We start from the raw sequence: 56,028 nt of genomic DNA, 5'->3' as shown, positions 1-56,028 counted from the left end.
GGCCTCGACGTACGCCTTCACCACGCCGCGCTCGTCATCCGACAGCTCGTGCGCGGCAGGGCGCCGCCAGTCGAGGCGGCGGCCGGGCAGCTGCTCGCGCATCGTCACGCGCGCCCGCTGCAGCGCGCTGGTCACCGATGCGACGGTCAGTTCGAGGGCGTCGGCGGTCTTCGACGCCGGCCAGCCGAGGACGTCGCGCAGGATGAACACCGCCCGCTGCCGTGGCGGCAGGTGCTGGACGGCGACGATGAACGCCAGCTCGACCGTCTCCCGCACCACCACCGATTCCTGCGGGTCCTCCGGGAGCATTCGGTCCGGGTAGGGCTGCAGGTAGCGCACTTCGGAGCCCGCGCCCGGCAGCTCGGCAGGCACGGGTGTGCGGTCGTCGCGCTTCTCCAGGAAGTCGAGGCAGGCGTTCGTCGCGATCCGGTGCAGCCAGGTCCGCAGCGCGGCGTCGCCCTTGAACGACTCCCGCTTGTTCCACACCCGCAGGAACGTCTCCTGCGTCATGTCCTGGGCGTCCTCGTAGTGCGCGAGCATCCGGTAGCAGTGCACCTGCAGCTCACGCCGGTAGTGCTCCGTGATGAGCGCGAACTGTGCCGCGTCGTTCGAGCGGGCCGCCGCGATGAACGCGGCCTTGTCGTCGCCTGGCGGTCTGGCGTCGGTCATGGTCGTCGATCCTTCCGCGGGTGGCGAGGGGTTACCAGAACTGACGACGTGGCGGAGGATTTCTGATCGGTGAAGCCGCTGACACCGGGCCGTTCGCAGGAGGGCCCTCACGGGCCCGCCCTTCGGGCGCGGCGGCGCAGGACCAGCCATCGGCCGGCCAGACCGGCGGCGAACATGACCAGCCCGGCGAGCACGGACGGCCAGGGCAGGGTGGCGACCAGGGTCAGGCAGCCGGCGACGCCGAGCAGGTTGAGCGCGCGCGGCCAGCGGCGCTCGGACGGGGGCTGGGTGAACGCCGAGGCGTTCGCGACGGCGTAGTAGACGAGGACGCCGAAGGAGGAGAAGCCGATGACCCCGCGCAGGTCGGCGGTGGCGACCAGGACGCAGACGACGGCGGCCAGGGCGATCTCGGCGTGGTGCGGCACCCGGTAGCGGGGGTGGACGGCCGCCAGCCAGCCCGGCAGGTCGCGGTGGCGGGCCATGGCCAGGCCGGTGCGGCCGATCCCGGCCATCAGGGCGAGCAGCGCGCCCAGCGCCGCCGGCGCCGCGCCCGCCCGCACCACCGGGGCCAGGCCGCCGGCGCCCGCCGCCTCGACCGCGGTGGTCAGCGGCGCGGGCGAGGCGGCGAGCCGGGACGGCCCGGCGGCCAGCAGCGCCGCGACCCCGACCACCAGGTAGACGGCCACGGTGACGAACAGGGCGATCGGGATCGCGCGGGGAATGGTGCGGCCCGGGTCGCGGACCTCCTCGCCCATGGTGGCCACGCGGGCGTATCCGGCGAAGGCGAAGAACAGCAGCCCCGCGGCCTGGAGGACGCCGTACGCGCCGCCGGTGCCCCGCCAGTCGCCCAGGCTGTCCGGCGCGGCGCCGCCACTCAGGGCGATCCCCGTCACCACGACGGCCAGGGCGGTCAGGGTGGCGGTGACGAGCACCCGGGTGAGCAGGACGGTCCTGGTGACGCCGTGGTAGTTCAGCGCGGCCAGCCCCAGCACGGCCGCGACGGCGACGGCCCGCTGCGCCCACCAGGGGCCGGGCACCGCGTAGGAGGCGAAGGTGAGCGCCATGGCGGCGCACGACGCCGTCTTGCCGACGACGAAGCCCCACCCGGCCGTGAACCCCCACCAGTGGCCGAGGCGTTCGCGGCCGTAGACGTAGGTGCCGCCGGAGACCGGGTGGACCGCGGCCAGTTGGGCGGAGGCGACCGCGTTGCAGTACGCGATCACCGCGGCGATCACCAGCCCGATCAGCAGGCCCGTTCCCGCGGCCCGCGCGGCCGGACCGAACGCGGCGAACACGCCCGCCCCGATCATCGACCCCAGCCCGATGACCACCGCGTCCGCCGTGCCCAGCCGGCGCGCGAGGCCGCCGTGGTCCTGCCCGTACGGCCCGGTTCGTGGCTGGGACGCCACCGCACCCCCTCGGGGTCGTTTACATCAAACGTGTTTGATGAATCGTCCGCGTCGCGGCGTCCCGGAGTCAAGCCGTCCCGGCGGCCGGGGTCATGGGCCGCCGGCAGGGCGTCGCGGCGTACGATGCCCCTGTGACCAGCACACCCGTCTCCGCACAGCGCCGCGCCGACCTCGCGCGGCTGCGCCGCGTCCGGGACCGGATCGACCGGGAGTACGCCCAGCCGCTCGACGTCGAGGCGCTCGCCCGTGGCGTGAACATGTCCGCCGGGCACCTGAGCCGCCAGTTCCGGCTCGCCTACGGAGAGTCGCCGTACGGCTATCTGATGACCCGCCGCATCGAGCGGGCCATGGCGTTGCTGCGCCGCGGCGACCTCAGCGTCACCGAGGTCTGCTTCGCGGTCGGCTGCTCGTCGCTGGGCACCTTCAGCACCCGCTTCACCGAGCTGGTCGGCATGCCGCCGAGCGCCTACCGCCGCGCCGCGGCGGGCGCGACGGCGGGGATGCCGTCGTGCGTCGCCAAACAGGTGACCCGGCCGGTCAGGAATCGAGAAGCGCGGACCACCGCGCCGAAACTAGCCTGACCTGTATGAACCTCACCATTCACGCGACCTTCCTCCCGCACGACGACCCCGAGGCCTCGCTCGTCTTCTACCGTGACACCCTCGGCTTCGAGGTCCGGAACGACGTCGGGTACGGCGGCATGCGCTGGATCACGGTCGGCCCCGCCGGGCAGCCCGGCACGTCCATCGTCCTCCACCCGCCGGCCGCCGACCCCGGCATCACCGAGGAGGAACGCCGCGTCATCGCCGAGATGATGGCGAAGGGCACCTACGGGATACTCACCCTGGCCACCGACGACGTCGACGGTACCTTCGACAGGCTGCAGGCCGGCGACGCCGAGGTCGTCCAGGAGCCGACCGACCAGCCGTACGGGGTGCGCGACTGCGCCTTCCGCGACCCTTCGGGCAACCTGATCCGCATCAACCAGGTCGGCTGACGCGCGGCCTGCCCCGGCCCGGGCCACGCCGCCGCGCCGGAGCCGCCGATCGGGTAGACAGGGGGACCGTTGCCGCGACCGCAGTTCGCCGGTACGGCCCCGCGTACGCACATGGAGACAGAGACACGATGAGCTTGCCCCCGAGCCAGGACACCCCGCCGCACGCGGCCGACAGCCATGATCTGATCCGCGTGCACGGCGCGCGGGAGAACAACCTCAAGGACGTCAGCGTCGAGATCCCCAAGCGCCGGCTGACCGTCTTCACCGGCGTCTCCGGCTCGGGCAAGAGCTCGCTGGTGTTCGGCACGATCGCCGCGGAGTCGCAGCGCCTGATCAACGAGACCTACAGCGCGTTCGTGCAGGGCTTCATGCCGGCGCTGGCACGGCCCGAGGTGGACGTGCTCGACGGCCTGACCACCGCGATCATCGTGGACCAGCAGCGGATGGGCGCCAACCCCCGCTCCACGGTCGGCACCGTCACCGACGCCAACGCGATGCTGCGCATCCTGTTCAGCCGGCTCGGCAAGCCGTACATCGGCTCGCCCCAGGCGTTCTCCTTCAACGTCGCCTCGATCAGCGGAGCGGGCGCGGTCACCATGGAACGGGCCGGGCAGACCGTGAAGGAGCGCCGCAGCTTCAACGTCACCGGCGGCATGTGCCCCCGCTGCGAGGGCATGGGCCGGGTCTCCGACATCGACCTGTCCCAGCTGTACGACGACTCCAAGTCGCTGAACGAGGGCGCGCTCACGATCCCCGGCTACAGCGTCGACGGCTGGTACGGCCGCATCTTCAGCGGCTCCGGCTTCTTCGACCCCGACAAGCCGATCCGCGACTTCACCAAGACCGAACTGCGCGATCTGCTCCACAAGGAGCCGACCAAGATCAAGGTCGACAACATCAACCTCACCTACGAGGGCCTGATCCCGCGCATCCAGAAGTCGATGCTGTCCAAGGACAAGGAGGCGCTGCAGCCGCACGTCCGGGCGTTCGTGGAGCGGGCGGTGACGTTCACCACCTGCCCCGACTGCGGCGGCACGCGGCTCAGCGAGGCGGCCCGGTCGTCGAAGATCGGCGACGTCAGCATCGCCGACGCCTGCGCCATGCAGATCAGCGACCTGGCCGAGTGGGTGCGCGGCCTGGACGAGCCGTCGGTCGCGCCGCTTCTGACCACGCTGCAGCAGACCCTCGACTCGTTCACGGAGATCGGCCTGGGTTATCTCTCGCTCGACCGGCCCTCGGGCACGCTGTCGGGCGGCGAGGCCCAGCGCGTCAAGATGATCCGCCATCTCGGTTCCTCGCTCACCGACGTCACCTACGTCTTCGACGAGCCCACCACGGGCCTGCACCCCCACGACATCCAGCGCATGAACGACCTGCTCCTGCGGCTGCGCGACAAGGGGAACACGGTGCTCGTCGTGGAGCACAAGCCGCAGACCATCGCGATCGCCGACCACGTCGTCGACCTCGGCCCCGGCGCGGGCACGGCGGGCGGCACCGTCTGCTACGAGGGCGACGTCAAGGGGCTGCGGAGCGCCGGCACCGTCACCGGCCGCCATCTCGACGACCGGACCCGGCTCAAGGAGACCGTGCGGACGCCCTCCGGCAGTCTGGAGATCCGCGGCGCCAGCACCCACAACCTGCGCGACGTCGACGTCGACATCCCGCTCGGGGTGCTCGTCGTCGTCACCGGCGTCGCCGGCTCCGGCAAGAGCTCCCTCGTCCGCGGGTCGATCCCCGCGGGCGCGGGCGTGGTGTCGGTCGACCAGGGCGCGATCCGCGGCTCGCGGCGCAGCAACCCCGCGACGTACACCGGGCTGCTCGACCCGATCCGCAAGGCGTTCGCGAAGGCCAACGGCGTGAAGCCGGCGCTGTTCAGCGCCAACTCCGAGGGCGCCTGCCCGGCCTGCAACGGCGCCGGCGTCATCTACGTCGACCTCGCGATGATGGCCGGTGTCGCGACCACCTGCGAGGAGTGCGAGGGCAAGCGCTTCCAGGCCGCGGTGCTCGGCTACACCCTCGGCGGCAAGGACATCAGCGAGGTGCTCGCGATGCCGGTGACCGAGGCCGAGGAGTTCTTCGGCACCGGTCCGGCCCGCACCCCGGCCGCCCACCGCATCCTCCGCCGGCTCGCCGACGTCGGGCTCGGCTACCTCAGCCTCGGCCAGCCGCTCACCACCCTGTCGGGCGGCGAGCGGCAGCGGCTCAAGCTGGCCACCCACATGGCCGACGACGGCGGCGTCTACGTCCTCGACGAGCCCACCACCGGTCTCCACCTCGCCGACGTCGAGCAGCTGCTGGGCCTGCTCGACCGGCTCGTCGACTCCGGCAAGTCGGTCGTCGTCATCGAGCACCACCCGGCGGTCATGGCGCACGCCGACTGGATCATCGACCTCGGGCCCGGCGCCGGTCACGACGGCGGCCGGATCGTCTTCGAGGGCGTCCCGGCCGACCTCGTGGCCGCCCGCTCCACCCTCACCGGCGAGCACCTCGCCGACTACGTCGGCGCGTGACCGCGGCGCACCGGCGCGTGGTATCGGCGGTCTGGTGTCCCGGTAAGGGACTTCAGGCCGTCGCGTACCGCGGGCGCCCGGCCGGCCGGTAGACCTGGATCGTCACGCCCTTCGAGTCGACGCGCGACTCGACCAGGTCGAGCGCGAGATCAGGGCCGGCGTCCGGGAACAGGCGCGCGCCCTGGCCCAGAACGACGGGAACGACGATCAGCGTCATCTCGTCGACCAGGTCGTTCTCCAGCAGCCATCGGGTCAGGGTGCCGCTGCCGTGCACCTGCAGCTCACCGCCCGGCTTGGCCTTCAGGTCCGCGACGGCGGTCGCGAGGTCGCCGGACAGGACGGTGGTGCCCGGCCACGCCGGGTCGGCGAGCGTGGCCGATGCCACGTACTTGGGCCGTGTGTTCAACGCGCGCATGACAGGCTCCCAGCCGGGCACGTCCCGATCCGTCCAGGACCCCCACGAGCCGGCGAACAGGTCGTAGGTCCGCCGGCCGAACAGGAACGCGTCGGCGCGCCGGTAGGTCTGCTTGATGAACGTGTGGGTCTCGTCGTCGCCCTTCCCCAGGGCCCATCCGCCGCGCTCGAATCCGTTCCTGCGGTCCTCGTCCGACGCGCCGCCGTTTCCCTGCATCACTCCGTCGACGGTGACCTGGGTCATGGTGGTCAGCTTCACGATCGCGGTTCCCCTACCTCGGCGCCGCCCCTTGTGGGCGGCCTCACCCCTGCTACGAACGCCGCCGCCCCGATCCGACACCGCCTCCCGGATTTCTCAGGGAAACTTCCCGGACGCCGGTCGGCCTCGGGGTATCGCGGGCGTCAGAAGGCGCTTGTCCGGTTTGCCGTTCGGCGCCGTCGGCACCTCGTCGAGGACGGTGATGGTCGCCGGAACACATGCCTCGCCGAGCCGCTCACCGACCAGCGCCCGCAGCGAGCCCAGGTCGGGGATCCGGTCCGCCACCGGTACCACGAACGCGTGCACCGCCTCGCCGGTGTCCTCGTCCGGGGCGCCGACCACGTACGCCTCAGCGATGTCGGGGGCGGCGGCCAGGACCCGCTCGATCGGGCCGGCGTAGTAGAGGTTCGCGTTGACGATGACGACGTCCCGGGTCCGCCCGGTCAGGTACAGTCGGCCGTCCTCGTCGAAGTGGCCCAGGTCCCGGGTGCGCACCCACCCGTCGACGAACACCTCCGCGGTCTCCGCCGGCTCGGCCCAGTAGCCGATGGCCTGCGCGGGGGTACGGACGTACAGCTCGCCGTCGACGCCGGGCGGGACGGGCCGGCCGTCCGCGTCCCGGACCTCGACGTCGACGACGTCCGGCGGGAACCCGACCGACGGGGGGACGTCCCGCGGCGTGGCCATGGAGATCGTGCCGGTCTCGGTCTGCCCGTAACCCTGGAACACGACCGGGCCGAGCACGTCCAGTGCCTCGCGGAGCCGGGACGCGTCCAGCGGCGACCCGGACACCATGAGCGCCCGGAGACTGCTCAGGTCGGCCGGGGCGGTGCGCTGGGCGGCGACGAGTTTGTACAGGCGAGGCACGGTGATGACGCTGGCGGTCGCCCGGTACCTGGTGATCGCGTCGGGGAACGCGGGCGGGTCGGCGACGACCATGGTCCCGCCCGCGGCGAGCGTGAGCACGCCGTACTCCATCATCACCTGGCTGCCCAGCGACCCGAACACCAGGTAGCGCCGCAGCCGGGAGGCCAGTTCGCGGATCGCCGGCGGCCACGCCTCCGGGCGGGCCGTCCACGCGGCGTTCATGGCGGCGTAGGTCTGTGCGCAGGCCTTGGGCGTGCCGGTGCTGCCGCTGGTGTAGACGAGCCGGGCGACGTCCTCCGGCCGGCCGGACAGGCGCAGCGGACCGTCCTCGCCGGACGCGGCCAGCAGCTCGGAGACGGTCAGCGTGCGCGGCGCGTGCTCCGGCCCGGTGGCCGCGTCGGTCACGACCGCGGTGATGTCCTGGTGGAGCACGTGGCGCAACTGGCCGTCGGGCAGCCCGGGCCGCACACCGACGGCCCGGGCTCCCACGACGTAGGCGGCGATCGTCGCGGCGAACGCCTCCGGGGTGACGCCAAGCATCATGGCGAGGCCGTCCCCCGGCCCGACGGCCGCGGCGCGCAGCCCGGCCGCGATCCGCCGGACGAGGCCGAGCATCTGTGCGCCGGTGACGGCACGGGCGCCGTGCTCGAAGACGGGCCGGTCCCCGGCCGCCTCCAAAAGGTCCAGGACGGCACGCGGGTACGGCTCAGCCGGCGTCGGCAAGGCACTCCTTGACGAAGACGGCCAGGGGCTGCTGGTGCACCTCCGGCAGGTTCCACTGGTTCTCCAGGTTCTCCGCCAGGTGGTGGACGCCGGTCGGCGCGCCGTCCCGGTAGTGCCGCACCACGGGGTGCAGGTAGCTCGCGTCGTGGGCGTTGACGGCGTCGTTCTCGACGACCCTCGGGATCGAGATGTCGAACGGGTCGACGGCGTCGTGGCCCTGGCCGTACTCAAGCGTGACGACGAACGTGTGCCGGGCGCCGCCGAGGCCGCCGTCGGCCACGTACGCCACCGGGACCTCCTCCTGGTACAGCGCGGTGCCTCCGGTCACGGTGACGACGTCGCCGAGCACGCCGAACTGCTGCCAGAGCGCCGACGAGCGGTCGACCCGGGCGATGATCGCCTCGCTGATCGCGTCCGGGGTGGGCTCGACCCGCTCGGCCGGCCAGGTCGCGCCGTGGTACCGGGTGGTCAGGATCCGGTAGAGCGCGCGCACCCCGTACCGGAAACCGTGGATGAACCCGCTGGTGCCCTTCTTGAAGTCGCGTTGCTGGGTGATCGTGCCGGCGAAGTACAGATCAGGCACGTTGACGGACTCGTACGCCGGCGTCTGCTCGGGGAAACGGTCGTTGATGACCAGCGCGGGCCGGCAGCCGTCGTCGAACACCGAGGCGTCGAAGCGGAAACCGGTGCACACGACCACCCGGTCGTAGAACAGCTCGCGCAGCGCCTCCACGGTGCGGGCGTAGCGGAACAGCACCCGGTAGCCGCCGTCGGCGCGGCGTTCGATGCTCTCCACCGTGCCGTCGAGGACCGTGTTCTGGGACTTCAACTGGTAGCTGTCGAGGAAGTTGTTGTTCACCGCGCGCAGGTGCCCGACGTAGTGCGACTGCCAGGCCATCCTGACCGAGTGCGGCCCGGCGACGTGGATGACCGCGGCCTTGGCCATGAGCGCGTCGGCGGTCTCGAACCCCGAGTTGCCCTTGCCGATCACCAGGACCCGCTGGTCGGCGAAGGACGCCGGGTCGGTCTCGAACGTGTCGTAGCGTTCGGCGAGCTCGACGCCCGGGATCGGCGGGACGTGCAGCTGGGAGACCCCGGTGGCCACGACCAGCCGCCGCCCCCGCCATGAGCGTCCGCTGCCGTCGGTGGCGGTGAACCCCTCGTCGTCACGGCCGATCCGGACGACGTCGACGTCGTAGTGCACCTTGACGCCGGTCGCCGCCGCGTAGTCGGACAGGTAGCGCACGAGATCGTCGGCCTGCGGGAAGTACTCCTCGCTGTAGCGGGTGAACAGCAGCTCGGGATCGTCGCTCAGCAGCGAGTTCCAGTCCATCCGCAGCCGCAGCTCCGGGTCCTGGTACCCCGTGTGCACCTTGTTGATGGAGATCAGCTGGCGGTGCCGCGGGAACCGGGTGAAGAAGGTGCCCGGCCCGGCTCCGCGTTCCAGGACGACATAGTCGTGACCGCCGTGTTCGAGCAGTGCGGCCAGCTGCAGCCCGGCCGGTCCGGCCCCGATGATCAGGTAGTCATGCGCCATGAGCCGGAAGCTACGGGCGAATTCTCATAGGATTCTGAGAATCGGCTGTCTACGGTCCGGGCATGCCCGCCGTCGAAGACACCATCGACCTCAGCGCTCCGCTGCGCTCAGCCGACCTGCACCGCGCCGCGACGCCGGTGTCCGTCGTGGTCGGCGCGGCCGTCCGCGACCGCGTGGAACGCGGCCGTGACTTCCTCCGCGACGTGCGGGAGGACGAACGTCCGGTGTACGGCGCGACCACCGGCTTCGGCGCCCTGGTCGGGTTCGCCGGCCGGGAGGAGGAAGCGGACCAGTGTGACAACACCCTGGCCCACCTCGGCGCCGGGCAGGGGCCGGATCTGCCCCACGACGTGAGCCGGGCCGCGCTCCTCGTGCGCGCGTGGTCGCTCGCCCAAGGGGCGTCCGGGGTTTCGGCACACGTGGTCGACGGGCTCGCCGCGATGTTCACGACGACGTTCGTCCCGGCGATCCCGCGCTACGGCTCGGTCGGCGCGAGCGGGGACCTGATCCCGCTCGCCTATGCCACCCAGGCGCTGCGCGGACGGGGACAGGCCTATCTCGACGGCTCGCGGATGCCCGCGGCCGAGGCGCTGCGCCAGGCCGGGCTGACCCCGTTGACGCTCGACGGCCGGGACGCCCTCGCGCTCGTCAACGGCACCTCTCTCACCACGGCCGCGACCGCCCTGGCCCTGGACAGCGTGCGGTCTTCGCACCGCGCGCTGCAGGCGCTCACCTGTCTGCTGGTCGATCTGCTCGGCTGCGACCCGGGCTTCCTCCACCCGCGACTGCTCGGCGCCTACGGCCATCCCGGCGCGATCGACGTCGCCGACGGCATGCGCAAGACCCTCGCCGGGATCCTCCCGGCCGGCACACGGGCGCTGCAGGAGCCGTACAGCATCCGCTGCTCCCCGCAACTGCTGGGCGCCGCCGAGGACGCCCTGCGTTACGTCGACGGCGTCGTCGCGGCCGACCTGTCCAGCGTCAGCGACAACCCGCTGTTCTTTCCCGACGACGACCTGGTCGTGCACGGCGGCAACTTCTTCGGGCAGCCGGCCGCGTTCGCCGCCGACCTCCTGGCGACGGTCACCGCCCAGCTCGGCAACCTCGCCGAGCGGCAGCTCGACCTCCTCGTCGACCCGGCCCGCAACGGCGGCCTGCCCCCGATGCTCGCCGCCGGACCCGGCCGTCAGCACGGGATGCAGGGGGTGCAGCTCGCCACGACCGCGTTCGTCGCCGAGATCCGCCGCGCCGCCGTGCCGGCGAGCATGCAGAGCCTGCCGACCAACCTGCACAACCAGGACGTGGTGCCGTTCGGCACCCAGGCGGCCCTTCGCGCGTACGACATGGCCGACCTGCTGCGGCTGCTCTGCGGGTCGCTGGCGGTGGGGCTGCGGCAGGCGGCGCACGTCGGCGCCCGCCGCCCCACGGCTCCGGGCTGCGCGGCGCTCCTCGACACCCTGGTCGAGGCGATCCCCGCGGTCGATCCCGACCGCCCGCTGGACGCCGATGTCCGCAAGGCCGCCGAGCTGCTCACCGCGACACTCCCTCTGTGAGCGACAGCCTCCGGGTTCTCGCCCATAGCCGTTCCGCACCGGGCCCCCGCGTCGCTAGGGTCCGGTGCCATGGTCACCCCCCTGGAGCCCGACGACCCGCGCGTACTGGGTGAGTTCACACTGAGCGGACGGCTCGGCGAGGGCGGGCAGGGGGTGGTGTTCCTCGGCCGGTCGCCCCGTGGCGAACCGGTCGCGGTGAAGGTGCTCAAGTCGGGGCTCGACTCTTCGGTGAAGGAGCGGCTGGTCCGCGAGCTCGACGCGATTCGCGAAGTCGCGCCCTTCTGCACGGCCCGGGTGCTGACCGCGATGGTCGACGGGCGGATGCCGTACGTGGTGAGCGAGTTCATCGACGGGCCGTCACTGCAGCACCGGGTGGATTCCGGCGGTCCGCTGCTCGGCGGCGAGCTGGAACGCCTCGCGGTCGGCACGGCCACGGCGCTGGCGGCCGTTCACGCGGCCGGGATCGTGCACCGGGACTTCAAGCCGGCCAACGTGCTGCTGGGGCCGGACGGACCCCGGGTGGTGGACTTCGGCATCGCCAGGCACGGTGAAAGCGACACGATCACGGCGGGCCCGGTCGGCACCCCGGCCTACCTGGCTCCCGAGCAGATCGCCGGAAACCCGGCCACACCCGCCTCCGACGTGTTCGCCTGGGGAGCCACGATCGTCTTCGCCGCCACGGGCCGCCCGGCCTTCGGCGCCGCCGGCGTCCCCGCCGTCATGCACCGGATCCTCACCGCCGAGCCCGACGTCTCGGCGCTGCCCCGGCCGCTGCGCGGAGTGGTCGAACGCTGCCTCGCCAAGGACCCCGCCCGCCGGCCGGCCTCCCGCGACCTGCTGCTGGAGCTCGTCGGGGCCACACCCGACCCGCTTCGGGCGGGCGCGGCCGCGGCGGCCACCAGGCCGGTACGGCAGGGCGGGACGACCGCGGCTCTCCCGGTCGTCCCGCCCTCGGGTCCGGCTTCCCGTACCGGGATCGTCGCCGGGGCGGTGGCCGCCGTGGCCGCGCTGTCGGTCACCGCCGCCCTGCTGGGGCCGCGCCTGCTGTCCACCGGCCCGGCCGGCACCTCGTCGCACACCGCCGAGTCACCGGCACCGCCCGCCGGCTCCAGGCCAGGGGAAACCGTCGCGGAGGACGGCGCGGCCCAGGACGACGTTGAGGCGACGGACGACGCCGAGGGGGACGCCGAAACGACTCCGAAGGCCGCTCCCGTGCCGTCGACCACCCCCGGCGGTACGGTTCCGGCCGCGTTCGCCGGCACCTGGGGAGGTCATCTCGTGCCCGACGAGCTCGTGGGAACCAGCGAGGCCGACGTCCAGATCGTGCTGGAGCCAGGCGGGCGCACCGGAAGCTGGAAGGACACCGACAGCTCGTGCCGGGGGGTCCTGACGCTGACGCGCAGCTCCGAGACGGCACTCGTCTTCCGGCTGGACAGGTGCGCGCCGGGCAGGATCACCTTGACCCGGACCGGCGAGGGGCTCGCCTACCGGTCGGACGGCAACGAGGGCGACGTCACCTTCCAGGGCCTCCTGATCAAGGACTGACGACTCCAACAGAGCAACCCGCGCAGACAAGGATCCCCATGCCGGCCACCACTGCTCGCTTCACCCTGCTGGTCCTCTACACCGACCGGATGGAGGAGTGCCGCACCTTCTACAGTGCACTCGGCATCGGCTTCACACGGGAGCGGCACGGGGACGGCCCGGAGCATTACGCCGCCGTCCTGCCCGACGGCCAGGTCTTCGAGCTCTATCCCGCCACTTCCGAGCGCCGAACCGGCGCCGTACGGCTCGGTATCGGTGCCGACGGCGCTGCCTGCGAGCCGCCGCTGAGGCCCGGCCGGCACGTCGTGACCGATCCGGACGGCAGGGTGATCGAGGTCTACGCGATGTGACCAATACGTCGCGATCTTCGCTTGCGGATAGACAGTGTCTACTCGGGGCTGGTAGACACTGTCTATGAAGACTGAGGGCTCCCTGCGGGAGCGGCTCGTGGAGGTCGGGGTCCACCTCGTGATGACCGAGGGAGCCGCCGCGGTGGGCCTGCGGGAGATCGCCCGCCGGGCGGGGGTGTCGCACGGCGCGCCGCGCCGGTACTTCCCCACCCACCACTCGCTGCTGTCGGCCATCGCCCGCCGGGGCTTCGCCGACCTCGAAGCGCGGTTCTCCGCCGCCATGGCGGGGCTGACCTCACCGCGCGACCTGCTGGGAGTGTTCGCGCGGGAGTACGTCGCGTACGCGCTGGAGTGCCGCGGCATGTTCGAGCTGATGTTCCGCCACGAACTGCTCGACAGCGACAGGCACGGGTCGGACGGGCCGAGGTTGCGGGAGTCCACGCTGCCGCTGTTCGAGCGCCTGGTCGCGCTGGTCGCCGAGTGCCGGAGCGCGGCGAACCCGCCGGAGGAGCCCGCGGTGACGGCGGCGGCCTTCTGGTCCGCCCTGCACGGGCTCGCGCAGCTGTGGACGTGGGGCAGCCTGCGACTCGTCCTCGACGCCCACGGCGCGGTGCCGGACGGCGAACGCCTCGACCGGCTGGTCGCCGAGGTGCTGGACGCCCACCTCGGGCCCGCGGTCCCGTGACCGGAGCTTCGCGACCCCGCCTGGCGCTGACGGTGAGCGCGGCGGGTGCGATGGTCGTCGCCCTGGACGGCACCGTCCTGGTCGTGGCGCAGCCCAGCCTGCAGCGCGACCTCGCCGCGAGCCTCACGCAGGTCCAGTGGACGAGCACCGGTTACATGGTCGCGGTGGCCGCGCTCCTCGTCGTCGCAGGACGGCTCGGCGACCGCTACGGCCATCGGCGCATGCTGTTCGCCGGCGTGCTCGGCTTCGCGGCCGCCTCGGCCGGCATCGCGCTCGCGCCCGCGATCGGCTGGGTGATCGGCCTGCGGGTCCTCCAGGGCGTGTTCGGCGCGCTGCTCCAGCCGTCGACCCTCGCGTTGCTGAGGCTCGCCTACCCGGCGGACCGGCTCGGGACGGCGATCGCCGTCCGCACCGGCGCCATCGGCGTGGCCGGCGCCGCCGGGCCGGTCGTGGGCGGGGTCGTCGTCGCGGAGCTGGGCTGGCGCACCGTGTTCGTGCTCCAGGTCCCGATCGCCGTCCTGATCGCCGCGCTCACCCTCGCCGTGCGCACACCCCGCCCCCAAGGCTCAGTACGGACGCGGCTCGACCTCACGGGCGCGGCCCTGCTCACGGTCGTGCTGGCGCTCGGAGTCCACACGCTGGCCGGCGTGCCCGGGCACGGGTGGACCGCCGGGCCGACGCTGCTCGGGTTTCTCGCCGTCGCGGGCCTGTCGGCCGTGTTCGCGGCGCACGAACGCCGGGCCGCGCACCCGATCGTGCCGGCCGCGGTGGCCCGGTCCCTGCCGGTGACGGCGTCGATGCTGCTCCTGCTGGCCGTCACCAGCGGCGTGTTCGGCGCGTTGTTCGCCGTCACCTTCGTGCTGCAGCAGGGGCTCGGGCTCGGCCCGCTCGCGGCGGGTGTGCGGCTGCTTCCGGTGACGGTGGTCATGGTCCTCGGCGCGCCCGTGGCAGCCGCCGCCGTGCGCCGGCACGGCCCGCGCCGTACGGCTGTCGCCGGGACGGCGCTCGCGGCCCTCGGCGTCGCGTGCGTGGCCCGGCTCGGCCCGGACGGCTCGTGGGCGGCCACCGGCGCGGCCTTCGCCCTGGTCGGCGCCGGGTTCGCGGCCGTCATGGTCACCGCGACCGGGACCGTCGTCGGCGACGCCCCGGCCCGGTACGCCGGAGTCGTCGGCGGGCTGAAGCAGACCGTGATGAACATCGGTCCGAGCCTGGGCATCGCCGTGGCCGCCGGGGTGACGGCCGTGGAGGCCCCCGCCACCGGGTCCGCCCTGGGGTCCACCCTGCCGGTCATGGCGGGGCTCGTCGTCCTCGGCCTGTTACCGGCGTCGCTGCTGCCCGCCGGGCCGGCCCCGCGCCCCACGGCACAGCCGGCCGCGGAGGCGGGGGACGCGTAGGCCGTCTCACCGCGCCCTCACTGCGCCCTCACCGTGCCCCGCGGGCGGGCCTGGGCGCCGTCAACCGGACGAGGAACGACTCCGCCCCGGCGACCCGCACGCGCTGGAGGTGCACGGGCGTGAGGCCCTGACGGAGGGCGAGGGGCAGGTCGCCGACGCCGGGAAGCAGGACCACGGCGGTCCCACCGGGTGCGAGCACCCGGCGCACCTCCGCCCACCACCGTGCGGGGGACGCGGCGAGCAGGCCGCCGGGAGGGACCTGACCGCCCCAGGGCGGGTTGGCCAGCACACGGTGGGCGACGCCGTCCCGCACCGGCAGCCGTCCGGCGTCGGCGCGGCCGACGGCGACGGGCAGCCCGGCCGCGTTCTCCCGGGCCGCCGTCACCGCTCGCCCGGCCAGGTCGAACCCGTACAGGCGGGCGCCCGGACACTGCTCCGCCGCCTCGATCAGCAGCGTCCCGGCGCCGCAGCAGGGATCGAGCACCGTGTCGCCCGGCTCGACGCCGGCCATCGCCACCATGGCGGCGGCCAGCGGGGGGTGCAGGGTCCCCGGGACCGACTGCCGCTTGTACTCCCGCCGGTGCAGGGGGCGCTCGGCGATCCGCAGCAGGAGCGTGGCCCGCTCGCCGTCCAGCGTGACCCGCCAGCCGCTGTGGCCCGGCGGCGGCGCGCCCGCGCCGCGCCGCGAGTGGTAGCCGACCCCCAGCCGGCCGGCCAGGACGCGGCCCACCGCGTCCTCCACGTCGTACCTGGTGAAGGTGCGCCTGCCCAGGAACGACGCCGACACCTCGACGCCGGTGAGCCCGCGGGGGCCGCCGTGGTCACGGCGCAGCCGCGCCAGCGCGGCGAGGTCGGCCGCGCCGGCGAGCCCCGCGAGCGCGGCTGCGCCCTGCCGGGACGCGCCGACGTCCGGGCCCTGCGCCGCCAGCAGGAACACGTCGTCCGCCGTGCGCAGGCCCAGGGCGGGCAGGCGCGAGGCGCGGAACCGCACCTCGCGATGCCCGATGTGGGTGATGACGCCGAGGCCGCGCCGCAGAATCTCGGCGGCGAGCGTCGGCTCCAGCCCGTGGACGCACCGCGCCACCAGGCTCGCCGCCGTCACGGGACGGCGGGAGCGCTGGGACGCGGAGCGGTGAGAGTGACAGCGCGAACGCGCATGGTGATCCTTCTTCTCCCGCGTCGGCCCGGGACGGCACCGCGCCGCCCCGCCTCGTCGGCGACGGGTCGTGCCTCGCTTCGCCGACGGCGGCTAGCGGAGGTGGAAGAAGGACGTGAACGTCATGGCGGCGATCCTAGGACGCGGGGAAGCAGGTGATCAACCCGGCAGCGTCTCCACCGACGAGCGCCCCGGGCGATGGGAAGGCGTGCTCTGATAATGTGCCGTCCACGGCGGCGACGACGCGAGGAGGTGAGCCCCATTACCGCTGAACAGGTCGGGTGCTCCCTTCTCCCCGTGCGTACGGTCCCCTAGAGCGAGGCGACCGCGGGAGCGCCCTCGGCATTCCGGAAGGCTCCCCATGTCACTGTCATCCCGCTCCCCTGCCCCCTCCCCTGCTCCGCCCGCGATCGTGACCCGGCTGCGCGCCGCCGGTTGCGTGTTCGCCGAGGACGAGGCCCGCCTGCTGGTCGCCGCCGCGCGTACGCCGGCCGAACTCGACGCCATGGTGCGGCGGCGTGCCGACGGGCTGCCGCTCGAACACGTCCTCGGCTGGGCCGAGTTCTGCGGCCTGCGGCTGGCCGTCGAGCCCGGGGTCTTCGTGCCCCGGCCGCGCACCGGGTTCCTCGTCCGCCAGGCCGCCGCCCTCACCCGCCCGGGGGCCGTCGTCGTCGACCTGTGCTGCGGCACGGGGGCGCTGGGCGCGGCGCTGGCCGCCGCCGCGGGGCCGATCGAGGTGCATGCCGTGGACGTCGATCCCGCCGCCGTGCGCTGCGCCCGCCGCAACCTCGCCGAGGTGGGCGGCCGGGTGTACGAAGGCGACCTGTACGCGCCGCTGCCGGCCGGCCTGCGGGGCCGGGTGGACGTCGTCGTCGCCAGTCCGCCGTACGTGCCCACCCGGGCCATCGGCCTGCTCCCGCCCGAGGCGCGCGAACACGAGCCGAAGGTCGCACTCGACGGCGGCGCCGACGGGCTCGACGTCGTACGGCGGGTCGTCGCCGGGGCGTCCGGATGGCTGGCGCCGGGCGGGAGCCTTCTGGTGGAGACGAGCGAGAGCCAGGCGGGCAAGACCGCCGAAGCAGTCGCCCGCGCCGGGCTCGTCACCCGCCTGACCTGCGACGACGAGCTGGACGCCAGCGCCGTCATCGGGACCCTGCCCGTACCGGCCGGCTGAGCGGCAGGACGCGGGCGGTCCCTACCTGCGCCGTTCGCGGGAGCGGGGCCGCCGGGCGGGCGCCCGGCCCGCCGTCGGCGCCGCCTCCGCCTGCCAGTGCTCCGGCCAGTGCGCCGGGCGGGTCAGCGAGGGTGGCAGCACGGTCGCGGCGTCGCCCCTGGCGGCGTTGAGCTGGGCCTGGGTGAGGAAGAGGCACCCGGTCAGGTCGGCGCCGCCGAGGCCGGCGCCCCGCAGGTCCGCGCCGATCAGATCGGCGCCCCGCAGGTCGGCTCCGGTCAGGTCCGCGCCGATCAGGTATGCCCCCCGCAGGTTGGCGCCGCGCAGGTCGGCCTTCCTGAGCCGGGCGCCGATGAGGTCGGCTCCCCTGTGGTCGGGCGCGCGGCCCCCGGCGCCGGCCCGGGCCAGCTCGCTCGTCCGCAGCAGCAGCACGTTGACCTTCTCCCGGTGGGCGGCGACGTCCACGTCGAGCAGCTCGCCGGGAGCGCCCATGGTGAGGCGCTCGGTCTCCTCGATCGCGCGGCGCACCTCGGAGTGGATCGGGCGGGCCGCGGGCAGGGAGAGCGCCTCGTGCAGGTACCACAGCAGTTCGTGCAGGTTCCGCATGACCGGGAAGACCTCGAACATCCGCGCCGCGGTGTCCGGCTCGTCGCGCCAGCTGCGCCCGAAGGTGACCTGGGAGACCTTCTGCCCCGCGCCGAAGCAGTCGAACACGGTGCAGCCGGGGAAGCCGCTGTCGCGCAGCCGGGAGTGGATGCCGCAGCGGAAGTCGGACTGGAGATTGGGGCACGGCCGCCCGGCGTCCTTGCTGATCGCGAAGTCCGCCGAGGCGGCGAAGGGCAGGGCGACGCAGCACAGTCCGAAGCAGCTCGCGCAGTCGGCCCGCAGGGCGCGCCGGTCGCCGCCGGGCGCCGAGCCGGCGCCGGAGCGGGCGTGGTCGTTCGTGTCGGGCACGTGCTTGGTCTCCTCGTGTCCGGTGAGGGCCGCGCGGCCTGCCAGAGGCTCAGGCATGGCTTCGGTGTCCTCCCGTGCGATCGTCGGGGGTGGTCAGGCGCCGGACCAATCGGACCAGCCCGGCGCGGCGCGCTTCGGGGCCGTCCCCGGTGACGCCGGTCGTGATCATCCGCACTACCTGGGGGGCCGTGAACCACCAGGTCGCCAGCGCATACACCGCGTAGACCAGGTGCGCCGGGTCGGTCTCTCCGGTGATCAGCCCCTCTTCCTGAGCGGCGGCGAAGGCGGCGACCTTGCCGGCGTAGTGCGCGGCACGCTCGTCCTCGGCGGCCACCTCGGCGCGGCCGCATTCCAGCCCCTCCCAGGTGAGCAGGCGCAGGAAGTGCGGGTGGGCACAGTGGTAGTCGAAGACCCGCCCGGCGTACTCGCCGAGGTCGGCCAGGTGCGCGCCGGTCAGCGGCACGGCGGCGGCCACCTTGGCGAGCTCGGCCTCCAGGACGGCGGTGAACAGCTGGCGCTTGCCGCCGAAGTACTGGTAGATCCGCTCCTTGTTCACCCCCGCGCGTACGGCGACGCGGTCCACCCGCGCGCCCTGCGGCCCGTGCTCGGCGAACTCCTCCACCGCCGCCTCCAGCAGCAGCCGCCTCGTCCTGGTGGTGTCCCATGCCATGGGGGCAGCCTACAGAATTCCAACCGCACAGTTGGAATCGCGACCGTGCCCGTGCCATACTCCAACCGATCAGTTGGAGATTTCGCCGGCCGGCTTCGCTCCACACCACGCACGACAGATGGGAATCACGGCATGACCGCCACACCCTGGACCACCCGCGAGGTCGTCGACGCCTTCTTCGCCCGGTTCGCCGCCGGTGACCTGACCGGCCTGCTCGATCTTTTCGCCGACCGGGTGGACTTCCTCGTCCCGGGCGCGTCCAACGTGCCCTGGACCGGGGCTCGCTCCGGCAGGGAGCAGATCGCCGAGTTCTTCGCCGTGCTCGGCACCGCGCTCACGCCCGCCCAGGAGTTCACGATCGACGCCACGATCGTCGAGGACGGGCACGCGGTGGTGACCGGACGCAGCCGCTTCGGCGTGCTGTCCACGGGCAGGTCGTTCCTGAACGAGTTCGCCCTGCACTTCACCGTCGCCGACGGCAGGATCATCGGTTACCGCATGCACGAGGACAGCCACGCGATCAGCGCCGCGTTCGCGGCCTGACCCCCTCCGGCGGAACGGCGGGCGCTCCCCGTTCGGGACCGGCGCCCGGCAGGGTCGCGTGATGAACCAGTATTCAGGCGATCTCGCCGCTTACTGGACCTGGCGCGAGATCTTGCCGCTGCGATGATTCCGGGGTCGGAGCCAGAGCAACGGTGGTGCGTGGTCACCCCGCCTGTACGAGGCCGGCTTCGGGCCGGCGGTTACAGGAGTTCCCGGAAGGAGTGCCCCAGATGTCACAGAAGATGTCCGAAGTGTTCGAGGTCCACCAGGACGACTACGCCCAGCCGGAGGCCGCGTTGAACCCCAACCACAACGAGACCTCGGTGTTCGAGATCCACGAGGACGACTACAGCGCACCGCACGCCGCCCTGAACCACAACCACAACGAGGTCGCGGTGTTCGAGGTCCACCACGACGGCTACAGCGCACCGGAGTCCGCCCTGACCTACAACCACAACGAGGTCGCGGTGTTCGAGGCTCACGAGGACGCCTACATCCAGCCGGAGGCCGCCCTGAACCTCAACCACAACGAGGTTCTGATCGAGGCCTGAGCCGCGGCCGCCTCCCGGAGCCGGTGAGCCCCGGGAGGCGGCCGCCGCCGTCGGTCGTGACGTTGTACGGGAGGCCATGTGAGCGATGAGTCCCGTCCCGCCGGGGCGGCCGAGTTGCTGGCGCACGCACGGGAGCGTTACGCCGGAAGAGCCTTCGACGAGGCGGAGCGGGCGTTCCGGGCCGCCGTCGGCCAGGCCCGGCGCCAGGGCCAGAACGCGCTGCGGATCCACGCCCAGTGCGAGCTGGCGAGTGTGTGGCGTACGTGCGGCGGCTACCGCAGGGCGGGGCTGCTGTTCGCTCTCACTCTTCCCGCCGCGGAGCGGGTCTTCGGCCCGGAGTCGGTGGAAGTGGCCAAGGTGTGCAACGAATGGGGTGTGCTGGGCAAGTACACCGGCCGATTCCAGCAGGCCGAGGCCCTCTACGGGCGGGCCCTGACGATCCTGGAGGCGGCCCGCGGCGGTGAGCACGAGGACGTGGCCACCGTCTGCCACAACCTGGGCGGGCTCGCCCACGCCCGTGGTGACCACGAGACCGGTGAGCCGTGGGCTCGCCGGGCGGCGGAAATCCGCGCCCGGCTCCTCGGTGAGCGTCATCCGAGGGTGGCGGCGGACCTCGCCGCCTGGGCCGCGCTCGTGGAGGGCCGCGGACGCCCGGACGAGGCCGAGGCGCTGCTCCGGCGTGCCCTCGCCGTCTTCGAGGCGGCCTACGGCCCGGAGCACCACGATGTCGCCGCCGTGCTGCACAACCTCGCCGCCCTGAGGCATCGCCGCGGTGACCTGGACGAGGCCCTGGCCCACTACCTCCGCGCCCTGGCCGTCAAGGACGCGGTCCTGGGGCCGGGCCATCCGGAATCCGCCATCACCCTGATCAACCTCGGCGCCCTGTACCGCGCCCGCCACCAGCCCGGCGAGGCCCACGCCTGCTACGGCCGGGCCGTGGAGCTGCTGCGGCGGGCGGCGCCGGACCACCCTCATCTGGCGGCGGCACGCCGCGGCCGGGCGGCCGCCTGCGCGTCCCTGGCGCCGCCCGAGAACAAGAAGTGAGAGACCGAATCGTGAACGTACGCGTGTCCGGCTGCGGCGCCCTGCTGTGGGACGCCGACCAACTGGTCTGGGACGACTATCTCGACCACCGCCAGTTCGCCCTCGCCGACGGCGTCGAGCGCGTGCTGCGGTGGTTCACCGGATTCCGCGACCTGGGCTCGGTGAGAGAGCTGGGCGGCGATCCCGGCGAGGCCGCCCACTGGCACCAGGTCGCCACCGTCCTGGCCGAGCACGACATCCTGATCGCGGAGAACGGACCCCGCCACCAGCGCGAACAGGCCATAGAAGAGGCCTGGCAGCCGTGGGGGCGGCTGGCGCGCGCCTACCACTTCTCCACCCGCTCCCACGCCGGCACCGCCATGCGCACCGCCGAACAGGACAACGAGGATCTCGAAGCCAAGGTTCTGACCGACCCGCCGCCTCCGGCGTTCTGGTCCCTGCCCGGCACCACCCGCGTCGCGCTGCCGGACGCCGGCCCCGGCGTCTGGCGCCATCGCGACCTGTTGGACGTGCTGCACCGGCGTCGCAGCCGCCGCTACTTCGGCCCCTCCGCGCTGCCGCTGGAGACCGTGGCGGCCCTGCTCAAGACCGCCGCGGGGCCTCTGCCGCGGGCCGACGGCCCGCTGACCCAGGCGGGTGTCGACCTCGACCCGAACGGTGTGGTGACCGACTCCTGGCAGCGGGTGTTCAAGACCAGCCCCTCCGGCGGCGCCCGCCACCCGACCGAGGTCTACCTCTACGCGCGCAACGTCCAGGGCCTCGATCCGGGCGCCTACCACTACGCCGCCGCCGACCACACCCTCGAGTTCCTCGGCCGCCGTCTCGACGACGAGCGGCTCGTGGCCGCCGTCGGCGGCCAGGACTGGGTCGCGGGCGCCGGAGCGCTCATCTTCTACACCAGCGTCATCGCCCGCAACCAGTGGAAGTACACCTTCCCCCGGGTCTACCGGGCGCTGATGATGGACGTCGGCCACCTCAGCCAGACCGTCTACCTGCTGGCCACCGCGGCCGGTCTGCACATCACCTTCACCGCGGCCCTTCGGGACCAGGTCGTCGAAGAGCTCCTCGGCTGCGATCCCGCCCGCCACCTCGTCATCGGCACCTCCGTCATCGGCGTCCCGCCCGCCTCCTGACCCGCCCGTCCTTACCCGTCCGCTTACCCGTACGCCGGCCTGCCGGGACGCCCGGCAGGCCGTAGGCGTACCCCATTGACAAAGACAATTTTTACGTACAAGCTTGTTTTTGCGATGAGAGACGTCCTGTACCTGGAGCAGATCGAGCAGGCCGAGGCCCTGCTCAAGCCGCAGCGCATCGAGGTGCTGCGGCAACTGGCCGAGCCGCGCACCTGCACCGAGGTGGCGGCGGTGCTCGGCCAGACCCCGCAGCGCGTGTACTACCACGTCAAACGCCTGGTGGAGGCCGGCCTGGTGCAGCAGGTCTCCGAGCGGCGGGTGCGCGGCATCACCGAGGGCATCTACCGGGCGAGCGCCAGGTCCTACTGGCTGTCACCCGGCCTCGTCGGCAGGATCGGCGGGCTGCGGCGGCGGCAGGACGAGCTCAGCCTGGGCTACCTCCTCGACCTGATGGAACAGGTGCAGGCCGATGTCGCCGCCCTCGACCGGACGGCGCCGGAACTGCCGTCCATCGGCGTCTCCGGGGAGATACGCGTGCCCCCCGAACGCCGTCAGGAGTTCCTCAACGACCTGCGGTCCGCACTTCAGGACCTGTTCACCCGCTACGGCGGCGCCGAGGGCGACGCCTTCAAACTCGCCGTGGCCTGCTACCCCAAGGGAGACGACAGTGAGTGAGCCGATGATCATCCGTGTCCGCCTGGAAGCCCCGATCAAGGAGGTGCGCCACGCGCTTACCGACCCCGCGGCGATGCGGGTGTGGCTGGCCGAGCACGCCGAGGTGGACCTGCCCGAACGGTACGAGTTCTGGGGCCGCCGCACTCCCGAGGGCGACGCGCCGCACCAGCGCCTGCTGCACGCCGACGACCACACCCTTCGCTTCGCCTGGCTGCTCGACGGCGAGGAGACCACCACGGAGATCACCCTGGCGGAGGAGGACGCCGGATCGACCATCCTGACCCTGTCGCAGACCCACTTCGACTTCCAGGACGCCATCACCGGGGCGAGCATCCGCGGGGTGCTGCAGGTGTTCTGGTCGCTCGCGCTGTCGAACCTCGCCGACCACGTCCAGGGGCGGGAGATCGGCCCCCAGCCCGACTACACCACCACCGACTTCCACGGTCACCTGGACATCGCCGCGCCCGTGTCCACGGTGTACGAATCGCTGATCGACTCCGACAAGGCCACCGAGTGGTTCGGCTACCCCATCGGCATCGAGCCGTACGTCGGCGGGCGCTTCGCGATGGGCGGTCTCGACGCCAACCCCCAGCCCGCCAAGATCATCGACCTGGTTCCCGACAGCACGATCTCGGTCGACTGGGGACCGATGGGCGTCGTCACCTGGGAGCTGGAGGACACCGGCGGCGCCACCCGCCTGACGTTCGTCCAGAGCGGCTTCGACACCGCCAACCCGCCGTACGGCGCCTGGACCGGATGGCTGTCCGGACTCGCCGAGCTGCGCCGCTACCACGAGCAGTCGAACTGGCGGCCGATCTGGCTCGCCGACGACCCGGCCGCCTGACGCGCGAGCGTAGTCGTCCCGCCGCCGAGCGGCACCGGCGGCGGGACGACCGCGTCTTATTGGTAGGTTCTCCGGACAAGTAATGACATGTTACGAACGGAGGAGCGGCGCCGTGGAAGTCGAGCAGACGGTGTTGCCGGGGATCGGATTGCGGCACGAGTTCACCACCCGCTCGGGCCGGCGCATCGGAGTCGTCTCGCACCGCACGGGACGGCGGGACCTCGTCATCTACGACCCCGACGATCCCGACAGAGCCTGTGAGACGGTCAAACTCAACGACGAGGAAGCCGACGCCCTCGTCGAACTCCTCGGCGCCCCCCGCATCGTCCAGCGCCTCAACGCGATGCACCGGGAGGTCGAGGGCCTGGTCAGCCTCCAGGTGCTGATCACCCCCGGCTCCCGCTACGACGGCCGTCCCATGGGCGACGCGCAGGTGCGCACCCGCACCGGCGCCTCCATCGTCGCCGTGGTCCGCGCCGGACGCGTCTTCGCCAGCCCCGCACCCGACTTCGTCCTGACCGGGGACGACATCGTGGTCGTGGTGGGCGGCGAGGAGAGCACCACCGCAGTCGCCGACATCTTCGCCAGCGGCTGAGGGCAGCGCGTGCACAACACCGCAATACTTTTCCTGGAATTCGGCGCCGTCGTCCTCGGACTCGGCATTCTCGGAGCACTGGCGCTGCGCGTCGGCATCTCCCCCATCCCTCTCTATCTCCTCGCGGGCCTGGCCTTCGGCACGGGCGGCATCCTCCCTCTGGGCACCAGTGAGGACTTCATCGCCACCGGCGCCGAATTAGGCGTCATCCTCCTTCTGCTCACCCTCGGCCTGGAATACAACGCCGACGAACTGGTGACCAGCCTCAAGGGCAACGCCCGCGCCGGTCTCGTCGACCTCCTGCTCAACGCCGCCCCCGGCGCCATCCTGGCGCTGCTGCTCGGCTGGGGACCCGTCGCCGCGGTCGCCATGGCGGGCGTCACCTACGCCACCTCCTCCGGAATCACCGCCAAGGTCCTCTCCGACCTGGGCTGGATCGGCAACCGCGAGACCCCGGTCGTGCTGTCGCTGCTGGTGTTCGAAGACCTCACGATGGCGGTCTACCTGCCGGTCCTGACCGCCATGCTGGCCGGCCTGACCCTCGTCGCCGGGGCGGTCACCGTGGCCATCGCACTGGCCGCCGTCAGCGTGGTGCTGCTGGTCGCGCTCCGCTTCGGCCGCTACATCGAGGCGTTCGTCGCCAGCCCCAACTCCGAGGTGCTCGTGCTCAAGGTGGTCGGGCTCGCACTGCTGGTGGCCGGGCTGGCCCAGCAGCTGCAGGTCTCGGCCGCGGTCGGCGCCTTCCTGGTCGGCATCGCCCTGTCCGGCGAGCTCGCCGAGGACGCCCACGCGCTGCTCGCTCCCCTGCGCGACCTGTTCGCCGCGGTGTTCTTCGTCTTCTTCGGCCTGCAGACCGACCCGACCAAGATCCTGCCCGCGGCCGGGCTGGCGGCCGGCCTCGCCCTGGTCACGATGATCACCAAGCTGATGACCGGAATCTACGCGGCCCGCCGCGCGGGCATCGCCCGCGCCGGACGGGTACGCGCCGGCATCGCGCTCATCCCCCGCGGCGAGTTCAACATCGTCATCGCCGGACTGGCCGTGGCCGCGGGAGCCCACCCCGACCTGGGCGCCCTGGCCGCCGCGTACGTCCTCATCCTCGCGGCCTTCGGCCCCCTGGCGGCCCGCCTGGTGCAGCCGCTCCTCACCAAGATCGCCGCTCGTACCGCCTGACGACCGTCCCGCGCCCCGCACCCGTGCGGGGCGCGGGACGCCAGGTGGCGACCAGAGCCGCCGCGAGGAGCAGCTCCGCGATGTCGCCGCCGTAGTACATGATCTCCGCGCCACCCCGGACCTCGGGGATCGGGGCGTGCACGTCCACCCGGAAGCCGCCGTACATCAACTGGGCGACGACGGCGTGCACGGCGACGGCGCAGCCGAGGTACACCAGGCGGGTACGGACCCCGGGCCGGTCCGGGGCGGGATCGGGTCCGCCGATCACGTACGCGAACAGGCAGCCCGACAGCAGGAAATGCGCGTGCAGCAGCCAGTGCCCCGCCGCCGACGCCGACGCCGCGTTGTAGAGCGGGGTGAAGTAGAGCACCACGAGGCCGCCGGTGGACAGCAGCAGGGCGACCGCCGGGTGGGTCACCACCCGGAGGGGACGGCTGTGCAGCACGGCGGTCAGCCGCCGCCCGCCGTCGGCGGGCAGGGTGCGCAGCATCAGGGTGACCGGCGCACCGAGCACCAGCGCGAGCGGCGCGTACATGCCGACGAGCAGGTGCTGGAGCATGTGACCGCGGAAGTCCGCGTGGGCCAGGGACGCGACGGGCGGCGCCAGCGCCACGCCCAGCAGGACGAGCCCGGCGACGAACCCCGCCGTACGCCACCGGCTCCAGCCGCGCGCCGGATTGCGGCGGCGGGCCAGCCGCGCCAGGCGCAGGTAACCGATCGCGCACCCGAGCACGGCCAGGACCGGCAGCGCGCCCGCGAAGTGAGCGCCGTGTTCCGTCACAGGGTCCGTCACGTCCGGCTTTCGGGCTCGAAGGACCGCCCGCTCCGGGTCAGCAGGTAACCCCCGGCGACAAGCAGCGCCCCCAGGACGAGGAAGCCGATGTCCCACCACAACTGATGCGGGCCGCCGCGCACGTGATGGATGGCCAGGAGGTGATGGTCCACGACGCCCTCGACGAGGTTGAACAGACCCCACCCGGCCAGGATCCAGCCCCACAGCACCCGCGAACCCCACACCCGGCGGCGGTTCCGGGTGACCCGGGAGTACAGGAGCGCCAGCCCGATCAGGACCGCCAGCCAGCACACAATGTGGAACAGACCGTCCCACACCGTGTTCATCTCCAGCCCGGAGACGGTGCGGGGATCGTAGTACCGCACTCCGATGTGATCGCTGTCGGTGCCGCTCAGCATGTGATGCCACTGCAGGATCTGGTGCAGCAGGATTCCGTCGACGAACCCGCCCAGTCCCACACCCAGCACGATGCCCGGCAGCCGGAGATCGGCCGGTTCCGGATCGGCGCGGGTCCCGCCTGCGGTGGTCGCCATCGCCTCGTTCACCCCTCCGTCCTCGGCACCCGTCTTCGGGTCCCCGCCAGGTTCCCGGTACGGAAGGGTCCAGTCACGCGGCCACGCGCGGACCGGCCGCGTGACCTACCAACTTTTGCGGCGCCGGAGAACGGCCCGATAGCGTGACGGCCATGGTGCGCGGATGGATACTGCCGGTCGTCTTCCTGGCATGCGGAGTCGCCGCGGCGTTCCGGCAGACGGCCCAGGGGTCCCCCGGCGCCGCCGCGACGTACTTCCTGGTGTTCCTGCTCGCCGCCGCCCTGCTGTCTCCCCTGGTGTTCCCGAGGTCGATCGGCGCGGCCGAGGCACTGCGCCGCAGCGAGGCCGACGGCCGCCCGATCGTCTACTGGCGTTCGGGCTGCCGCTACTGCCTCCGGCTCCGGCTGCGCCTCGCCCGCGACGCGCGGCGGCTGCACTGGGTGAACATCTGGCGGGACCCCGAGGGCGCGGCGGCGGTCCGCGCCGCCACCGGCGGCGACGAGACGGTGCCGACCGTCGTGGTCGCCGGCCGCCCCCACGTCAACCCCGACCCCGACTGGGTACGCCGCCAGCTCCCCTGACCGCGTCCGGCCTGCTCCCCTACTCGTCGTGGTGGGCGATCCATTTGACGCCCACGCCACCCCACTGCTTCAACCTCCTGCCGGCGCCCGCGTCGTCGCGCCGGAAGACGTTGATCCCGTAGTAGGAGAAGTCGATCCACCCGTCGCGCTCGCCTCTGCCCTGCAGCCACTTGGCGTTGACGCCGTTGAGATCGGCCGTGTCGGCCGCCACCGTGCCCCAGGTCTGCGTTCCGTCCCGGTAGACGTTCACGCCGCCCTGCGGGAAGCTGATCCACCCGTCACTGGAGCTCCTGCCCTGCACCCACCTGGTGTTCACGCCGTTGAGGTCGGCCTTGTCCGCCGCCACCGTGCCCCAATCGCCGGTGCCGCTCGCGCGCATGACGTTGACCCCACCCTGGGGGAAGGTGATGGCTCCGTCGCCGCTGTTCGGTCCGCCCACCGACGTGGCCCAGACGTTGGTGGCCCAGACGTTGGTGACTCTGAGGTCGTCCATGACGGGATTGCGCACCTGGACGGCGGTGGTGAGGGTGTGCTGCCGCCTGGTGCTGTTGGAGACGGCGACGAGGGTGTAGGTGGTCTCCCGCTTCGGGGTGGCGTTCAGTCGCACGGCGTACCTGCCCTGAGGCCCGGTGGGCGGGCCCGGGGGAACCGGCTCGTGTCCGCCGGGGAACCGGATCTCGTAGGCGAAGTCGGCGGACCCCTCCCAGCTCAGCGTGACCGGTGCTCCGGCGTCGACGATCTCGCTCTCCGGGCGGAGGTCGCGTGGCGCCGGGGCGGTCTTCACCAGCGCCACCACCGCGTGCCTGTCCGCCGCCTGCCCGGTCCGGGTCCTGCCCGCGTTCTCGGTCACCCTGAGCACGGCCAGGCCGACGGCCGGCGCGACGGGGACGTCCTTCAACGTCAGCACCATGTGGCCGCCGGGTTCGAACTTGGGCCGGCCACCGGCCTGGTCGGTGACGCGGACGGCGTCGGTGCCCTGTGCCTGGACGGCGAGTCGCTGCGAGGGGCCCGACCGGGGGAAGTACTCTCCCTCGCTGCCGACCTTGCCCAGGTCCGGCGTGAGGTGGACGGCGCCGTGGCCGACGGGCACCTGAACCGTGATCGTCCGCCAGAAGACCGCCTGCTCCCCGGTGTTGGTGACGAGAAGGTGGACGGTCCCCGTGGACGCGGCAGGCGCCCCCGGCACCGACGCCTCCAGGGGCGCCGGGTCGGTGAGGAGGGTGTAGGTCAGCAGGGTCATGCTCACGACTCCTTCGCGCAGGGACGGCGGAAGATCACCCCCTTGATCCAAACGTCGGCATTGGAGCGTGACAAGAACAGCAAAGGAGGCCATAGCAGGGCGGATCAGCAACTCCATCGGCGTCTTGACAAGCCTTCCGACCAGCCGTCACCAGTGGCATCGGCCGCGCTCACGCCCTCAGCAGTTGCCGTACCCGCGCGGCCTCCCGGGTGAGGTGGTCGCGCTCCGGCACGCTGGCGGCGGCACGGGACGCCTCGGCGTACAGCTCCGCCGCCCGGGCGAGGTCGCCGGCGCGTTCGTGCAGGTACGCCGTCACCGCGGCGTACCTGGGCAGGCCGGGGTCCACCCCGGCCAGCGCCGCCAGGCCGGCCTGTGGTCCGTCCGCCTCCCCCACCGCCACCGCCCGGTTGAGCCGCACCACCGGGCTGCCGGTGAGGAGCAGCAGTTCGTCGTACCACTCCACGATCTGCACCCAGTCGGTCTCGGAGGCGCTGCGGGCGTCCGCGTGCAGCGCGGCGATCGCGGCCTGCGCCTGGTATTCGCCCAGCCGGTCACGGGCCAGCGCGGTCTGCAGGATCGTCACCCCCTCGGCGATCAGGCCGGTGTCCCAGCGCGATCGGTCCTGCTCGGCGAGCGGCACCAGGCGGCCTCCCGGGCCGGTCCGAGACGTACGGCGCGCGTGGTGCAGCAGCATGAGCGCGAGCAGCCCCGCGACCTCGGGCTCGTCGGTCAGGCCGGCGAGCTGCCGGGTGAGCCGGATCGCCTCGGCCGCCAGGTCGACGCTCCCTCCGTACCCCTCGTTGAAGACGAGGTAGAGCACCCGCAGCACAGTGCCGAGATCGCCGGGCTGGTCGAGCGGCAGCCCCGCGATCTTCCGCTTGGCCCGGCTGATCCGCTGCGCCATGGTCGCCTCGGGGACGAGGTACGCCGCCGCGATCTGCCGGGTGGTCAGGCCGCCGACCGCGCGCAGCGTCAGCGCGACGGCCGAGGCCGGCGGCAGGGTGGAGTGCGCGCACAGGAAGTAGAGCCGCAGCGTGTCGTCCGTGGCGGGCGCCGGAGCGGCGGGAGGCTCGGCCTGTACGGCCACCTCCCGCCCCCGCCGCGACGCCTCGGCACGCACGGCGTCGAGGAACCTGTGCCAGGCGACCGTGACGAGCCACGCCTTCGGATCGCGCGGTGGGTCGTCCGGCCAGGTCGCCAGCGCCCGGATCAGGGCATCCTGCACGGCGTCCTCGGCCGAGGCGAAGTCGGCTCCGCGCCGGACGAGGACACCGATCACCGCGGGCACGAGCTCCCGCAGCAGCGACTCGTTCACTCGGTGACCGTGGGCGGCTCGGCGAGGAACGGCCGGACCTCGAGCCACTCGTGGATCGGCTCGCCGCGGGGCCCGGGAGCGGCGGACAGCTCCCCCGCCAGCTGGACCGCGCGGTCCCACGACTCCACGTCGATGATCATCCATCCGGCGATGAGGTCCTTCGTCTCGGCGAACGGACCGTCGGTCACCGGCGGGCGCCCCTCGCCGTCGTACCGCACGAACGCGCCCTGGGGCGACAGCGCCTGGCCGTCGACGAACTCGCCCGTCTCCTCCAGGCGGGCGGCGAAGTCGCGCATGAACTGCACGTGCGCGTCGACCTCCTCCGGCGTCCACTGGTCTATCGACCCGTAGTCGACGACGGGAGCCGGGCCGCCGCGGTAGTGCTTCAGGATCAGGTATTTCATCGTGCTTCCCCTTCGTCGTCGGCGGCCCGTTCGGCCACTCATGCCCCTGGGACGGAGCCGACGCCACATTCTCGACACGCGGCACGAGTTTTTCCGAAGCGATTCTCCTGTCGGTGGGGTTTCTGATGCTGGTGCTCGCTGGATGTGCCAAAACTCGAGCGCCTTTACATTGTAGATTCATAGTAGGATCGGGCTCGATGAGCATCCCCGCGGTTCCCGAGCGGAGTGTCCCCGCACCCTCCACACCCGATCCGTACGAGGTGTATCTCGGCGCGCTGCAGAGCCCGGAGTCCCGGCGCACGATGAAGGGCTGCCTCGACCGCATCGCCCGCCTCGTCACCGGAGACCCCGAGGCCACCGGGGCCGGGCAGCCCTGGGAGCTGCTGCGCTACGAGCACACGGTCCGCCTCCGCACGCTGATGCGCGAGCAGGGGTGGTCCCCCTCGCACGTCAACAAGCACCTGGTGGCGCTGCGGCGCGTGCTCAAGGAGGCCTGGCGGCTCGGCCTGATGAGCGGCGAGGACTACCAGCGCGCCGCCGACCTGCCCGCCTACAAGCACACGCGCGTTCCGGCGGGACGGCACGTCGAGGCCGAGGCGCTCGCGGCCGCGCTGGAGGTGTGCGACGAGGACCACTCCCCCGCCGGTCGCCGGGACGGCGCCATGCTGGCGGCGCTGTATTCCAGTGGCTGCCGCCGCGCCGAGATCGCCGGGCTCAGGCTGGCCGATTTCGACCCGCACGCCCGTTCCATGCGAGTGCGCGGCAAGGGCGACAAGGAGCGGCTCGTCTACCTGACCCCGCAGGCCGTCGAACGCCTGAACCTGTGGCTCGCCGTACGCGGCCGGGCGGCCGGACCGCTGTTCTGCCCGATCAACAAGGCCGGGCGGCTGCGCATGGCCCACATGACCGGCCAGGCCATCGCCGACATCGTCTCGCGGCGCCTGGCCGCCGCCGGGGCCTCTCCCCGCACCCCGCACGACTTCCGGCGCACGTTCATCGGCGAACTCCTCGACGCCGGAGTCGACCTCGCCACCGCCCAGGCCCTGGTCGGCCACGCCTCCCCCGCCACCACCGCCCGGTACGACCGGCGGCCCGAGCGCCGCCGCCGCGAGGCCGTCGACCGGCTCCGCGTCCCCGGCGCCCCGAGCTGAGCGCGGTCACCCACGGCGGGTGGCGCGCACGACGACGTCGTACAGGGGGACTTCCCGGCCGCCGTCGCCCGAGAGCGTACGCACGTGCTCCTCGGCGGTGACGATCTCCCACTCCGTGCCGTCCAGGCGCGCGGCGACGGCCGCCGAGGTGACCGACGCCTCGGCCGGCGGATGATGCCCGTGCCCGTGATGCCCGTGACTGTGATGCCCGTGACCGCCGGAGCCGGTGGTGTGCAGGTGCCCCACGATGAGCAGCGTGCCGCCGGGAGCCACCCATCCGGCGATGCGGTCGTAGAACTCGAGCTGCGGCATCGCCGGATGGGCGTAGTGGGTCATGACCAGGTCGAACCGCGTGTCCGGGCTCCAGACGCCCAGGTCCGCCTCGACCCACCGCACGCGTTCGCGCACACCGCTCGCCACCCCGTTCGCCGCCGCGCGCTCGGCGGCGCGGGCGAGGGCCTCGGACGAGATGTCGGCCGCGGTGACCTCCCAGCCGTGGGAGGCGAGCCAGATCGCCTCGGCGCCGCCGCCGCATCCCGCGTCCAGCGCCGTGCCCGGTCCCAGGCCGCCGATCTCACGGGCAAGGTACGGATTCGGCGGGTTGCCGCCCATGGAACCCGGGCCTCCGTCCCGCCCTCGCTGCCAGTGCCGCTCCCAATAGTCCTTGTCGAATCCGTGCGTCATGCCCCTCATCGTGCGGACGGACACGGCAGTGGCGCAAATCTTATTGCCGAACCGGCAAATCAGTCCGCGTACGCCTTCCCCCAGATTGACGTTGCTAGTTATTTCAGTCACTATTGAAATAACTAGCCGACGTGGACCGGCACACGATCGACAACGGAGCATGCGACGATGAGCACTGAGAAACAGCAGGACCGGCTGCTCCGCTGGGTGGAACGGGTGGCGGCCTTCTGCGTCGAGGAGTGGGGGCTGCCGCCCATCACCGGACGCATCCTCGGCTGGCTCATGATCTGCGACCCGGCCGAGCAGTCCGCCGGCCAGATCGCGGAGGTCATCCAGGCCAGCCGGGCCTCGCTCACCTCGAACATGCGCTTCCTCACGGCCATCGGCCTGGTCAAGAAGGTGAGGAAGCCCGGGGATCGCACCTCCTACTACCGCATCGAAGACGACGCCTGGCAGAAGGTCATCCAGCGCAAGCTCGAAAGCCTGAGCGCGTTCGGCGAGATCGCCGACGAAGGGCTCGACCTCGTGGGCGGCGAGGGACACCGCACCGAGCGCATCAAGGCCGCCCACGACTCCCTGACGTGGCTGCAGAACCTCGCGGCCCGCCATCCGCTACGCCGTTAAGGAATCCCCATGCACCACTGGCAACCCAAACTCGGGCTGATCCAGGAAACGCTGCTGCTCACTCTCCACGCCAGAGCCCTGGACGCCGGGCAGCCCAGCCCGATCCTCGGCGATACGCTCTCCGCCGACCTGGCCGGCACCATCGATTACGACTTCGGCAAGCTGAAGGTCAAGCCCAGCCTCGTCCTCACCACGGCACTGCGCGCCAAGAAGCTCGACGGCGTCGTCCGCGCCTACATCGCCGCTCATCCCAGATGCGTGGTGCTCGACCTGGGCTGCGGCCTGGACACCCGGATGTTCCGCTGTGATCCCCCACCCGGCGTCGACTGGTACGACATCGACTTCCCGGAAGTGGTGCACCTGCGGGCCGAATGTCTGCCCGGACGTTCCCACCTGGTCGGAGCCGACCTCACCAGCTCCGACTGGCTTACAGCCATCCCCGGCGACCGGCCTGCGGTGATCGTCGCCGAAGGCTTGCTCCCCTTCATGCCCGGCGACTCCTTCCAGACGATGACCCGCGCGCTGACCGGCCATTTCCCTTCGGGCGAGCTCGCGCTCAACGGCTACACCCGCTTCGCGGCCTGGGCCATGAAGTACCACCCGACCATCAAGGCACTCGGCATCAAAGCCGCCCAGGGCTTCGACGACCCACACGAGCCAGAGTCCTGGGACGCCGGCCTCGAACTGATCGAGGAGCAGATCCTCACCCGCGCACCGGAAACAGCCCGGTTCCCGCAACCCCTACGCGCGCTGACCCGTCTCACCGCCCGCAGCACGGCCTTGTCGCGGCAAGGGGCACGCGTTCTCCGCTACAGGTTCTGAGCCCCGCGCGGGCGGCGGTTGCGACAAGCGGCGTTCGCCGGCGCGTCGGTGTCGCGGTATTCGCCCTGCTCAGCACGCTGGTCTTCGTGCGCGGTAGAGCACGTGCCGGCGCAGCGGATGTCCCTCGGGGAGCACCGGGTGATCGAAGTCTTCACCAGGCTCGCGGGTCATCCCGAGACGCCGCATCACGGCCTGCGAGCGGAGGTTCGGCACCGCCGTGAACGAGACGACCTCGGTCAGGCCGAGCGTGCCGAACCCGTGCTCCAGTGACGCCCGCGCGGCCTCGGTGGCGTACCCGTGTCCCCAGGCGGATCTGGCGAGCCGCCAGCCGATCTCCACGCACGGGGTGAAGTGCGCGGCGAACCTCGGCACCTGCAGCCCGGTGAAGCCGATGAACACGCCGTCCGCCTCGACCGCCCACAGACCGAACCCGCGTTCGTCGAACGCCGCTTCGATGCGCTCGATGAACATGTCGCTCTCCTCGCGGGTGAGCGTGGCCGGGAAGTGCTCCATGACGACCGGGTCGGCGTTCAGCGCCGCGAAGGGCTCCTTGTCCTCCTCACGCCAGCGCCGCAGCACCAGCCTGTCGGTTCTGATGGGGTGTTTGATCGAACTTGTCACCTCCCGAGGATAGGGGGCGGGAGAAAGCAGGGGCCGGCGTCGGCTAGAGTCGGTTGTGGCCGATGTGGTTTGTGTCCCCCGGGCCGCAAACACCGCCTTCACGGAATACCGTTCGGCTGGAGCCGTGTTGTGCATTCCGCCGAGGAGGCGACCGCCACATCGGCCCTCGACGCGGACGCCCCGCGAGACCCTGTCTCGCGGGGCGTCGTGTTGTCCGCACGCCTTGTCCGTACGCCTCTCACCAGGCCCGGCCCTCCGGCAGGAGCACCAGGCCGGGCGTGGACACGTGCAGCACCTCGTAGCGCTCGGCGTCGCCGTGGGCGCCCGCCGCCTCCCGCTCCCACAGCGCGAACGTCATCAGCCGCCAGCTACCGGGATCGAGGGCCAGGGCGGCGGTGTGCAGGCCCGCAGAGCCGCCCAGCGCACGCAGGCCGGCCAGAGCCTCCGCGACGCACGCCGTCAGATCGGCGGCCTCGGGCAGCGGGGTGAGCAGGCGGGAGGCCGCCCGCGGAGCCGTTCCCCGCGCCGGGCCGGGTTCGACGGCGAGGCCGGTCCACTGCCGCACCGCCGGGCGCCCGAAGTCGGCGACTATCCCCTGGAAGCCGCCACCGCCGACCAGGAACTCCCCCATCCGCCCGGCGTCGTGCCACAGGTAGAACGGGGCGTACTGGTTGACCGGCGACCCCGCCGCGCCCCGCTCGCGGATCAGGTAGGCCTTGAGGCCGAGCCCGGCCCGGTCGTCGAGGGCGTGCCCTCGCGTCGCGACCCGCTCCCGGATGGTCGTCATGTCGTAGTCGGCGGGCAGGGTGATGTCGTACTGCATGGCGTACACGCCGGGGCTCCTCAGGAAGATCGGGAACTGGAGGGTCAGGACCGGGACAGCAGGGCGAGCAGCCCGTCGACGGCCTGGTGGAACGGCTCGGGCGAGGCCGCCGCGCGGGCCAGGACGTATCCGCCCTGCAGCACGGCCACGACGGCGGACGCGGTGGCGGCGGGGTCGAGTCCGGCGCCGGTCTCGCCGCGCTCCCGTCCTTCGGCCAGCACCGCCGCGAGCCGGTCCCGCAGCCAGGCGAAGGTCTCCTCGACCGGCCCCCGCAGCATCGGGTCGGCCATCACCTCGGGGTCCTGGGTCAGCCTGCCGATCGGGCAGCCCCGCAGCACCTCCCGCTCCCGCCGCAGGTAGGCGGAGACCCGCTCGGCGGCCGTGCCCGGCCCGGACAGGATCTCCTCCACCCCGGCCCGCATCTCCCCCGCGGTACGGCCGATCGCGGCGAGCGCGAGGTCCGGCTTGCCGGAGAAGTGGTGATACATGCTGCCCTGGCCCGCCCCCGCGCGCTGCTGGATGGCCCGCGGGCTGGTCCCGACGTAGCCGCGCTCCCACAACAGCTCGCGCGTGCTCTCGATCAGGCGGTCCGGTGTGCTCATGCTGTACATACTAGTAGGTACAGAGAAGTGTTGGCGATGCCGTACAAAACACGGGAGGGTGTGTTGCAGGGGGCGTACACCTGAAGGGCACCCGGGGCGGCCTAGGGTATGTCCGTCGAGCCGAGTCCGGTGGTGCTGAGAAGGAGAGGCCGTGCTCTATTCCGCCCTGAAGGCCGTCAGCGTTCCCGTCATGCACCTGCTGTGGCGGCCGCGGATGGAGGGACGCGAGCACGTCCCCGCACACGGGCCCGCGATCCTCGCCTCCAACCACCTGTCCGTGCTCGACTCGTTCTTCATGCCGGCGCTGGTGCCCCGCATGGTGCGCTTCGTGGCCAAGAAGGAGTACTTCACGGGCAACCGCCTCGCGGCCGAATGGATGCGGGCGATGGGAGCCGTGGAGATCGACCGTGAGAACGTCACCGCCGCCCAGGACATGCTCGACGCCGCCGTGGAGGTGCTGAAGGCGGGCGAACTGTTCGGCATCTACCCCGAGGGCACCCGCTCCCCCGACGGCCGCCTCTACCGCGGCAAGATCGGCGTGGCCTGGCTCTCGCTCACCACCGGCGCGCCGGTCGTGCCCGTGGCCATGCTGGGCACCGAGAAGGTCCTGCCGCCCGGCGCGTCGGTGCCGCGCCTGCGCCGCATCGGCGTGCGGTTCGGCGAGCCGATGACCTTCACCGGCGACCCCGGCAGCGCCCGGGACCGGCGGCGGGTGACCGACGAGGTCATGGCCGCGATCCAGCGCCTGTCGGGCCAGGAGTACGTGCCCCGGTACGGCGCGAGCGTCAAGGGCGCCGGCGAATCGGGAGTGTGAATCCCGATTCGGCCCCGCTAGGCTCTGGTCCCGACCGGGACACGGGCGTGACTGGGGGTACCTGTGCCGCGAGGACGGACTGTCGCGATCTCGGCCGCCGCGGCCGTCGTGCTGGCGGGGGGCGCCGCGGGAGGGGCTTACTACGTGCTGCACACGCGCGGCACCCCACAGGAGACCGCGGCCCGCTTCACCTCGGCCTGGTCCCGGGGCGACCTCACCGCCATGAAGGCCGAGCTCGCCTCCCCCGCACCCGGCTTCGACGCCGCGTACGCCGAGCTGACCAAGAACCTGGGAGCCGAGAAGGTCTCCGTACGGGATGTGCGGGCGGGCCAGGCGAAGGACGACCGGGCCACCGCGTCGTTCACCGCCACCGCGAGCCTCAAGGACGTCGGCGACTGGACCTACCAGGGCTCGTTGAGGCTCGTCGTCAAGGACCACTACTGGAAGGTGGACTGGTCGCCGGCCGCGGTCCACCCCGCCCTCGACGGGACCACCCACCTGGCGCTGAAGACGTCGTGGCCGCAGCGGGCCCCGATCACCGACGCCAACGGCGACCGCATCGACGGCGGCGACGTGGGCGGCTCGGTGCAGCAGCTCGTCGGCTACCTGGACAAGGCCGGCGACGACGACCTCGGCAAGCTGGGCAGCGCGTACAAGAAGAACGACCCCGTGGGGCGCGCCGGCCTCCAGGAGACCTTCCAGAAGCAGCTCGCCGGGACCCCCACCACCGAGATCCAGGCGGTGGGCGCGGGCCGCAAGACCCTGCACTCGGTCAAGGGCTCCCCCGGCCGTGACCTGGCGACCAGCCTCGATCTCAAGGTGCAGCGGGCCGCCGCCGACGCGGTGCGCGACCTGCCCAAGCCCGCGTCGCTGGTCGCCGTACGGCCCTCCACCGGCGAGATCCTCGCGGTCGTCAACAACAGGGGCGGGTTCAACCGCGCGCTGGACGGCAAGTACGCCCCCGGCTCCACCTTCAAGACGATCACGGCTGCCGGGCTGCTGGCCGAGGGCCTGACCCCGTCGAGCCGGGTGACCTGTCCGGAGGAGGCGGTCGTCGGCGGCATGAAGATCCGGAACTCCGACCACGAGGCCTTCGGATCGCTGTCGTTCCTGGACTCCTACGCCCACTCGTGCAACACCACCTTCGCCCCGCTCGCCGCCGAGAAGCTGGGCGCCCAGAAGCTGTACGACCTGGCGACGGAGCTGGGGTTCAACCACCCGCTGCGCATCGGCGTCCCGGCGACGCCCGGCAGCATGCCGAAGGCCACCAGCGACGCCGAACTGGCCGCCGAGTCGTTCGGCCAGGGCAGGATCACCGCGAGCCCGCTGGTGATGGCGACCGTGGCCGCGGCGGTCGCGGACGGCTCCTGGCGACCGCCCACGCTGGTGCCCTCCCGCAAGCAGGCCGAGGCTCCCCGGGAGCTGCCCGGGGGGGTGGTGAAGAGCCTGCGCTCGATGATGCGGGCGGTGGTCACCAAGGGCACCGCCCGCAAGGCGGGGCTGCCCTCGGGCACGGCGGGCAAGACGGGGACCGCCGAGTTCGGCACCGGGCCCAAGCTCGACTCGCACGCCTGGTTCATGGGGTACCGCGGCGACCTGGCCTTCGCCGTCGTCGTGGAGGCCGGCGGCATGGGTGGCGACGTGGCCGCCCCGGTCGCCGCGCACTTCCTCAAGGCCCTGTGACTACACGGAAACGACTACACGGTGCTCGCTACACGGGGAACGCGGCGGCGTCGTGCCGCAGGGCCATGACCAGCAGGGTCGCGATCAGCGTGGCGATGAGCAGCCAGCTCACCGCGATGATCAAGGTGGAGCGGCCCGGCCGGCGCCGTGCGGCGCCCCGCCCCGCGCGCTGGCCGGCCCGGTGGCCGGCGCGATGACCGGCACGGTGGTTGAACGACTCGAGCCTGGCTGCCAGCTTCGGGTCCTCGTCCGTGAGGTGCCGCTCGATCATCGCCAGCATCCGCTCTTCGTCCTGCGACCAGGCCATCGCGCAACACTCCCAGAACGCAAGGTATGTGCCGACGTTGTCCCCAACGATGAAGATCGTTAGCCGTTTCCAGGACCGCGATTTACGATGAGTTGCCTTTAGGGGTTCGGGCGCGCCCGCGGCCCGACGGCGTTTCGTCCGGGTGACGCTACGATCGCCCGACATGGGGCACGACCTGCACGCCGAGGCGTTCGTCCGCACGCACACCAGGCCCGCGGCCGTGCCGTACGTGCCGGAGATCCGTCTGTGTCTGGCCCATGCCGGCGAGGAACACGACGAGACGCACGGCGAGCTGTACGAGATCTGGGAACGGGCCGGAGGGCTGCCCTTCTGGGCGTACCCCTGGGCCGGTGGGCAGGCGCTCGCCCGCCACGTGCTCGATCACCCCGAGACCGTGCGCGGCCGGACGGTGCTCGACCTCGCCACCGGGTCCGGGCTGGTCGCCGTGGCCGCCGCGCTGGCCGGAGCCGCCCTGGTCGTGGCCAACGACGTCGACCCGTACGCGCTGGCGGCCGTGCGGCTCAACGCCGCCGCCAACGGCGTCGCCGTACGGGTCCTCGGCGGCGACCTGCTCGACGGCGCGCCGCCCCAGGAGGTCGTGCTCGCCGGAGACGTCTTCTACGAAAGGCCCCTGGCCCTGCGGGTCGCCCCGTTCCTGGCCAGGGCCGCGGGCGAGGTCCTCACCGGGGTGCCCGACCGGGCCTGCTCCTACCTGCCGGAGGGCGTGTTCGAGCCGGTGGGCGTGCACGAGGTGCCCACCCTCCTGGAGGACGCGCCCAGGAAGCGGACGACGATATATCGGCTTTATGGCCAGTAAAGCGGGACGTGACCCACATCACAGCAACATGTGAACTGCCGGTGACGTCAAAGGGAAAGGGGATCTTCACCGACACGGACGGGGCGTGATTGTGGTTTCTCTACGCAGAATCGGGGCCAGGATGGTGGTCAGGGCCCTGGAGGCCCGCGACCGGCGCCGCGCGAGGTCGGCGCCGCCACCCGACGGCAAGGAGATCCGCATCCTGCTGCTGCACGCCAACGGTGTGGGCGGCACCGTCCGCACCGTCTTCAACCTGGCCGGACACCTCGCCCGCACGCACGACGTCGAGATCGTCAGCGTCGTACGGGAACGTGCGGAGCCCTCCTTCCCCGTCCCGCCCGGGGTGCGCGTTCGCTACCTCGACGACCGCCTGCCGCGCCGTAAGGGCCTGCTGTCCCGCTTCCCCAGCAGGCTCGTGCCGAAGGACGAGGCGGCCTACCACTGGTTCACTCTGCGCACCGACCTCAAGCTGGTCCGCTACATCCGGTCCCGCCGGCGCGGCATCGTGATCGGCACGCGGCCGGGCCTGAACCTGATCGCCGCGCGCTTCGCACCCCCGGAGATCATCACCGTCGCCCAGGAGCACGGGAACCTGTCCTCGCACCAGCCCCTGGTGCGCAAGCAGATCGTCCGCCGGTACGGCAGGCACGACGCGGTCGTCACCCTCACGCAGGCCGATCTGCGCACCTACGAGCGGTCCTTCGACAAGGCCCGCAGGGAGCGCCCGGCCGTGCTGGCCCAGGTGCCCAACGCGACACCCCGCCTGAACGGCGGCGTCTCGCCCCTCACCGCCAAGACCGTCGTCAGCGTGGGCCGCCTGACCTGGGGCAAGGGCTACGACCTGCTCATCCGCGCGTGGGCGCACGTCGCCGGGCGGCACCCGGACTGGACGCTGCGGATCCACGGCGGCGGTCCCCGGCTGGAGAAGCTCCAGGCGTCCATCGACAGGCGCGGGCTGACGGAGCAGGTGTTCCTCGAAGGCCCGGCCGACGACGTCGGCGCGGTCCTCGCGGACGCCTCGATGTTCGTGCTGAGCTCCCGCCACGAGGGCATGCCGATGGTCATCCTGGAGGCGATGAGCAAGGGTCTGCCGGTCGTCAGCTACGACTGCCCCACCGGGCCGAAGGAGATGATCAGCCACGGCCGTGACGGGCTGCTGGTGAAGCCGCAGAAGATCCACGCGCTGGCCGACGCCATCTGCACCCTCATCGAGGACGAGGACCTGCGCCGCGAGATGGGCGCCAACGCGCTGGCGACCGCCGCCCGCTACGACCTCGACGTCATCGGCGCCCGGTGGGAGAACCTGCTCTCCGGTCTCGTCGAACGCAGGCGCGCCCTCGACGCGGGCGGGCCCGCCGAACCGTCCCAGGGAGCGGCCGAGGAGCCGGACCTCCCGGCGTCGTCAGTCCTGTCGCGACCCGGCCCTTAGCCGATCCGAAGGCACGGGGCCGAACCAGGCCGGCCCCGTAACGGTCACGGACGATCCCGAGGACCAGCAGTGGTATGCCCGCCGTGGCCGGATCGATCGCTCTACCCGAGACGGCCCCGCGCTTCTACCGTTTTCCGCGTGGACACCGATACCCCCGACCCTGACACCTCCGGACACCGGCCGTCCTCGGCCGCAGAAGCCACAATCGTGGGCCGGGGCGAGGAACTGGCGGCGATCCAGGAGCTCATTGAGGCTTCGGCCGCTGGGCATGGTGCGGCCGTGATGATCGTCGGCGAGGCGGGCATCGGCAAGTCGCGGTTGCTGGCGGAGGCGTCGGCACGGGCATCGGCGGCGGGCATGGAGGTGCTGGCGGGCCGGGCGGTGCCGGGGGGCGGCACATACCGGGCGCTGGCCACCGCGTTGGTCGGGCGGTTGCGGGATGCCGTGCTCGCGGGGGACGCCGAGCTGCGGCCGTATCGGGCGGCGCTGGGGCGGATCATTCCCGATTTCGGGTCGAACGGCTATGCCGACAGGGCCGACACGATGGTGGATCCCGCCGTGATGGTGGGGGAGGGCGTGCTGCGGCTGCTGCGCGTGGTCGGCGCCGGACGCGGATGCCTGCTCGTGCTGGACGACCTGCATTGGGCCGACCCGGACACGCTGGCGGTCCTGGAATACCTGGTCGATCAGGTAGTCGACCAGCAAATCATGATCTGTGGGACGGCGCGTGAGGAGCCGCCCACCGCCGATCAGATCGAGCGGATCGGCCGACGGCCGGCTGTGCGGATGCTGAGGCCCGCCCGGCTGAACGCGGCCCAGGTAACCGAGTTGGCCCGCGATCGGGCCGGGATGCCGCTCGCGCCCGCGACCGCCTCGTTTGTGGTGGAGCGCTGCGACGGGCTGCCGCTGCTGGTGGAGGAGCTGACGGCGGGACTGCGTGAGACGGGCGTGGATCCAACCGCCCCACAGGAGGCGTTGAACGACGTCGCAGTGCCTCCGACGTTGCGGGCGCTCGTCGGTGAGCGGATGGCGGCCATGGCTGAGGAACACCGCCGGTTGCTGCATGTGGCGGCGGTGGTGGGGGTCGACCTGGGCTGGGACGTGGTGGCCTCGGTGGCACAGGCGGACGAGTCGGTGCTGCTGGCGGGTGTGCGCGCCGCCACCCGGGTGCATCTGCTGCGCACCGAGGCCGATGAGCTGACCTGGCGGCACTCGCTCACCCGGGAGGCGGTGCTGGCGGGATTGCTGCCGCCGGAGCGGGCCGCGATGGCACGGCGTGCCGCGGAACTGCTCGATGGTGGTGGCGTTGGTGAGGCTGACGTACGGGCCGCCGAACTGCTGGCCGCGGTGGGAGAGCATGATCGGGCCGGCCGGATCCTGCTCCGGCTGGCCCGCCACGATCTCGCACGAGGGGCGTTACGCAGCGCGCGGGCGCTGCTGGCCCGGGTGGAGGCCGCCGGTGCGATCCGCGTCGCGTGGGCCATCGAGCAGGTCCGGCTGCTGACACTCGCCGGCGAGGTGGAAGCGGCATTGCGTACTGGGGAACAGGTCATCGACACCGCGACCGGGGACGAGTACGTCGAGTTGTGTCTGCAGCTGGCCCGTAGCTCTGTGGTGGGCGGACGCCGGGCGGCGGCGATCGAGTACGCCGAGCGGGCCGACCGGCCGCACGATCCGCGTTTTGCCATCGTGCGGGCCGACGCCGCCTACGGCGAGGGGGATCCGCAACGCGCCGGCGCCCTCGCCGCCGACGCGGTCCGCGAGGCCGAACGCTCCGGCGATGGCGAGTCTCTGGCGGGTGCGCTGCTGGTGCAGGGGCGCTGCCTGGCCCAACGTGATGCCGCTGCGGCGCGCGCGGCGTTCGGGCGGGCGGTGCAGGTGGCCGCGATGCGTGGCCTGACCCCGCTGCGCGTGGCGGCCCTGTTCCACCTGGCCGCCGTCCAGCGTGGGCAGCCCGACCCGCCCGCGCTGGTCGAGGCCCGCGAGATCGCCGAGTCCGCCGGGCTGCTGGGGCAGCTGGCGTCGATCGACTTGCTGGTGGCCGACCTGGCGCTGGTGGCGCATGGTCCCCGCGTGGGTGAGCCGGTGGCCCGCGGCTGTGCCGAGCTGTCGGCACGGCTGCGCCTGACGAGCGTCCAGGCGGTCGCCGAGCTCTTCGTCGCGGCCGCCCGCGCAGGTGCCGGAGACCGCGACGGCATGGAGCGATGGCTGCGACGGGCCGGAGCCCGGCCGAACGCGCCGTGGGAGGTGCGGGCCGGTCTTGACCTGGTACGCGCTATCTGCTCGGTGGTGACCGGGGACCTGCCGAGCGCGGCCACGCAGGCCGATGACGGCGCCGCGATCCTGGCCGGTCACGCCTCGGCCGCCCCAACCCACTGGTGGGGGCTGTGGTTGCTGCTGCGCGAAGTGACCGGCCACGAGCCGCAGGAGGCCCGCGCGGTGTTCCAGCACACCCGGGTGTGCCGCCGGCGGGTCAACCGGGGTGCGCTGCTCTACGCCGATGCCGTCGCCGCGGGCCGCGATGGCAGGGCGAAGGAGGCGGCGCAGGCGCTGGCCCGCGGGGACGCGGCGCTCGAGGCGCATCCGTGGTGGCATCGACTGCTGCGGCTGCCGGTGTGGGCTGCCGCGGTGACCGAGGGCTGGGGCGATCCCATCCCTGGACTGCGTGCCGACCTGGCCTGCCACGAGCTCAACGGCGACGAGGCGCTGGCCCGGCAGTGCCGAGACCTCCTGCGGAAGGCCGGTGCGCCGTCCCGCCGCAACAGGGGCGCGAGCGTGCCGCCTCGACTACGCGCGGCCGGGGTCACCGGCCGGGAGGCCGAGGTGCTCGCCCTGGTGGCCGAAGGGCTGGGCAACGCGCAGATCGCGGCACGGCTGCACCTGTCCGTACGCACGGTGGAAACCCACGTCAGCCGGCTTCTGGCCAAGACCGGCGCGGCGGACCGGACCCAGTTGCGTACGTACGCGCCCCGCGAACATCAGTAGCCGGCACGGACGCGTAGTCGGCCGGACCCGGCGACCCTTGGGGGCATGGCCACAACAGAGGGAACGACACCCGTCCCCGACGATCCCCTGGCGACTCCGCTGTTCCCGCGAACCTCGCGCTACCACCCCGACTGGATCCGCTCCAGCGTCAGCGGCGGAGCGAACTCGCTCTGGCTGACCGAATGGCTCACCCAGGCAATGACGTTACAGCCCGGGATGCGGGTGCTGGACCTGGGCTGCGGCCGTGGCGCGTCATCGATCTTCCTGCACCGCGAGTTCGACGTCCAGGTCTGGGCAACGGACCTGTGGTTCGGTGCGGACGAGCGGCTGCACCGCATCCGCGACGCCGGCGCCGGCCACGCGGTGTTCCCGATCCACGCCGACGCCCGATCCCTGCCGTTCGCGGCGGGCTTCTTCGATGCCGTCGTCAGCATCGACTCCTTCGTCTACTACGGCACCGACGACCTGTACCTCAACTATCTGGCCCGGTTCGTCCGGCCGGGCGGCCAGATCGGCATCGCCGGCGCGGGACTGACCCAGGAGATCGACGGGCCGGTCCCCGAGCATCTGCGGGGCTGGTGGGAGCCGAGCATGGCCTGTCTGCACTCGGCCCACTGGTGGCACCGGCACTGGGAACGCAGCGGCATCGCCTCTGTGGACCTCGCAGACACCATGACGGACGGCTGGAAGTACTGGCTGGCATGGCAACAGGCGATCGCACCGGACAACGAGGCGGAAATCAACGTCCTCGACGCCGATCGCGGAAGCCACCTCGGGTATGTGCGCGCGGTCGCCCGGCGCCGATCGGACACCGCACCCGACGAACCCGTCTCCTCCGTTCCCGTCACCTATACAAAGCAGCCCCTGTTTCGCACCTGAACGGCGGCGGCAGCGGAAATCCCGCCCGGCCTGCATAAGACAGAGAAACAGAGAAACGGAAAGAGAAAGGGACACGGTAATGACGACCGTTTCGCTTCACCCGCGCTCCTGGCTGACCACCCGGGTCGGCGGCGCGGCCCTGGTGGCCGGCCTGGTCACCGCCGCTTTCACCTCCCCCGCCCATGCGTCCGCGGACGTGATCACCGTCCACGTCAGCGGAAGCACAGTGTTCATCGTGGGAACTCCCGGCAAGGACGTCATCAACATCACCAGCCTCGCCGGCAAGGTCAGCGTGGGCGTCGACACGTCGGTGACGGCCGGCGCGGGATGCGTCAAGAAAGGCCCTCTCGTGGTCGACTGTACCGGGACCGGTAGCGGGATCCTGTTCATCGAGGCCAGCACCATCGGTGGCGATGACTCGGTGAACAATCAGACCTCCTTGCAATCGTCGATACTGGGTGGCAGTGGCGTCGACCGCCTGACCGGTGGCCCTGGCCGCGATGCTCTCAACGGCGGCTCCGGAGACGACATCCTGAATGGCAACGGCGGCATCGATACCGCCAACGGCGCCGCCGGCATCGACACCTGCACCGCCGAGACTGAGATCAACTGCGAGATCTAGTCAGCGATGTCGGCGGCTGCCGGTGCTCCGGCAGCCGCTGACTGGGGCTTCGTCTCATCTGTCTAATGCACCTGGAGCTCGCCTTTACAAAGTAGATTTCTTCAGGACTTTTGTCCTGCCCGAGGCCGGATCGATCGCTCTGGTCGCGCCGGGCCCCGCGCTTCTAGCGTTCTCCTCGTGGACACCGACATCCCCGATCCCGCAGTGTCCCTGACCACTGCGACGAAGAGCTTCGGCCCGGTAAGGGCCGTGGACGGGCTCACGCTCACCGTGCCCCGCGGCCAGACGCTGGCCCTTCTCGGCCCCAACGGCGCCGGCAAGTCGACGGCCATCGCGCTCCTGCTCGGCCTGATCCCGCCCGACGCCGGACGCGCCGCGCTGTTCGGCCTGGACCCCGAGCGGGCCGTACGACGGGGCCGCGTGGGCGCGATAACGCAGGAGGGAGGCCTGGTCCAGCGGGTCACGGTCCGCGAACTGCTGTCCTTCGTGTCCGGCACCTACCCCGCTCCCCTCCCCCTCGACGAGGTGGTCGCCCTCGCGCGCATCGGCGACCTGCTCGGCCGCCGGGTCGACCGGCTGTCCGGCGGCCAGGGCCAGCGTGTGCGGTTCGCCATGGCGGTGTGCGGCGATCCGGACCTCGTCGTCCTCGACGAGCCCACCGCCGCCCTCGACGTCGAGGCCCGGCGGGAGTTCTGGGCCGGCCTGCGCGGGCTCGCCGACCGGGGCAAGACCATCCTGTTCTCCACGCACTACCTGGAGGAGGCCGACGAGCAGGCCGACCGGATCGTGGTGCTCGGCCGGGGCCGGGTGATCGCCGACGGCACCAGTGCGGAGATCAAGCGCGCGGCGGCGCTGACCACCGTCCGCGTGACCGTCGACGGTGACGCCGCGTGGCTCGCCACCCTGCCCGGTGTGCGCCACATGGAGATCCGGGCCGGCCGGGCCCACCTCCGCAGCGGCGACTCCGACGCCACCGTCATGGCGCTCGCCCAGGCGGGAGCCGTACGCGACCTGGAGGTCGTCCCGGCCGACCTGGAGGACGCCTTCGTCGCCCTGACGAGCACAGCCCCGGCAAGCAAGGAGAACGCGTGATGTGGGGATATGTCCGGCTCGAACTGACCAGGACCTTCCGCGACGGCGGTTATGTGATCTTCGCTGTCGTGATGCCGGTCGTCATGTACCTCATCTTCACCAACCTCGGCCTGGCCCCCGGTGACCGGCACGACGCGGCGATCTACACAATGGTCGGCATGGCGGCGTACGGCGCGCTAGGCGGCGCGTTCAACAACGGCAGCGGCATCGCCGAGGACCGCGCGACCGGATGGCTGCGTCAGTTACGCCTCACTCCGCTGACCCCCGCGCAGGTCGTCACGGGGAAGGTGCTGACCGGGGTCGTCGGCGTCGTGCCGAGCATCGCCGCCGTGCTGCTGGCCGGCGTGCTGGTCAACCACGTCGCGCTCCCGCCACAGCGGTGGCTGGCGATCGTCGTCCTCCTCTGGGCCGGGACCGTGCCGTTCTCCCTGCTCGGCCTCGGCAACGGCTACCGCCTGTCCGGCCAGACGGCGGCGGTGGCCAACGTCGCGACCATGCTGACCCTGTCCATCGTCGGCGGCCTGTGGATACCGGCCGAGACGTTTCCCTCCTGGCTGCGCGCGATCGCCGAGTGGACGCCGTCGAACAGCTACGCGGGCCTGTCCTGGCGGATCGCGTTCGGTGACGCCCCCACCCTCCGTCAGGCCGCGACTCTTGTGGCGTGGTTGCTCGCCTTCGCGGTCTACGCGGTGTACGGCTACCGCCGCGCCGGGCGCCGGGCCTGACACCGATACCGACGTTTCCCATGACGACCGGACGCGACACCTGGCTCGACCCGCTGCGCGGGGGCGAGCGCGGCCCCGACGCGAAGGGGATGTTCATCTGGGTGCTCCTGACGGCGGGACCGGTGTGGGACATCGCGCACGGCCGGTCCCACCCACTCTGGCTGGCGTGGCCGGCGGCGGCGGCCGCGGCCGGGCTGTACCTCCTCACCACCCACCACGCCTTCGCCGACCGGCGCCGGGCCCTGCCGTCGCTGGGACTGCTGGCGGCCGTCGTCCTCACGGCGGCCACCGGGTTCGGCGACAACTGGCTGTACCTGGTCATCATGCTGGCCACCGCCACCGGGATTTCCGTGAGGAGCCGGATCCTGCCGTTGCTGCTGCTCGCGGAGTGCGCCGCCGCCCTGCTGCTGGCCGTACGAGGCGGAGCCGGCCTCACCGACGCGGCCCCGCTGGTCTGGGGCACGTTCACCGCCGGCCTCATCCCGGCGATGATCGTCGCGCTGTGGGCGGCCATCCACGAGCTCAAGGCCACCCGGGAGGAGCTGGCGCGCACCGCCGTGACCGAGGAACGGCTGCGGTTCTCCCGCGACCTGCACGACCTGCTCGGCCACACGCTCTCGGTGATGGTCGTCAAGGCCGAGGCCGTGCGCCGGCTGACGCGGGTGGACGCGGAGGCGGCCGGCGCGCAGGCCGCCGACATCGAGCGGATCGGGCGGCAGGCGCTGGCGGAGGTGCGGGCGGCGGTCACCGGTTACCGCGGCAGGGGCCTGGCGGCCGAGCTCGACGCCGCCCGGACCGTCCTCGCCGACGCCGGCATCGGCGCCGTGGTCCGCACCTGCCCGGTGCGGGCGGCCCCCGAGATCGACGCGCTGCTCGGCTGGGCCGTACGCGAGGGCGTCACCAACGTCGTCAGGCACAGCGGCGCGGCGGCCTGTGACATCACCCTGCGTGAGATCGATCCGGTCGAGGGGGACGGCCGCCTGCTGCTGGAGATCCGCGACGACGGCCCGGCCCGGGGAAAGGCCCCCGGGCACGGCAACGGGCTGACCGGGCTGCGCGAACGGGTGCGGGCCGTGGGTGGCAGCCTGGAGATCGCCACGCCGCCGGGCGGGGGCTTCCTGCTCGGGGTGTCCGTGCCGTACGCCGAAGCGGTGCCGTACGACAAGGAGGAGCAGGCGTGATCAGGGTGCTGCTGGCCGAGGACCAGGGCATGATGCGCGGCGCGCTGGCCCTGCTCCTCGGCCTGGAGGCCGACATCGAGGTCGTCGCGCAGGTGGGCCGCGGCGACGAGGTGGTGGACACCGCCCTGCGCGCCCGGCCCGACGTGGCCCTGCTCGACATCGAGATGCCGGGCCGCAGTGGCCTGGAGACCGCCGCCGACCTGCGTGAACGCCTGCCCGGCTGCGCCGTGCTCATCCTCACCACCTTCGGGCGGCCGGGATATCTGCGCCGGGCGATGGAAGCCGGGGCACGGGGGTTCCTGGTCAAGGACGGGCCGGTCGAGGAGCTCGCCGACGCCGTCCGCCGGGTGCTGCGGGGCGATCTGGTCATCGACCCCGCCCTCGCGGCCGCCGCGCTCAGCACCGGCCCGAGCCCGCTGACCGACCGAGAGCGCGATGTGCTCGCGGCGGCGGCGGACGGCTCGACCATCGCCGACATCGCCGCGCGGCTCCACCTGTCGGAGAGCACCGTGCGCAACTACCTGTCGTCGTCGATCGGCAAGACCGGGACCAGGAACCGGATCGAGGCGGCCCGCCTGGCCCGCCACAACGGCTGGCTGTAGCCCGGAGCGGTAACCAGTGATAATGGTTACATGAGCCTGACGCTACGCGCCCGCGACGGGGCGACCTTCCGGTTCGATCCGGGCGCGCTCTGCCTGGAGTTCCTCATGAGCGGAGGCGTCGGGGTCTACGCCTGCTACGAGTCGCTGCACGAGCCTGCCGACCTCGCCCGCTGGACCGCCGTGTCCCGGCTCGGCCTGGAACGGGTGGACACGACCACGGACGACCTGGACCGGGCGAGACTCCTGCGCGCCGCCCTGTGGGGGCTCGCCGCCGACCGGGCGCACGGCCGTACGCCACGGCAGGCCGACGTCGACGCGGTGAACGAGGCGGCCGCGGCGGCCCCGCCGGTGCCCGTCATGACCGCGGACGGGCGGAGATCCTGGGCTTCCCCCGCCACCGGCCGCCAGGTGGTGGCGGCCGTCGCGCGGGACGCGATCGACCTGTTCACCGGGCCCTTTGCCGGCCGGGTGCGCGAGTGCGCCGCGGACGGCTGCCCCCTCCTCTTCGTCGACACCTCCCGCCCCGGCAGCCGTCGCTGGTGCTCGATGGAACGCTGCGGCAACCGGCACAAGGTGCGCGCGCACCGCTCCCGCGACGCACCGCCGCAGTGATGCGGTCAGGCGTCGGTGTTCCGGAAGAAGCCGGCGTCATAGGTGACCTTCGCGAGGGCACGCTGCCCGTCGGCGTTGGGATGGAAGTAGTCCCAGCCGCTGACCTCCTTGAGCGTGAACGGGTAGGAGAAGACCGCTCCCCCGTCGTAACGGCAGGCCGGGCCGTACAGGGCGCACGCCTCCCTGAGCTGCTCGTTGTAGTCCATCACCCGCTCGCGCACCCGGTCGCGCCTGGCCTGGTCCTTCTTCGCCGTCGACCGGGGATTGGCCAGCATCGCCTGGCAGATGTGGCCGACCGCCCAGAAGGCCCTGGCCCACCCGTTGCCCTTGCCGATGCGCCACAGGCGCTCGATGTCGGGGATGCTCGCCACGAAGACCCGCGCGCCGGTCGGCCGGAGCACGGCGAAGGCCTCGTCGATGTGCTGCCGGAACACCGGAACCGGCGTCATCTCCTTCTCGGAGCCGACGCAGGCGTCCTGCGCGCCGATGAGGACGGTGACGTAGTCGGCCTTCTCGCGCACGGCATGCCGGGCCTGCCCCGGCAGGGCGGCGCTGGTCGAGCCGGGGACCGCGAAGTTGAGGTTGTGCCCCTTGATCGCATGGTCCGAGGCGAGCAGGCGCAGATAGTGGCTGTGCACACCGGCGTTGTCACCCGAGGACCAGGAGCGTGACCTGCAGGCGACGTACCAGCCGCAGGCGTTGAACCCCGCGCTGATCGAGTCGCCGAGCGCGGCCATCACGGTGGGTGACGTGCCGGCGTGGGCGGCCGCAGGCACGAACAGGACGGACGCGGCCAGGACAGGCGCGATCTTCTTGAGCATGAACACCTCCGGAAGATCAACGGTAGGGATTTCCTGGAGGTGCGTTCTATCGCCTTCAGGGAAGGCAGGCCTTCCGTGACCGATTTCCTATCGCGGCTTGACAGAGTGGGCTCCAGCGGCATGCGGGGGCCTCTTGTCGAACATGTTCAGATCGTGCGTAGAGTGATTCGGGTGAGTGTCGCCCTTATCCAGCCCCTGGTGGTTCGCACGGTCGCGGTGAGCGACCCCGACGATCTCCTGGCGCGCCTGCCCGGCGCCGCGCCGTACGCGTGGATCAGGAACGGCGAGGGACTCGTGGGCTGGGGGGAGGCGGCACGCGCCATGGTGCCGCCGGGTCCGGGCCGTTTCGACTGGGCCCGCGGCTGGCTCTCCTCGCTCTTCGCCGGGGCGCTCATCCGGGACGAGGTCGGCATGCCGGGCTCGGGGCCGGTGGCCTTCGGCTCCTTCACCTTCGACGCCGACGCCCCGGGGACCGTCCTGGTCGTCCCCCGCGTGGTGCTCGCCCGGCGGGACGGCCGCGCCTGGCTCACCACGATCGGCGACAACGCGTTCGAACTGGCCCGCCCCCCGGTGGAACCCGGCCGCATCCGGTACGGCGACGGCACGCTGACGGCGCCCCAGTGGGAGCACCGGGTCGCGCGAGCGGTACGCCGCATCAGGGACGGCGGCCTCGACAAGGTGGTGCTCGCCCGCGACCTCACGGCCGTCGCCGACCGGGACATCGACATCCGCGTGCTGCTCGGGCGGCTGGCCCGGAGCTACCCCGAGTGCTACACGTTCTCCGTGGACGGCCTGGTCGGCGCGACGCCCGAACTGCTGGTCCGGCACACCGGCCAGGCGGTGGAGTCCCTGGTCCTCGCCGGCACCACGCCGCGCGGGTCGGGGCCGGCCGACGACGCCGCCCGCGCCGCCGCCCTGTACGCGTCGAAGAAGGACCGGCACGAGCACGCCTGCGCGGTCGCCTCGGTCCGGGAGGCGCTGGCTCCCCTGTGTTCGACGCTGCACGTGCCCGAGGAGCCGGAACTGCTCGTGCTGCCCAACGTGCAGCACCTGGCGAGCCGGGTCACGGGGCGGCTGTCCGACGGGGCGTCGGTGCTCGACGTGGTGGCCGCCATGCACCCCACGGCCGCCGTCGGCGGGACGCCCACCGGCACCGCGCTCGGCCTCATCCGCGAACTGGAGGGCATGGACCGCGGCGGCTACTCCGGCCCGGTCGGCTGGATCGACGCGCACGGCGACGGCGAGTGGGGCATCGCCCTGCGCTGCGCGTACATCTCCGGCAGGCACGCCCGGCTGTTCGCCGGCTGCGGCATCATGGCCGGCTCGGACCCGGCCACGGAACTCGCCGAGGCGCAGGCCAAGCTCCGCGTCATGCAGTACGCCCTGGAGGGGTGACACACGGGCCTTCAGCGGGCCGGGGTTTCAGCGGGACGGCCGGGTTTCAGCGGGCCAGGTGGACGATCTCGCCGAGCTCGGTCTCGGCCCGCCCGGCGGTGACCGCCGCGACCCACTCCTCGAAGGCGGGCAGCCGGTCCTCGGCGACGGCGACCTCGAAGGCCACCCGCGCGCCGTGGCCGACGCTGTAGTCGACACCGCGAACCGCGTACGGCGAGGCGCGCAGATCACTTTCCAGCCTGCCGGCCTGGGCGTGGCCGACCGACACGGTCACCACCGCCGCGGGAACCATCTCGACGACCTCCGCCCGGTCGAGGGTCTCCCCCACGGCGCCGCCGTACGCGCGGGCGAGGCCGCCGGCGCCCAGCAACACCCCGCCGAAGTAGCGGGTGACGACGGCCACCACGTCCGCGAATCCACGCCGGGTGAGCATCTCCAGCATCGGCGTGCCCGCCGTTCCGCCCGGCTCGCCGTCGTCGTCCGCCCGGCGCACGCCACCGTCCCCGCCTCCGCTTCCTGCGATGACGTACGCCGTGCAGTTGTGGCTGGCGTCGGCGTACAGCCTCCTGCGCCCGGCGACGAACTCCCGTGCCGCCTCCTCCGTGGCCGCCGGAGCCAGGGCACAGATGAAACGCGAACGGCGGATCTCGGTCTCATGCTCGACGACGTTTCCGATCGTCCGGTACGGCGTTGTCACGTGGTCAGTCTATTGAGCGCATCCCTTTACGAAGTAAGGTGAGAACTCTTCACGTGGGGCGGAGTTCACCGTTGCCGGTGGCGGAGTGCTCGTTCTCTGCGGCGTCGAGTGCCGGTCTGAGGGGTGCGAGCGTGGCGTGCAGGAGGTCCGGCAGCGAGCCGGACGGCACGACGAGCCCGCTGGCCGTGGAGGACGAGAAAGCCGTCTGCAGCCACTGTTCGAGCGCCACGCGGACTGCGGCGGCCACGCTCGCCGCGAGCACCCGTGCGATGTGCGGGTCGCCATCGCCGAGACGCTCGGCGATGGCTTCGGTGAGGGGATGTTCGATCGCGGTGGTGGTGTCGATGAATGCGTCGCGCAGCGCGGGGCGGGTGGTGATCAGCAGCAGCGCGTCCTGGCCGGGCGCGTCCGAGGCGGTGTACTGATCCACGATGGCCTCGACGACGGCGTCGGCGAGGCCGACGCCGTCGGGCCGGTCGGCCACCGCCGCCGCGACTCGTGCCTCTCGTTCGCTGGTGACGGCGGCGACGATCGCCTGTTCTCGGCTGGAGAAGTAGTTGTTGTACGTCCTCGGTGAAACGCCGGCGGCCTCGGCGATGTCATCGACGCGCACGTTGTCCGGTCCACGCTCAAGAGCCAGCCGCAGGGCCGCCGCGCGCAATGCCTCTCGGGTGGCCTGCTTCTTCTGCTCGCGCAACCCCGTCCGTCTCGTCGTCACGGGCTCAGCATAGTCTATCTGCGCGCGCGCAAATTTGCGTGCGCGCAGATTTTTCCTCTAGCCTGGCCCCCTCACCCGCCAGGAGGGAACCAGCACGATGAGGGGCAAAGGCATCAGCTACGGCACCGGCTTCGTCGAGAACGGAGCGATCTCCCGCAAACGCTTCGACCCGGCCGTGGTCGGGGAGGAGATGCTGTCGTCGCGGACTGCGCCGAACGCGCGGAGCGGCTGAGGCGGCCAGATCGCGTGCGGGAGCTGATCGGCGAGGTCAGCACTTGTGTCGACGAATTCCTCGGCATCGCCGTGCGACTGGCCCGCGAGCGCTTCGGCGGCGTCGACCACCCGTCCCGCCCTTTCCGTACGAACCAAGGAGAACACGTGATCATAGATGTCGTCATTGTCGGTGGTGGCCCGAACGGGCTGATGCTGGCCTGCGAACTGAGCCTGGCAGGGGCCCGGCCGGTCGTGCTGGAGCGGCTGATCGAGCCCAGCGAAGAACCGAAAGCGAACGGGTTGCTCGGCCAAGTCGTGAAAATGCTCGACCATCGAGGGCTGCATGAACGTCTTTCTGGTAGCCCACAACCTCCGCAGCCGAACTCCGCATACTTCATGTTCGGCGCGTTGGGCCTGGACCTGAGCCTGCTGCAGGACAGCCCGGTCTATGCCCTGCCGGTGCCGCAGCGACGCATCGTGCAGGTCCTGGAGGAGCGCGCCATCGAACTGGGCGTGGAGATCCGCCGGGGACACGAGGTCGTCGGCCTGTCGCAGGACGACGACGCGGTGACCATCGACTTCGCGAGTCTGGGCGAGGCCGGCCAACTGCGGGCCCGGTACCTCGTCGGCGCGGATGGAGCTCACAGCACCACGCGCAAGCTCTCCGGCATCGCGTTCCCCGGCATCACCTACGGCCGGATGACCGTCTGCTCAGCGCACGCGACGGTCCCGGCGGAATGGGTTGATCCCGTGACCGGCGCGCTGAACGTGCCCGGCTACGGCGACATTCTGCCGTTCCTGCCCCACCGCACCGAACACGGCGGGTTCTCCTACGCGCCGATGCCTGGCCACCCACCGCTGATCAGCACCACTGAATGGGACAGGCCCGCGACCGAGGCTCCCATGAGCCTGGAGGAGCTGCGGGTGAGCATCCGCCGCGTGCTCGGCGTCGACGTGCCGCTCGATCCGCCCGACGGCCCGGGGCCGCACGTGCTGCGCCGACTGACCGGCGGCAACACCCGCATCGCCGAACGGTTCGCCGACGGCCGGGTGTTCCTGATCGGTGACGCCGCGCATGTGTACGCCGCCACGGGAGGTGGTCCAGGGCTCAACCTCGGCCTGCAGGACGCGGTCAATCTCGGCTGGAAACTCGCCGCCGAGATCCGGGGAAGCGCCCCGCCCGGGCTGCTGGACAGCTACGAGACAGAGCGACGATCGGCCGCCCAGCGCATGGTGCTGAACGCGCAGGCGCAAGCGGCCCTGATAGCCCCCGGCAGCGATGTCACCGGACTGCGCGAGGTGTTCACCGAACTGCTCCGCGACCAAAGCACCGTACAGCGCCTCGCCGGCCTCCTCTCTGGCGCAGACGTCCGCTACGACATGGGCGAACACGAGGCACACCCGCTGACCGGCCGGTTCGCCCCGGACATGGACCTGCACACCCCGACCGGACCGGTCCGGCTGGCCGAGCTCACCAGAAACGCACGCCCTCTGCTGCTCGACCTGACCGAAGAGGCATCGCTAGCAGAGACCCTCGCCCTGCACGACCAGGTCGATGTCGTCACGGCGCGCTCTCGCATCCCCGCACCCACCGCCCTGCTCCTTCGACCGGATGGCTATGTGGCCTGGGCATCTGCGTCGCCCCGGCCGAACCCCACGGAGATCGAAGCACTCCGGGCAGCCTTGCAGCTGTGGTTCGGAGTCACCAAACCCGCCCACACCTGAAGTCGTGAGCGTCGACTCACGTATCTTCCTGCTCACACAGACCCAGCCGTGAGCCCGGTAGTAGTCCGCTCGGTGTCTCATCCGCGTTGGCGTCTCATTCGCGTCTCCGGCTGGTGCGGGGGTTGCGGTAGGTGAAGGCCCAGCGGTCGGCTCCGATCTTGCGGCGGGTGTAGCGGGCCGGGTGGCGGTAGCGGTCGCGGTTGTGGAACTGGCACGCCGGTCCCAGCAGCTTGAGATCGGTCAGCCCGCCGCTGCACCAGTCCTCGGCGTGGTCGATCTGGCACAGGGTGGCAGGCAGCGGGCAGCCGTCCACCCAGCAGGTCGCATACCGGGCGAAGACCGCCCGCCGCTGAGCCGGAGTGGCCAGGCGGACCTTGCGGCCCATGTCCAGCACCTGCCCACCGGCGTCCATCACGATCCGCACCAAAGTGCTGGTACGGGCCAACCGGTGCACACTGGAGACGGGCAGCAGATGCCCGGTCGCCAGGATCAACCCCGGCAACCCCCGCAACCACACCCCCGGCGGCGCACTGCCCCCCACACCCGCCCAGGCACCGCCCCCCGGCCAGGCCCCGCGTCCCACCCGGGCGTCTCCCCCCGGCCAAGCGCTGCCTCCCGCCCACGCCCGGTCTCCCGACCCAGGCGGCACGTCGGAGCCCACCCCCGGCCAGGCGTCTCCTCTCAGCCGGGCGCTGCCTTCCGCCCACGGCGGGGCATCGGCCTCCGCCTCCGGCTCGCCGTTGCGAGCCGCCCTCGGCATCCCACGCTGCGCCTCGCCGGTCTCGGAGGCATACCGGTAGCCCTCCGCCGGACAGTCACGGGCCGGGCCATCAGTCCACTGCTCGTCGAGGGCGGCGGCGGAGCGCTCGCTGTCGGCGTCCGCTGAGTCGGTGGCGGTGGCGGTGGCGGTGGCGCAGGTCGCGCAGGCGTCGATGTCGAAGTCCTCAGCGGTCCAGGCGTCAGGCCCAGGCCTAGAAGGCCACTGAAGATCTTGTCTCGATGACCGCCGGTGCTTGTGGTCGGCCCGTGGTTCACGCAGGTGAGTTTGGAACCAGTGTCCAGACGTTGCCGGTCCGGGTGAGTCCGAGGTTGATCAG

General features: G+C 72.2%; 58 protein-coding genes (1 of these 58 only partly in view). 36 read left to right on the top strand and 22 right to left on the bottom strand.

Annotated features, from left to right (window positions below; all coding sequences use genetic code 11):
- Both HHX37_RS23820 and HHX37_RS23815 read right to left on the bottom strand, forming a co-directional pair.
- Positions 1–669, bottom strand: partial view of an RNA polymerase subunit sigma-70 gene (locus HHX37_RS23820; RefSeq protein ID WP_182886832.1) — the 5' portion only. It extends 339 nt beyond the left edge of the window; the window shows 669 of its 1,008 coding nt (coding positions 1–669); its start codon is at positions 667–669; its stop codon lies off the left edge, out of view.
- Positions 670–776: 107 nt separating this feature from the next.
- A complete protein-coding gene (locus HHX37_RS23815; RefSeq protein ID WP_310740497.1) occupies positions 777–2,078 on the bottom strand; it encodes an APC family permease in 1,302 nt (433 codons plus the stop codon).
- A 92-nt stretch (positions 2,079–2,170) separates the two neighbouring features.
- On the opposite strand from HHX37_RS23815, the gene HHX37_RS23810 reads away from it, so the two are divergent.
- The 3 genes from HHX37_RS23810 to HHX37_RS23800 all read left to right on the top strand — a co-directional run bounded on the left by HHX37_RS23810 (position 2,171) and on the right by HHX37_RS23800 (position 5,585).
- On the top strand, positions 2,171–2,659 hold the full coding sequence (locus HHX37_RS23810; RefSeq protein WP_259402143.1) for a helix-turn-helix transcriptional regulator: 489 nt from the start codon (positions 2,171–2,173) through the stop codon (positions 2,657–2,659).
- Between the two features lie 5 nt (positions 2,660–2,664).
- A complete protein-coding gene (locus tag HHX37_RS23805; protein ID WP_182873423.1) occupies positions 2,665–3,075 on the top strand; it encodes a VOC family protein in 411 nt (136 codons plus the stop codon).
- A gap of 128 nt (positions 3,076–3,203) precedes the next feature.
- The gene (locus HHX37_RS23800) at positions 3,204–5,585 is read left to right on the top strand and encodes an ATP-binding cassette domain-containing protein (protein ID WP_182886831.1); all 2,382 of its coding nucleotides are present in this window, start codon (positions 3,204–3,206) and stop codon (positions 5,583–5,585) included.
- 52 nt (positions 5,586–5,637) lie between these two features.
- Here the strand turns inward: HHX37_RS23800 and HHX37_RS23795 are convergent, their stop codons facing one another.
- From HHX37_RS23795 to HHX37_RS23785, 3 genes are all read right to left on the bottom strand, one after another.
- Positions 5,638–6,258 carry a dihydrofolate reductase family protein gene (locus HHX37_RS23795; protein WP_182886830.1) on the bottom strand — a complete coding sequence of 207 codons (621 nt, stop codon included), beginning with the start codon at positions 6,256–6,258 and terminating at the stop codon, positions 5,638–5,640.
- A 96-nt stretch (positions 6,259–6,354) separates the two neighbouring features.
- A complete protein-coding gene (locus tag HHX37_RS23790; RefSeq protein ID WP_220503096.1) occupies positions 6,355–7,848 on the bottom strand; it encodes a class I adenylate-forming enzyme family protein in 1,494 nt (497 codons plus the stop codon).
- Entirely contained in the window at positions 7,832–9,385 is a 1,554-nt protein-coding gene (locus HHX37_RS23785; RefSeq protein ID WP_182886829.1) for an NAD(P)-binding domain-containing protein, read from the bottom strand. The genes HHX37_RS23790 and HHX37_RS23785 overlap by 17 nt, the downstream gene beginning before the upstream one ends.
- Before the next feature lie 62 nt (positions 9,386–9,447).
- Here HHX37_RS23785 and HHX37_RS23780 point away from each other — a divergent pair, with 62 nt between their 5' ends.
- From HHX37_RS23780 to HHX37_RS23760, 5 genes are all read left to right on the top strand, one after another.
- Entirely contained in the window at positions 9,448–10,938 is a 1,491-nt protein-coding gene (locus HHX37_RS23780) for an aromatic amino acid ammonia-lyase (protein ID WP_182886828.1), read from the top strand.
- A gap of 69 nt (positions 10,939–11,007) precedes the next feature.
- Positions 11,008–12,483, top strand: coding sequence for a serine/threonine protein kinase (locus HHX37_RS23775; protein WP_182886827.1), 1,476 nt, complete (start codon positions 11,008–11,010; stop codon positions 12,481–12,483).
- Between the two features lie 38 nt (positions 12,484–12,521).
- Positions 12,522–12,833 (top strand): glyoxalase/bleomycin resistance/dioxygenase family protein, encoded by a 312-nt coding sequence (locus HHX37_RS23770; RefSeq protein WP_182886826.1) that lies wholly within the window; start codon positions 12,522–12,524, stop codon positions 12,831–12,833.
- Positions 12,834–12,897: 64 nt separating this feature from the next.
- Positions 12,898–13,518, top strand: a complete 621-nt coding sequence (locus HHX37_RS23765; RefSeq protein ID WP_182886825.1) for a TetR/AcrR family transcriptional regulator — start codon at positions 12,898–12,900, stop codon at positions 13,516–13,518.
- Positions 13,519–13,550: 32 nt separating this feature from the next.
- Positions 13,551–14,912, top strand: a complete 1,362-nt coding sequence (locus HHX37_RS23760) for an MFS transporter (protein WP_310740496.1) — start codon at positions 13,551–13,553, stop codon at positions 14,910–14,912.
- 28 nt (positions 14,913–14,940) lie between these two features.
- Here HHX37_RS23760 and HHX37_RS37875 read toward each other — a convergent pair whose 3' ends face one another.
- Entirely contained in the window at positions 14,941–16,014 is a 1,074-nt protein-coding gene (locus tag HHX37_RS37875; RefSeq protein WP_182886824.1) for a methyltransferase domain-containing protein, read from the bottom strand.
- A 415-nt stretch (positions 16,015–16,429) separates the two neighbouring features.
- On the opposite strand from HHX37_RS37875, the gene HHX37_RS23750 reads away from it, so the two are divergent.
- Positions 16,430–17,242 carry a putative protein N(5)-glutamine methyltransferase gene (locus HHX37_RS23750; protein WP_182886823.1) on the top strand — a complete coding sequence of 271 codons (813 nt, stop codon included), beginning with the start codon at positions 16,430–16,432 and terminating at the stop codon, positions 17,240–17,242.
- Between the two features lie 21 nt (positions 17,243–17,263).
- Here the strand turns inward: HHX37_RS23750 and HHX37_RS23745 are convergent, their stop codons facing one another.
- Both HHX37_RS23745 and HHX37_RS23740 read right to left on the bottom strand, forming a co-directional pair.
- The gene (locus HHX37_RS23745; RefSeq protein ID WP_182886822.1) at positions 17,264–18,250 is read right to left on the bottom strand and encodes a pentapeptide repeat-containing protein; all 987 of its coding nucleotides are present in this window, start codon (positions 18,248–18,250) and stop codon (positions 17,264–17,266) included.
- Positions 18,243–18,863 carry a TetR family transcriptional regulator gene (locus HHX37_RS23740; RefSeq protein WP_182886821.1) on the bottom strand — a complete coding sequence of 207 codons (621 nt, stop codon included), beginning with the start codon at positions 18,861–18,863 and terminating at the stop codon, positions 18,243–18,245. The genes HHX37_RS23745 and HHX37_RS23740 overlap by 8 nt, the downstream gene beginning before the upstream one ends.
- Before the next feature lie 132 nt (positions 18,864–18,995).
- Here HHX37_RS23740 and HHX37_RS23735 point away from each other — a divergent pair, with 132 nt between their 5' ends.
- The 8 genes from HHX37_RS23735 (at position 18,996) to HHX37_RS23700 (ending at position 25,421) form a co-directional block, all read left to right on the top strand.
- A complete protein-coding gene (locus HHX37_RS23735; protein WP_182886820.1) occupies positions 18,996–19,406 on the top strand; it encodes a nuclear transport factor 2 family protein in 411 nt (136 codons plus the stop codon).
- 230 nt (positions 19,407–19,636) lie between these two features.
- Positions 19,637–19,957, top strand: coding sequence for a hypothetical protein (locus HHX37_RS23730; RefSeq protein WP_182886819.1), 321 nt, complete (start codon positions 19,637–19,639; stop codon positions 19,955–19,957).
- Positions 19,958–20,035: 78 nt separating this feature from the next.
- Positions 20,036–21,001, top strand: a complete 966-nt coding sequence (locus HHX37_RS23725; RefSeq protein WP_182886818.1) for a tetratricopeptide repeat protein — start codon at positions 20,036–20,038, stop codon at positions 20,999–21,001.
- Positions 21,002–21,012: 11 nt separating this feature from the next.
- On the top strand, positions 21,013–22,134 hold the full coding sequence (locus HHX37_RS23720; protein ID WP_182886817.1) for a SagB family peptide dehydrogenase: 1,122 nt from the start codon (positions 21,013–21,015) through the stop codon (positions 22,132–22,134).
- A gap of 114 nt (positions 22,135–22,248) precedes the next feature.
- Positions 22,249–22,809, top strand: a complete 561-nt coding sequence (locus tag HHX37_RS23715) for a helix-turn-helix domain-containing protein (protein ID WP_111698504.1) — start codon at positions 22,249–22,251, stop codon at positions 22,807–22,809.
- Positions 22,802–23,653: an SRPBCC domain-containing protein gene (locus tag HHX37_RS23710; protein ID WP_182881039.1), complete on the top strand. Its 852-nt coding sequence runs from the start codon at positions 22,802–22,804 to the stop codon at positions 23,651–23,653. Before HHX37_RS23715 ends, HHX37_RS23710 begins: the two co-directional genes overlap by 8 nt.
- A 112-nt stretch (positions 23,654–23,765) precedes the next feature.
- Positions 23,766–24,248: a cation:proton antiporter regulatory subunit gene (locus HHX37_RS23705; RefSeq protein WP_111698508.1), complete on the top strand. Its 483-nt coding sequence runs from the start codon at positions 23,766–23,768 to the stop codon at positions 24,246–24,248.
- Between the two features lie 9 nt (positions 24,249–24,257).
- Positions 24,258–25,421 carry a cation:proton antiporter gene (locus HHX37_RS23700; protein WP_182873439.1) on the top strand — a complete coding sequence of 388 codons (1,164 nt, stop codon included), beginning with the start codon at positions 24,258–24,260 and terminating at the stop codon, positions 25,419–25,421.
- Here HHX37_RS23700 and HHX37_RS23695 read toward each other — a convergent pair.
- Complete coding sequence (locus HHX37_RS23695; protein WP_310740495.1) at positions 25,393–26,214, bottom strand: cytochrome c oxidase assembly protein; 822 nt, start codon at positions 26,212–26,214, stop codon at positions 25,393–25,395. The genes HHX37_RS23700 and HHX37_RS23695 overlap by 29 nt on opposite strands.
- Positions 26,211–26,759, bottom strand: coding sequence for a DUF2243 domain-containing protein (locus HHX37_RS23690; protein ID WP_310740494.1), 549 nt, complete (start codon positions 26,757–26,759; stop codon positions 26,211–26,213). The genes HHX37_RS23695 and HHX37_RS23690 overlap by 4 nt, the downstream gene beginning before the upstream one ends.
- 140 nt (positions 26,760–26,899) lie before the next feature.
- On the opposite strand from HHX37_RS23690, the gene HHX37_RS23685 reads away from it, so the two are divergent.
- Positions 26,900–27,328 carry a glutaredoxin domain-containing protein gene (locus HHX37_RS23685; protein WP_182886816.1) on the top strand — a complete coding sequence of 143 codons (429 nt, stop codon included), beginning with the start codon at positions 26,900–26,902 and terminating at the stop codon, positions 27,326–27,328.
- Positions 27,329–27,347: 19 nt separating this feature from the next.
- On the opposite strand, the gene HHX37_RS23680 is transcribed toward HHX37_RS23685, so the two are convergent.
- From HHX37_RS23680 to HHX37_RS23670, 3 genes are all read right to left on the bottom strand, one after another.
- A complete protein-coding gene (locus HHX37_RS23680) occupies positions 27,348–28,568 on the bottom strand; it encodes a hypothetical protein (RefSeq protein ID WP_182886815.1) in 1,221 nt (406 codons plus the stop codon).
- A gap of 169 nt (positions 28,569–28,737) precedes the next feature.
- Positions 28,738–29,883, bottom strand: coding sequence for an RNA polymerase sigma factor (locus HHX37_RS23675; RefSeq protein ID WP_182886814.1), 1,146 nt, complete (start codon positions 29,881–29,883; stop codon positions 28,738–28,740).
- Positions 29,880–30,287, bottom strand: coding sequence for a YciI family protein (locus HHX37_RS23670; protein WP_182886813.1), 408 nt, complete (start codon positions 30,285–30,287; stop codon positions 29,880–29,882). Before HHX37_RS23670 ends, HHX37_RS23675 begins: the two co-directional genes overlap by 4 nt.
- Before the next feature lie 197 nt (positions 30,288–30,484).
- Here HHX37_RS23670 and HHX37_RS23665 point away from each other — a divergent pair, with 197 nt between their 5' ends.
- Positions 30,485–31,438, top strand: coding sequence for a tyrosine-type recombinase/integrase (locus HHX37_RS23665; RefSeq protein WP_138460759.1), 954 nt, complete (start codon positions 30,485–30,487; stop codon positions 31,436–31,438).
- Between the two features lie 6 nt (positions 31,439–31,444).
- Here HHX37_RS23665 and HHX37_RS23660 read toward each other — a convergent pair whose 3' ends face one another.
- Positions 31,445–32,122: a class I SAM-dependent methyltransferase gene (locus HHX37_RS23660; RefSeq protein WP_182886812.1), complete on the bottom strand. Its 678-nt coding sequence runs from the start codon at positions 32,120–32,122 to the stop codon at positions 31,445–31,447.
- A gap of 168 nt (positions 32,123–32,290) precedes the next feature.
- Between HHX37_RS23660 and HHX37_RS23655 the strand changes: the two genes are divergently transcribed.
- Complete coding sequence (locus HHX37_RS23655) at positions 32,291–32,746, top strand: GbsR/MarR family transcriptional regulator (protein WP_182881046.1); 456 nt, start codon at positions 32,291–32,293, stop codon at positions 32,744–32,746.
- Positions 32,747–32,755: 9 nt separating this feature from the next.
- The gene (locus tag HHX37_RS23650) at positions 32,756–33,568 is read left to right on the top strand and encodes a class I SAM-dependent methyltransferase (protein ID WP_182886811.1); all 813 of its coding nucleotides are present in this window, start codon (positions 32,756–32,758) and stop codon (positions 33,566–33,568) included.
- Between the two features lie 69 nt (positions 33,569–33,637).
- Here the strand turns inward: HHX37_RS23650 and HHX37_RS23645 are convergent, their stop codons facing one another.
- From HHX37_RS23645 to HHX37_RS23635, 3 genes are all read right to left on the bottom strand, one after another.
- Entirely contained in the window at positions 33,638–34,189 is a 552-nt protein-coding gene (locus HHX37_RS23645; RefSeq protein WP_310740493.1) for a GNAT family N-acetyltransferase, read from the bottom strand.
- A 238-nt stretch (positions 34,190–34,427) separates the two neighbouring features.
- On the bottom strand, positions 34,428–35,012 hold the full coding sequence (locus HHX37_RS23640; RefSeq protein WP_220503121.1) for a DUF4865 family protein: 585 nt from the start codon (positions 35,010–35,012) through the stop codon (positions 34,428–34,430).
- A 44-nt stretch (positions 35,013–35,056) separates the two neighbouring features.
- Positions 35,057–35,614 (bottom strand): TetR/AcrR family transcriptional regulator, encoded by a 558-nt coding sequence (locus HHX37_RS23635; RefSeq protein ID WP_111698707.1) that lies wholly within the window; start codon positions 35,612–35,614, stop codon positions 35,057–35,059.
- A 190-nt stretch (positions 35,615–35,804) separates the two neighbouring features.
- Between HHX37_RS23635 and HHX37_RS23630 the strand changes: the two genes are divergently transcribed.
- Positions 35,805–36,428: a lysophospholipid acyltransferase family protein gene (locus tag HHX37_RS23630; protein ID WP_182881278.1), complete on the top strand. Its 624-nt coding sequence runs from the start codon at positions 35,805–35,807 to the stop codon at positions 36,426–36,428.
- A gap of 63 nt (positions 36,429–36,491) precedes the next feature.
- Positions 36,492–38,111, top strand: coding sequence for a penicillin-binding transpeptidase domain-containing protein (locus tag HHX37_RS23625; protein WP_182886808.1), 1,620 nt, complete (start codon positions 36,492–36,494; stop codon positions 38,109–38,111).
- Between the two features lie 28 nt (positions 38,112–38,139).
- Here HHX37_RS23625 and HHX37_RS23620 read toward each other — a convergent pair whose 3' ends face one another.
- Positions 38,140–38,418 carry a DUF3040 domain-containing protein gene (locus HHX37_RS23620; RefSeq protein ID WP_111698552.1) on the bottom strand — a complete coding sequence of 93 codons (279 nt, stop codon included), beginning with the start codon at positions 38,416–38,418 and terminating at the stop codon, positions 38,140–38,142.
- 163 nt (positions 38,419–38,581) lie between these two features.
- Between HHX37_RS23620 and HHX37_RS23615 the strand changes: the two genes are divergently transcribed.
- From HHX37_RS23615 to HHX37_RS23570, 10 genes are all read left to right on the top strand, one after another.
- Entirely contained in the window at positions 38,582–39,235 is a 654-nt protein-coding gene (locus tag HHX37_RS23615) for a class I SAM-dependent methyltransferase (RefSeq protein WP_182873450.1), read from the top strand.
- A gap of 121 nt (positions 39,236–39,356) precedes the next feature.
- Complete coding sequence (locus HHX37_RS23610) at positions 39,357–40,664, top strand: glycosyltransferase family 4 protein (RefSeq protein WP_182886807.1); 1,308 nt, start codon at positions 39,357–39,359, stop codon at positions 40,662–40,664.
- Between the two features lie 138 nt (positions 40,665–40,802).
- Positions 40,803–43,649, top strand: a complete 2,847-nt coding sequence (locus tag HHX37_RS37870; RefSeq protein WP_182886806.1) for an ATP-binding protein — start codon at positions 40,803–40,805, stop codon at positions 43,647–43,649.
- A 45-nt stretch (positions 43,650–43,694) separates the two neighbouring features.
- The gene (locus tag HHX37_RS23600) at positions 43,695–44,528 is read left to right on the top strand and encodes an SAM-dependent methyltransferase (RefSeq protein WP_182886805.1); all 834 of its coding nucleotides are present in this window, start codon (positions 43,695–43,697) and stop codon (positions 44,526–44,528) included.
- A gap of 79 nt (positions 44,529–44,607) precedes the next feature.
- The gene (locus HHX37_RS23595) at positions 44,608–45,150 is read left to right on the top strand and encodes a calcium-binding protein (protein ID WP_182881055.1); all 543 of its coding nucleotides are present in this window, start codon (positions 44,608–44,610) and stop codon (positions 45,148–45,150) included.
- A gap of 177 nt (positions 45,151–45,327) precedes the next feature.
- Positions 45,328–46,242: an ABC transporter ATP-binding protein gene (locus HHX37_RS23590; protein WP_310740492.1), complete on the top strand. Its 915-nt coding sequence runs from the start codon at positions 45,328–45,330 to the stop codon at positions 46,240–46,242.
- The gene (locus tag HHX37_RS23585; RefSeq protein ID WP_182873453.1) at positions 46,242–46,967 is read left to right on the top strand and encodes an ABC transporter permease; all 726 of its coding nucleotides are present in this window, start codon (positions 46,242–46,244) and stop codon (positions 46,965–46,967) included. The genes HHX37_RS23590 and HHX37_RS23585 overlap by 1 nt, the downstream gene beginning before the upstream one ends.
- Before the next feature lie 20 nt (positions 46,968–46,987).
- Positions 46,988–48,148: a sensor histidine kinase gene (locus HHX37_RS23580; protein WP_182886803.1), complete on the top strand. Its 1,161-nt coding sequence runs from the start codon at positions 46,988–46,990 to the stop codon at positions 48,146–48,148.
- The gene (locus HHX37_RS23575) at positions 48,145–48,750 is read left to right on the top strand and encodes a response regulator transcription factor (RefSeq protein WP_111698573.1); all 606 of its coding nucleotides are present in this window, start codon (positions 48,145–48,147) and stop codon (positions 48,748–48,750) included. The genes HHX37_RS23580 and HHX37_RS23575 overlap by 4 nt, the downstream gene beginning before the upstream one ends.
- 30 nt (positions 48,751–48,780) lie before the next feature.
- Entirely contained in the window at positions 48,781–49,362 is a 582-nt protein-coding gene (locus HHX37_RS23570) for a CGNR zinc finger domain-containing protein (RefSeq protein WP_182873455.1), read from the top strand.
- A gap of 5 nt (positions 49,363–49,367) precedes the next feature.
- Here the strand turns inward: HHX37_RS23570 and HHX37_RS23565 are convergent, their stop codons facing one another.
- Entirely contained in the window at positions 49,368–50,183 is an 816-nt protein-coding gene (locus HHX37_RS23565; protein WP_182873456.1) for a GDSL-type esterase/lipase family protein, read from the bottom strand.
- A 165-nt stretch (positions 50,184–50,348) separates the two neighbouring features.
- Between HHX37_RS23565 and HHX37_RS23560 the strand changes: the two genes are divergently transcribed.
- On the top strand, positions 50,349–51,578 hold the full coding sequence (locus tag HHX37_RS23560; protein ID WP_310738138.1) for an isochorismate synthase: 1,230 nt from the start codon (positions 50,349–50,351) through the stop codon (positions 51,576–51,578).
- Positions 51,579–51,624: 46 nt separating this feature from the next.
- Here HHX37_RS23560 and HHX37_RS23555 read toward each other — a convergent pair whose 3' ends face one another.
- On the bottom strand, positions 51,625–52,275 hold the full coding sequence (locus tag HHX37_RS23555) for an IMPACT family protein (protein ID WP_182886802.1): 651 nt from the start codon (positions 52,273–52,275) through the stop codon (positions 51,625–51,627).
- Positions 52,276–52,324: 49 nt separating this feature from the next.
- Positions 52,325–52,972 (bottom strand): TetR/AcrR family transcriptional regulator, encoded by a 648-nt coding sequence (locus HHX37_RS23550; RefSeq protein ID WP_220503095.1) that lies wholly within the window; start codon positions 52,970–52,972, stop codon positions 52,325–52,327.
- Between the two features lie 118 nt (positions 52,973–53,090).
- Here HHX37_RS23550 and HHX37_RS37025 point away from each other — a divergent pair, with 118 nt between their 5' ends.
- Both HHX37_RS37025 and HHX37_RS23545 read left to right on the top strand, forming a co-directional pair.
- A complete protein-coding gene (locus HHX37_RS37025; RefSeq protein ID WP_259406716.1) occupies positions 53,091–53,225 on the top strand; it encodes a hypothetical protein in 135 nt (44 codons plus the stop codon).
- Positions 53,226–53,239: 14 nt separating this feature from the next.
- A complete protein-coding gene (locus HHX37_RS23545; protein ID WP_220503094.1) occupies positions 53,240–54,931 on the top strand; it encodes an FAD-dependent monooxygenase in 1,692 nt (563 codons plus the stop codon).
- A 94-nt stretch (positions 54,932–55,025) separates the two neighbouring features.
- On the opposite strand, the gene HHX37_RS23540 is transcribed toward HHX37_RS23545, so the two are convergent.
- Positions 55,026–55,433: an HNH endonuclease signature motif containing protein gene (locus tag HHX37_RS23540; protein ID WP_182886800.1), complete on the bottom strand. Its 408-nt coding sequence runs from the start codon at positions 55,431–55,433 to the stop codon at positions 55,026–55,028.
- Between the last annotated feature and the right edge of the window lie 595 nt (positions 55,434–56,028).

The sequence above is a fragment of the Microbispora sp. H10885 genome (assembly GCF_014161415.1).
GTDB classification, from domain to species: domain Bacteria; phylum Actinomycetota; class Actinomycetes; order Streptosporangiales; family Streptosporangiaceae; genus Microbispora; species Microbispora triticiradicis.
Note: the sequence above shows the minus strand (reverse complement) of the source record. Positions and strands in the feature narration are given on the sequence as shown.

Excerpts from the sequence above, each read along its gene's own strand:
- HHX37_RS23810 (WP_259402143.1), top strand. The coding sequence starts at position 2,171 with ATGGGCCGCCGGCAGGGCGTCGCGGCGTACGATGCCCCTGTGACCAGC.
- HHX37_RS23805 (WP_182873423.1), top strand. The coding sequence starts at position 2,665 with ATGAACCTCACCATTCACGCGACCTTCCTCCCGCACGACGACCCCGAG.
- HHX37_RS23800 (WP_182886831.1), top strand. The coding sequence starts at position 3,204 with ATGAGCTTGCCCCCGAGCCAGGACACCCCGCCGCACGCGGCCGACAGC.
- HHX37_RS23785 (WP_182886829.1), bottom strand. The coding sequence starts at position 9,385 with ATGGCGCATGACTACCTGATCATCGGGGCCGGACCGGCCGGGCTGCAG.
- HHX37_RS23780 (WP_182886828.1), top strand. The coding sequence starts at position 9,448 with ATGCCCGCCGTCGAAGACACCATCGACCTCAGCGCTCCGCTGCGCTCA.
- HHX37_RS23775 (WP_182886827.1), top strand. The coding sequence starts at position 11,008 with ATGGTCACCCCCCTGGAGCCCGACGACCCGCGCGTACTGGGTGAGTTC.
- HHX37_RS23770 (WP_182886826.1), top strand. The coding sequence starts at position 12,522 with ATGCCGGCCACCACTGCTCGCTTCACCCTGCTGGTCCTCTACACCGAC.
- HHX37_RS23765 (WP_182886825.1), top strand. The coding sequence starts at position 12,898 with ATGAAGACTGAGGGCTCCCTGCGGGAGCGGCTCGTGGAGGTCGGGGTC.
- HHX37_RS23750 (WP_182886823.1), top strand. The coding sequence starts at position 16,430 with ATGTCACTGTCATCCCGCTCCCCTGCCCCCTCCCCTGCTCCGCCCGCG.
- HHX37_RS23745 (WP_182886822.1), bottom strand. The coding sequence starts at position 18,250 with ATGCCTGAGCCTCTGGCAGGCCGCGCGGCCCTCACCGGACACGAGGAG.
- HHX37_RS23740 (WP_182886821.1), bottom strand. The coding sequence starts at position 18,863 with ATGGCATGGGACACCACCAGGACGAGGCGGCTGCTGCTGGAGGCGGCG.
- HHX37_RS23735 (WP_182886820.1), top strand. The coding sequence starts at position 18,996 with ATGACCGCCACACCCTGGACCACCCGCGAGGTCGTCGACGCCTTCTTC.
- HHX37_RS23730 (WP_182886819.1), top strand. The coding sequence starts at position 19,637 with ATGTCACAGAAGATGTCCGAAGTGTTCGAGGTCCACCAGGACGACTAC.
- HHX37_RS23715 (WP_111698504.1), top strand. The coding sequence starts at position 22,249 with ATGAGAGACGTCCTGTACCTGGAGCAGATCGAGCAGGCCGAGGCCCTG.
- HHX37_RS23685 (WP_182886816.1), top strand. The coding sequence starts at position 26,900 with ATGGTGCGCGGATGGATACTGCCGGTCGTCTTCCTGGCATGCGGAGTC.
- HHX37_RS23680 (WP_182886815.1), bottom strand. The coding sequence starts at position 28,568 with ATGACCCTGCTGACCTACACCCTCCTCACCGACCCGGCGCCCCTGGAG.
- HHX37_RS23670 (WP_182886813.1), bottom strand. The coding sequence starts at position 30,287 with ATGAAATACCTGATCCTGAAGCACTACCGCGGCGGCCCGGCTCCCGTC.
- HHX37_RS23665 (WP_138460759.1), top strand. The coding sequence starts at position 30,485 with ATGAGCATCCCCGCGGTTCCCGAGCGGAGTGTCCCCGCACCCTCCACA.
- HHX37_RS23660 (WP_182886812.1), bottom strand. The coding sequence starts at position 32,122 with ATGACGCACGGATTCGACAAGGACTATTGGGAGCGGCACTGGCAGCGA.
- HHX37_RS23655 (WP_182881046.1), top strand. The coding sequence starts at position 32,291 with ATGAGCACTGAGAAACAGCAGGACCGGCTGCTCCGCTGGGTGGAACGG.
- HHX37_RS23650 (WP_182886811.1), top strand. The coding sequence starts at position 32,756 with ATGCACCACTGGCAACCCAAACTCGGGCTGATCCAGGAAACGCTGCTG.
- HHX37_RS23640 (WP_220503121.1), bottom strand. The coding sequence starts at position 35,012 with ATGCAGTACGACATCACCCTGCCCGCCGACTACGACATGACGACCATC.
- HHX37_RS23635 (WP_111698707.1), bottom strand. The coding sequence starts at position 35,614 with ATGAGCACACCGGACCGCCTGATCGAGAGCACGCGCGAGCTGTTGTGG.
- HHX37_RS23630 (WP_182881278.1), top strand. The coding sequence starts at position 35,805 with ATGCACCTGCTGTGGCGGCCGCGGATGGAGGGACGCGAGCACGTCCCC.
- HHX37_RS23620 (WP_111698552.1), bottom strand. The coding sequence starts at position 38,418 with ATGGCCTGGTCGCAGGACGAAGAGCGGATGCTGGCGATGATCGAGCGG.
- HHX37_RS23615 (WP_182873450.1), top strand. The coding sequence starts at position 38,582 with ATGGGGCACGACCTGCACGCCGAGGCGTTCGTCCGCACGCACACCAGG.
- HHX37_RS23610 (WP_182886807.1), top strand. The coding sequence starts at position 39,357 with ATGGTGGTCAGGGCCCTGGAGGCCCGCGACCGGCGCCGCGCGAGGTCG.
- HHX37_RS23600 (WP_182886805.1), top strand. The coding sequence starts at position 43,695 with ATGGCCACAACAGAGGGAACGACACCCGTCCCCGACGATCCCCTGGCG.
- HHX37_RS23595 (WP_182881055.1), top strand. The coding sequence starts at position 44,608 with ATGACGACCGTTTCGCTTCACCCGCGCTCCTGGCTGACCACCCGGGTC.
- HHX37_RS23585 (WP_182873453.1), top strand. The coding sequence starts at position 46,242 with ATGTGGGGATATGTCCGGCTCGAACTGACCAGGACCTTCCGCGACGGC.
- HHX37_RS23580 (WP_182886803.1), top strand. The coding sequence starts at position 46,988 with ATGACGACCGGACGCGACACCTGGCTCGACCCGCTGCGCGGGGGCGAG.
- HHX37_RS23570 (WP_182873455.1), top strand. The coding sequence starts at position 48,781 with ATGAGCCTGACGCTACGCGCCCGCGACGGGGCGACCTTCCGGTTCGAT.
- HHX37_RS23565 (WP_182873456.1), bottom strand. The coding sequence starts at position 50,183 with ATGCTCAAGAAGATCGCGCCTGTCCTGGCCGCGTCCGTCCTGTTCGTG.
- HHX37_RS37025 (WP_259406716.1), top strand. The coding sequence starts at position 53,091 with ATGAGGGGCAAAGGCATCAGCTACGGCACCGGCTTCGTCGAGAACGGA.